Source organism: [Clostridium] polysaccharolyticum, from assembly GCF_900111595.1.
GTDB lineage: Bacteria > Bacillota > Clostridia > Lachnospirales > Lachnospiraceae > Clostridium_AI > Clostridium_AI polysaccharolyticum.
On sequence record NZ_FOHN01000005.1, the window covers coordinates 115,343 to 173,013 of the forward strand.

Annotated in this window: 35 protein-coding genes (2 of these 35 running past the window's edge); 6 read left to right on the top strand and 29 right to left on the bottom strand. The window is 36.9% G+C overall.

Features of this window, described 5'->3' with window-relative positions:
• The 6 genes from BMY85_RS04795 to BMY85_RS04815 all read right to left on the bottom strand — a co-directional run.
• Window positions 1-922 carry the 5' portion of a methyl-accepting chemotaxis protein gene (locus BMY85_RS04795; protein WP_092477021.1) on the bottom strand. Its footprint begins 1,130 nt before the window's first position, so 922 of the gene's 2,052 nt are visible here — the first part of the coding sequence; its start codon is at window positions 920-922; its stop codon lies beyond the left edge, outside the window.
• Between the two features lie 263 nt (window positions 923-1,185).
• Window positions 1,186-2,388 carry a DUF5050 domain-containing protein gene (locus BMY85_RS04800; RefSeq protein WP_177180640.1) on the bottom strand — a complete coding sequence of 401 codons (1,203 nt, stop codon included), beginning with the start codon at window positions 2,386-2,388 and terminating at the stop codon, window positions 1,186-1,188.
• 158 nt (window positions 2,389-2,546) lie between these two features.
• The gene (locus BMY85_RS15525) at window positions 2,547-2,693 is read right to left on the bottom strand and encodes a hypothetical protein (RefSeq protein WP_177180641.1); all 147 of its coding nucleotides are present in this window, start codon (window positions 2,691-2,693) and stop codon (window positions 2,547-2,549) included.
• A gap of 19 nt (window positions 2,694-2,712) precedes the next feature.
• Window positions 2,713-4,200 carry an RICIN domain-containing protein gene (locus tag BMY85_RS04805; RefSeq protein WP_092477025.1) on the bottom strand — a complete coding sequence of 496 codons (1,488 nt, stop codon included), beginning with the start codon at window positions 4,198-4,200 and terminating at the stop codon, window positions 2,713-2,715.
• Between the two features lie 293 nt (window positions 4,201-4,493).
• On the bottom strand, window positions 4,494-4,898 hold the full coding sequence (locus BMY85_RS04810) for a hypothetical protein (RefSeq protein ID WP_092477027.1): 405 nt from the start codon (window positions 4,896-4,898) through the stop codon (window positions 4,494-4,496).
• 14 nt (window positions 4,899-4,912) lie between these two features.
• On the bottom strand, window positions 4,913-7,195 hold the full coding sequence (locus BMY85_RS04815) for a hydratase (RefSeq protein ID WP_092477029.1): 2,283 nt from the start codon (window positions 7,193-7,195) through the stop codon (window positions 4,913-4,915).
• A gap of 225 nt (window positions 7,196-7,420) precedes the next feature.
• Between BMY85_RS04815 and BMY85_RS04820 the strand changes: the two genes are divergently transcribed.
• Both BMY85_RS04820 and BMY85_RS04825 read left to right on the top strand, forming a co-directional pair.
• Complete coding sequence (locus BMY85_RS04820) at window positions 7,421-8,119, top strand: ABC transporter ATP-binding protein (protein ID WP_092477031.1); 699 nt, start codon at window positions 7,421-7,423, stop codon at window positions 8,117-8,119.
• On the top strand, window positions 8,119-10,338 hold the full coding sequence (locus BMY85_RS04825) for an ABC transporter permease (RefSeq protein ID WP_092477033.1): 2,220 nt from the start codon (window positions 8,119-8,121) through the stop codon (window positions 10,336-10,338). Before BMY85_RS04820 ends, BMY85_RS04825 begins: the two co-directional genes overlap by 1 nt.
• Window positions 10,339-10,483: 145 nt before the next feature.
• Here the strand turns inward: BMY85_RS04825 and BMY85_RS04830 are convergent, their stop codons facing one another.
• The 12 genes from BMY85_RS04830 to BMY85_RS15530 all read right to left on the bottom strand — a co-directional run bounded on the left by BMY85_RS04830 (window position 10,484) and on the right by BMY85_RS15530 (window position 42,354).
• Window positions 10,484-11,809: a B12-binding domain-containing radical SAM protein gene (locus BMY85_RS04830; protein ID WP_092477035.1), complete on the bottom strand. Its 1,326-nt coding sequence runs from the start codon at window positions 11,807-11,809 to the stop codon at window positions 10,484-10,486.
• A 14-nt stretch (window positions 11,810-11,823) separates the two neighbouring features.
• The gene (locus tag BMY85_RS04835; RefSeq protein ID WP_092477038.1) at window positions 11,824-13,464 is read right to left on the bottom strand and encodes a B12-binding domain-containing radical SAM protein; all 1,641 of its coding nucleotides are present in this window, start codon (window positions 13,462-13,464) and stop codon (window positions 11,824-11,826) included.
• Between the two features lie 25 nt (window positions 13,465-13,489).
• Window positions 13,490-15,904 carry a non-ribosomal peptide synthetase gene (locus BMY85_RS04840; protein WP_177180642.1) on the bottom strand — a complete coding sequence of 805 codons (2,415 nt, stop codon included), beginning with the start codon at window positions 15,902-15,904 and terminating at the stop codon, window positions 13,490-13,492.
• Between the two features lie 22 nt (window positions 15,905-15,926).
• A complete protein-coding gene (locus tag BMY85_RS04845; protein WP_092477042.1) occupies window positions 15,927-17,978 on the bottom strand; it encodes an AMP-binding protein in 2,052 nt (683 codons plus the stop codon).
• A gap of 13 nt (window positions 17,979-17,991) precedes the next feature.
• A complete protein-coding gene (locus BMY85_RS04850) occupies window positions 17,992-20,373 on the bottom strand; it encodes a type I polyketide synthase (protein WP_092477044.1) in 2,382 nt (793 codons plus the stop codon).
• Between the two features lie 11 nt (window positions 20,374-20,384).
• Entirely contained in the window at window positions 20,385-25,637 is a 5,253-nt protein-coding gene (locus tag BMY85_RS04855) for an SDR family NAD(P)-dependent oxidoreductase (protein ID WP_177180643.1), read from the bottom strand.
• A 32-nt stretch (window positions 25,638-25,669) separates the two neighbouring features.
• The gene (locus tag BMY85_RS04860) at window positions 25,670-33,217 is read right to left on the bottom strand and encodes a non-ribosomal peptide synthetase (RefSeq protein ID WP_092477049.1); all 7,548 of its coding nucleotides are present in this window, start codon (window positions 33,215-33,217) and stop codon (window positions 25,670-25,672) included.
• Between the two features lie 20 nt (window positions 33,218-33,237).
• The gene (locus tag BMY85_RS04865; protein ID WP_092477051.1) at window positions 33,238-38,100 is read right to left on the bottom strand and encodes a type I polyketide synthase; all 4,863 of its coding nucleotides are present in this window, start codon (window positions 38,098-38,100) and stop codon (window positions 33,238-33,240) included.
• Window positions 38,101-38,111: 11 nt separating this feature from the next.
• A complete protein-coding gene (locus tag BMY85_RS04870) occupies window positions 38,112-39,416 on the bottom strand; it encodes a condensation domain-containing protein (protein WP_092477053.1) in 1,305 nt (434 codons plus the stop codon).
• A 296-nt stretch (window positions 39,417-39,712) separates the two neighbouring features.
• Complete coding sequence (locus BMY85_RS04875; protein ID WP_092477055.1) at window positions 39,713-41,074, bottom strand: GH1 family beta-glucosidase; 1,362 nt, start codon at window positions 41,072-41,074, stop codon at window positions 39,713-39,715.
• 90 nt (window positions 41,075-41,164) lie between these two features.
• Complete coding sequence (locus BMY85_RS04880; protein WP_092477057.1) at window positions 41,165-42,076, bottom strand: carbohydrate kinase family protein; 912 nt, start codon at window positions 42,074-42,076, stop codon at window positions 41,165-41,167.
• Complete coding sequence (locus BMY85_RS15530) at window positions 42,019-42,354, bottom strand: hypothetical protein (RefSeq protein WP_092477059.1); 336 nt, start codon at window positions 42,352-42,354, stop codon at window positions 42,019-42,021. The genes BMY85_RS04880 and BMY85_RS15530 overlap by 58 nt, the downstream gene beginning before the upstream one ends.
• Window positions 42,355-42,706: 352 nt before the next feature.
• On the opposite strand from BMY85_RS15530, the gene pyrB reads away from it, so the two are divergent.
• Genes pyrB through BMY85_RS04900 form a run of 3 tightly spaced genes read left to right on the top strand, consistent with a single transcriptional unit; the run spans window position 42,707 to window position 44,842 of the window.
• A complete protein-coding gene (gene pyrB, locus BMY85_RS04890) occupies window positions 42,707-43,630 on the top strand; it encodes an aspartate carbamoyltransferase (protein WP_092477060.1) in 924 nt (307 codons plus the stop codon).
• Entirely contained in the window at window positions 43,624-44,046 is a 423-nt protein-coding gene (locus tag BMY85_RS04895; protein ID WP_092477062.1) for an aspartate carbamoyltransferase regulatory subunit, read from the top strand. The genes pyrB and BMY85_RS04895 overlap by 7 nt, the downstream gene beginning before the upstream one ends.
• Before the next feature lies 1 nt (window position 44,047).
• Entirely contained in the window at window positions 44,048-44,842 is a 795-nt protein-coding gene (locus BMY85_RS04900) for a M50 family metallopeptidase (protein ID WP_143066322.1), read from the top strand.
• Between the two features lie 105 nt (window positions 44,843-44,947).
• Here the strand turns inward: BMY85_RS04900 and queG are convergent, their stop codons facing one another.
• From queG to BMY85_RS04945, 9 genes are all read right to left on the bottom strand, one after another.
• Window positions 44,948-45,964, bottom strand: a complete 1,017-nt coding sequence (gene queG, locus BMY85_RS04905) for a tRNA epoxyqueuosine(34) reductase QueG (protein ID WP_092477066.1) — start codon at window positions 45,962-45,964, stop codon at window positions 44,948-44,950.
• Window positions 45,965-46,030: 66 nt separating this feature from the next.
• A complete protein-coding gene (gene cooS / locus BMY85_RS04910) occupies window positions 46,031-48,037 on the bottom strand; it encodes an anaerobic carbon-monoxide dehydrogenase catalytic subunit (protein ID WP_092477068.1) in 2,007 nt (668 codons plus the stop codon).
• Between the two features lie 23 nt (window positions 48,038-48,060).
• Complete coding sequence (locus BMY85_RS04915) at window positions 48,061-48,834, bottom strand: ABC transporter ATP-binding protein (RefSeq protein ID WP_092477070.1); 774 nt, start codon at window positions 48,832-48,834, stop codon at window positions 48,061-48,063.
• A gap of 15 nt (window positions 48,835-48,849) precedes the next feature.
• On the bottom strand, window positions 48,850-49,590 hold the full coding sequence (locus BMY85_RS04920; protein WP_092477072.1) for an ABC transporter permease: 741 nt from the start codon (window positions 49,588-49,590) through the stop codon (window positions 48,850-48,852).
• Complete coding sequence (locus BMY85_RS04925) at window positions 49,587-50,561, bottom strand: ABC transporter substrate-binding protein (RefSeq protein WP_242939675.1); 975 nt, start codon at window positions 50,559-50,561, stop codon at window positions 49,587-49,589. The genes BMY85_RS04920 and BMY85_RS04925 overlap by 4 nt, the downstream gene beginning before the upstream one ends.
• A gap of 202 nt (window positions 50,562-50,763) precedes the next feature.
• Window positions 50,764-51,432: an ABC transporter ATP-binding protein gene (locus BMY85_RS04930; RefSeq protein WP_092477073.1), complete on the bottom strand. Its 669-nt coding sequence runs from the start codon at window positions 51,430-51,432 to the stop codon at window positions 50,764-50,766.
• 137 nt (window positions 51,433-51,569) lie between these two features.
• Entirely contained in the window at window positions 51,570-52,484 is a 915-nt protein-coding gene (locus BMY85_RS04935) for an ABC transporter permease family protein (protein ID WP_092477075.1), read from the bottom strand.
• Window positions 52,485-52,547: 63 nt separating this feature from the next.
• On the bottom strand, window positions 52,548-52,901 hold the full coding sequence (locus tag BMY85_RS04940; protein WP_092477077.1) for a hypothetical protein: 354 nt from the start codon (window positions 52,899-52,901) through the stop codon (window positions 52,548-52,550).
• Between the two features lie 39 nt (window positions 52,902-52,940).
• Window positions 52,941-53,420 carry a hypothetical protein gene (locus BMY85_RS04945; protein ID WP_092477078.1) on the bottom strand — a complete coding sequence of 160 codons (480 nt, stop codon included), beginning with the start codon at window positions 53,418-53,420 and terminating at the stop codon, window positions 52,941-52,943.
• A gap of 265 nt (window positions 53,421-53,685) precedes the next feature.
• Between BMY85_RS04945 and BMY85_RS04950 the strand changes: the two genes are divergently transcribed.
• Complete coding sequence (locus BMY85_RS04950) at window positions 53,686-55,008, top strand: hypothetical protein (protein WP_242939676.1); 1,323 nt, start codon at window positions 53,686-53,688, stop codon at window positions 55,006-55,008.
• Window positions 55,009-55,312: 304 nt separating this feature from the next.
• Here the strand turns inward: BMY85_RS04950 and BMY85_RS04955 are convergent, their stop codons facing one another.
• Window positions 55,313-56,683 carry a UDP-N-acetylmuramoyl-tripeptide--D-alanyl-D-alanine ligase gene (locus BMY85_RS04955; protein WP_092477080.1) on the bottom strand — a complete coding sequence of 457 codons (1,371 nt, stop codon included), beginning with the start codon at window positions 56,681-56,683 and terminating at the stop codon, window positions 55,313-55,315.
• A 27-nt stretch (window positions 56,684-56,710) separates the two neighbouring features.
• On the bottom strand, window positions 56,711-57,671 hold the 3' portion of the coding sequence (locus tag BMY85_RS04960) for a D-alanine--D-alanine ligase family protein (protein WP_092477081.1). The gene runs 83 nt beyond the window's last position; only the last 961 of its 1,044 coding nucleotides appear in the window; its start codon lies off the right edge, out of view; its stop codon occupies window positions 56,711-56,713.

Here is a 57,671-nt window from a genome sequence, read left to right on the forward strand (position 1 = left end):
TTACCTTATGGCCAATTGCCTGAAATGTGTTTCGAATCATATCTTCGATATTCAAATAGCCTGTAGTCTTGATTTTCAGATAAAGAACATATTTCACTACGGAATCCCTGATTACAGGATAATAAATTTCTGCACTTTTGTTTTCATAGTGAACCGTTATGTCTTTACTGTTCTGGAACAGTTTCGAAACTTCTTCCTTTTTTACCGTTGAGCCCTTCTTTAATGTTGACGATTTCTCTTTGCTTGTATTACTTGTTAAGACCAGTCCGCTGGAATCAAATAAATGAATTTCCTCGATTCCATTGCTTTCTGTAATGCAATTGCCTAAATACCGTTCTATACCGTCTGCTGACACGGCAGTTTCTAAAATTCCCACCTGATCTGTTCTTGACAGAGAGATAAACTTATAGACTTCTCCTGTTTCTGATTTCATTACCAAAGGGGAAATGTTGTACTCCATCTTTCCTGTCATTAACTGCTTGAGTTCCTTTTGAATTTTGTAAATCTGAATGTTATACAAGGATAGTCCCAATGCAGACTTATCCGTTGCCTGAGTCACATTTGCATCTTTATCTGTCAATAACACTTCTGACATTCCTGTTTTATCTTTTAGCAGCTCTAATTCTCTGTTGGTAAGTTTATGAGATGAATTCTTGTCCTTTTCTTTCAGCAAAAATGCTGCATTTAACATAGAACGCTCAATTTCTGTTTCTAAATTTATCGTATACTTGGATGCAGTCTGGGCTAAGTTCATAAGTTCCTCTTCTACTTTCTTGTTAATTTCCTTTTTCATTTCAGACTGAATGGAACCTCTCTGTTTTGCCACCTGATGTGTAATATTAGAAAGCACGCCTAGCATAGCCACTAAAAACATGCTTAATAGAATTATAATCCACAAATTGATTTTTGTAGAAATTTTCATATCATCCCTCCTGATAACAGAAGGTGAACACTCCTTTTTTAATACTATACAACATTTTCTCAGTTTATACAATCCTAAAAGGGGATTAATTTCTATAATACAAATATTAGTGAGACTTACATAACCCAGCTTCCCTCAAAATCTTGTTGGCCAGCCGATAATCCCCGCTATATTTAAGGATTTCTGCCATAAAGCCCACAAGATTTCGTATGCTGGTATATTTTTTCAAATACTTCTATAAACTTCTTCGCTTTTGCTCTCCCTTACAGACTTCCAAGCACCTTTCCTGCCGAATCGGCAACGTACCATTTTGTTCCTATATAGTTTCCTCTCCATCCATAATTTAAATCGTTATAATCTATAGCTTGAACATACACAAGATAATAGCTTCCAGCTTTACGTATGCCTGCACTGTAGGTATATCTGGCATTCTGTTTATAAGTAATTTTTATAAAATTCTTTCTCAGATTCTTTTTGTTTGTGCCAGATGCAAATCTTGAAACTGTAACTTTATTTTTTACAGCAGTATCCAAAAGATAGGTTCTAGATCCAAGAATATCATACCTCTGGTTCTCTGTTAATGGCACTTTATAAGAAGTCTTCTTTCCTGTTTTAGCATTATAGGAAATGTTTTTCGTAGATTCCATGCCATTCAGATAATAAATATGTGTACTGTCATAGAATAAGCTATCCTCAATCATATCCTTGCATATTACAGTCTTTTTCCCTTTACTGCTTATCTTTACTAAAGTTCCATACCAGAAGCCCCCGCTGCCTTGGTAAGTTCCATATTGATAGAATACATTTCCCTGTAAGGAAATTATATCTGAGATTTCTCCCTGGCATCCTATCAAACCATCATCCACTTTATCCGAGGTTACACTCTTTAGTTTCGTGTCACTAGCTTTCATAGACAATAATTCCACTTTTTTTGTACTTTCATCATATTTACGAAAATACAGCGTATTCTTAATATTTTTAATGTAACTGTACGCAGTGCTTCTGGCTAAAAGAGTAACCTTTCCGGTCTTAAACTCTTTATGGTAATACTTCTTATTGTTTAAACCGTCTTGCTTTTCGTATACAATATATTTACTATCTACATATTCCATTTTCCCATCACAGATTTTTTTCCTGTTTTTTCCTGTCACACTGACAGAATATGTCTTGGCCTTATCTCCCTTTTCATAACTAGAATAATATACCGTAGAGCTGCACACTTGAAAACTGGAAATTCCTGTTTTCCCACTTGCTAAGACCGTTGTTTTTCCCTTAGACGTTTTAAATCTGCATAATTTAGAACTGCCATCCGTATAGTCTTTCACGAAAATGATGCTATCCTTATACGCATCCATTTTCGAGTAAGTTCTAATGTCACCTGTTTTAGCTTGCACCGTTTCTGATGTTACATGAAACAGACTGACAACACAGACTATTGTTAAAATTACTGACAATAACTTTTTCATATTAGTCCTCCTATTATTAGTGATAAATTTATATTGCTCCTTCGGAATCATTTTACCAAACAAAAATTGTCAGTGCAAGTCAAAAAAGAGACTTGTTATAGTCAAGCCACTAAGTTAGGATAATTTAAAAAGCAGAATAACCGTATTTCAAATGTGGATTATCCTGCTTTTTCTTTTGGATTTATTTTTTGTCTAAGATATTCTCTGCAAATATATCTGCCAATTGTAAAGTTCATCTGTTTTGTTTTATCTTTCTTTTCCATCTGCTGCATGACATAAGCTGTTATTGTAAGATTGATGTCCATATATTATGAAATTATGCCATTAGCCTATTGTCCACATCTGATTAGTACCATTATTATTTTGCCATTGCAGTACATTGGCTCCTGGATTTAATCCACAGCCATTTACATCTAGAAGCAGGCCGCTTTCCTTGTTGCACAGCTGGTATTTTCCATCTTTCAAGGCAACAATCCTCCATTTCTGGTTGTTACCGCCATTATCTTCATACTGGATTACATTTCCTCCATTCTCCCTAGAACGGCCAGAAACATCTAGCACTTTGCCGCTGTTGCGGTTGCGAAGCTTATAATATCCAGAACCATCATAAATGATTTGCCAATACTGGCTATTAGCACCTGTTACCGTATTCTGGATTACGTTTCCCATATTGCCAGTGGAACCATTTTCAATATCAAGAGCCAGTCCACTATTAACATTACGAAAGACAGCATCCTGATTATAACCGTTTATTATACCAGCCTGGGCATCTATGGATAAGGTGTTTTTCCAATCCATGCTTAAGCTGTTTTCTGTTGGGAAAGAAAGCGGAAGCCATACATACATAGACTTGTTCACTCTTTCCCCCCATGCATCTGCCCAGCGGTCACCACAATATAAATAGGTTGTTCCCTGAGCACCCTGTACTGGCAATACAAATGCAGACTGTGAATAATAGGTATTGCTATCCGCAATGTTTTGAAGGCTGGACCATCCACTTAATAAATTAGTTGAAACTGCATACTGTGCCTGATTTGGATACCACCAGGTACTTGCACTTGTAAATAGGAAATAATAATTGCCACGTTTGAAGATACAAGGTGCCTCACGGTAACAGTGGCTAAATAATTTGGCTGCTACATGATCGATATGACGGAAATCTCTTGTCAGTTTATATAACATCAAGTCTCCATTATCATTGCCAGCAGACATAAAGTAGCCAGAGCCATCGTCATCAACAAATACCGTACAGTCTTTTGACATATAACCTGGTTTACCGTGATCATAAACTACACCCGTATTAGCCATAGGACGGAAACTTTCCTGATAAGTATAATTTCCATCTACTGTATCACAGTAGGCAACTGCACAGCGAGATTCATCGTAATCAGATGCATTTTCCCAGTGCATCCACATAACGAACTGGCCAGTAGCGGCACAGTACATAACTTTTGGCCGTTCTATGTTGCAGTGATTAAGTTCTGGTGCAGAGTATTTCGTCAAAACATCTCGTATGTAAGTCCAATTAACCAAATCCGTTGAACGGTAACAGGATACCCCTACAAACGCATTGGACTGGTCCCTGTTTTCGCCGAACCAGTAGTAATAACCATTGGCCTGTACAAATCCTCCACCATGAGCATTGATAGGATTGCCATCCGTATCTGCCCATTGAATCCCATTCAAAATGGTCTTTGGCTCTGCCTTTACCTTAGGAGCCGGAACAAAACAAGCTGTTAAAAGCAGCATGGCAAGACCTATTGCAAGCTTCTTGGATTGCTGCTTGCCAAAATGCAATAATGTGCTTTTCATTACTAGATTCCTCCTTTTATTTATACTCTCCTTTTAAGTATATCTTATTGTCCCACATAATCAAGAACGCAAACTATATTTATTCCTTTCAGATGTACATTTTTAGCGAACGTAAAAGCCTGCAGCGTGAATGTGGTGCATTAGATTTCTGGTTTTACGGAAGGAGGAACTAATGTGTTTTTCCATAAATGCAAAAAGAACTTTGTGGAAAACAGGAAAAATCCCCCAATAGGAACCCCTTATGAATGGGTCCTATTGGGGGAGGCTGAGAGTGTCAAAGACACTTTTTGGTTTTAATAATGAATCAGATTAAAACGTCCAATAAATGGAAGCTCCTTTGCTTTTCCATTTAGTGCATGAATAAATCCATACAGGAAATATCCTAATGTAACCAGACTAACCACTAAATCAACTGGCATTCTTACAAATGGCAAATTGAATATTGTGGATCGTGCAATTCCCAAAACAGCATCCAGAATAAACAGGATTAATCCCTGGTTTGCATGGAATCTTGCAAATCTGGAATCAGGTCTTATAAAAAACGGAAGAAGAAACAATAACGGAATATAAGCTGACGCTGCTATGGCGCTATTGGCTCTAATATCTTCTTTGGCAAATTCACTGGTACGATCAGCTGAATTACTCTGAATATCTTTTTTTAATTCATCAAACGGATCGCTATTATGAATGTCTGGCATGAAACTACCTCCTACTATCCTCTATAATAATTTATCAGACAGCCTTTAAGTATAATTTCTCTTTCGTCATCTGTCAGCTCCCCTAAACGCAAGTCGAACTCGACTAATTTATCTTTTACAACATATGCTTTGATTACTTCCTGTTTTTCAGCAACTGCTTTCTTAATATCTTTTACAAAAATGTAATCATTTAAATCAAATGGAAGTTCTCCATCAAATAAGAATGGAAGCATACCCCAGTTGATTAAGTTAGAACGGTATCTCTTGGTTGCATATTCTCTTGCAACATTAGCAAGACCACCTAACACTTTCTGACAGCTTGCAGCCTGTTCACGTGCAGAACCATCACCTGGTTTCACAGCATAAATCATGCTGCCGATCTCCGTAGTTTTTGGATCTACTGCAAATTCTTTCTGAATCACTTCAAACACATTTTCTAACTCTTTATTAACCGCATACATATCTTCCCCTGCTATACGTGCTTTTTCAGATAACTGGATCTGTTTTGCACGTCCAACATATTCCGGATCTTTTCTGGATAATGTAAATTCAGCCAGCCCTAAAGGATTAGAACGGAAAGAGGAGGTTTCACCAGAAGGAATTAACTCATCTGTTGTTGTTACCGGATCATGAATGACAGAAGCCACTTTTAATACTAAGTTATCTGTTAAGTTAGACATTGCCGGCCAGTCTGTAATGTTAGGACCGAATTTAATGTCTACACTTGGATCTGCTTTGCCTAAACCATTATATACACGGTTTTCATAAATAGAACTGTCAAAGAAGTATTTTGGTTTCTTGAATTCAACATCCATATCTGTTGCTGCTGTTAAGTAACCTTGGTTAGCAGCTGTTGCAGCAATGGAACGTGCATCCATAAGTGCAACGGAAGCAACCTGTCCATTGGTGATCTTAGAACCTTCTCTGTTAGGGAAGTTTCTTGTAGAGTGACGGATACTTAAGCCATTATTAGCTGGAACGTCACCTGCACCAAAGCAAGGACCACAGAATGCAGTACGAATGGTAGCACCTGTTGCCATAAGATCAGCAACTGCACCATTTTTCACCAATTCCATAAAGACTGGCTGGCTGGCTGGATATACGCTTAAGGAGAATTCATCATTACCAATGTATTTTCCACGTAAAATATCTGCTGCATCACAGATGTTTTCAAATCCGCCACCTGCACATCCTGCGATAACCCCTTGTTCTACATATAATTTACCATTACGTACTTTATCTTTTAATGTGTATTTTACTGCATTGTTGTCAAGGCTTACTAATGCTCTCTTTTCTACATCATCTAAAATGTCCATTAAATTGGCATTTAACTCTTCAATGGTATATACATTGCTTGGATGGAATGGCATAGCGATCATTGGCTTGACTGCAGAAAGGTCTACATAAATTAATCCATCATAATATGCAACAGACTTAGGAGCCATTTCTTTGAAGCCTTCTGGACGTTTATGTATATCATAAAATTCCTTTACTTTGCTGTCTGTTTTCCAAATAGAGGATAGACATGTTGTTTCTGTTGTCATAACATCAATTCCGATACGGGTATCCACGCTTAAGTTATCAATGCCATCGCCAATAAATTCCATTACTTTATTGTTTACATAACCATTAGCAAATACTGCACCGATAATTGCCAATGCAATATCCTGAGGACCTACACCGATTTGTGGTTTTCCTGTTAAATATACCCCTACAACACCTGGCATGTTAATGTCGTATGTTTTTTCTAATAACTGTTTTACAAGCTCTGGGCCGCCTTCCCCAATTGCCATGGTTCCTAATGCACCATAACGGGTGTGGCTGTCTGAACCTAAAATCATTTTTCCGCCTTCTGCAAGCATTTCCCTTGCAAACTGATGGATTACGGCTTGATGAGGTGGCACATACATTCCGCCATATTTCTTTGCACAGCTTAAACCAAACATATGGTCATCTTCGTTTATTGTTCCGCCAACAGCACACAAACTGTTATGACAGTTTGTAAGTACGTAAGGGATTGGGAATTTTTCAAGGCCTGAAGCTCTTGCAGTCTGGATAATACCTACGAATGTAATATCGTGGGATGTTAGTTTGTCAAATTTGATTTTTAATTTATCCATGGAACCTGAAGTATTATGGTTCTCTAAAATTTCATAAGCCATAGTTCCTTTTTTCGCTTCATTTTTATCGACAGCCTGTCCTAAACGCTGGTTAAGAACAGCCTGTACTTCATCATTTTCTTCAATTAATTCCGTGCCATTTAATAAATATGCACCTTTTTCGTATAATTTTATCATGTTTTTCCTCCTGTACTATATATTAACCAAAACATACTTCTTTTATTATAAAGAGTAACTAGACAGAATGCAACATGATTTATTTGATTGCAATTGTATTGACAGCATAGTTAGTTAGTGCTAACATTATATATATTCTAATATATTCCTAATTATTTTAAATAATGTCGTACATAAAGAAATATTTTGCATACAATTATATTTTCAATTTTAAGGAGGATTTCTATGTTTATTGAACTTAATAATCTTACCAAAAAGTATGGGAGCAAAGATACACTTGTGTATGCTCTTAACAATGTATCTCTGGAAATAGAACAAAGTGAAATTGTTATAATCCTTGGTCCATCAGGTTCTGGAAAGAGTACCCTGTTAAATGTTTTAGGTGGTATTGATTCTGCTGATACAGGTACATTTCGCATAAACAATAAAGTGATAAGTGATATGAATGAACGGCAGCTTACAGAATACCGTCGAGAGGACGTAGGATTCGTATTTCAGTCTTACAATTTAATTCCTGATCTGACAGTGGAGGAAAATATCCAAGTCGTATCTGATATTTCCCAAAATAATCTAGATACTCAAGAAGTCCTTGAAGCACTTGAGTTAAGCAATTTCCGGTTCCGTTTTCCCAAAGAACTTTCTGGCGGACAGCAGCAGCGTGTAGCCGTTGCAAGAGCCTTAATCAAAAATCCACAAATCCTGTTATGCGACGAAATGACTGGTGCCTTGGATTCCAAATCTTCTGAAAATGTCCTGCGCTTAATAGAAAATATCAATCAGAAGTTCCACACTACAATTATCATTGTCACCCATAACGAAGCAATGAAAGGAATCGCTGACAGAATTATTCTTGTAAAAGACGGAAAGATTCAAAGCAACACGAAAAATGACCATAAAATAAGTGCGAAGGAGTTGAAGTTATAATGGTAATTAACAAACGAATTTGCCGAAATATAAAAGAACATATTTCATTCTACATTTCGGCCTTTTTATTAACTGCTCTTTCTGTTATTTTATTAATCATTCTAACTACGGTTGGACACATGATTCAAAATGAAGTTTCTTCTGTTATGAAAGCAAACAACGTAGAAGATGCTGAATTCATAACTAAGATACCTATCAGTGAAGAGGAAATCAGCCAGCTGGAAAACCAGTTTAACCTCTCTTTGGAAGAAATCTCATATGCCGATTATGAAGGCAAAAATGCTACGATACGTGTTTTTGCTAATACGGAAAAGCTAAATACCTATGCTCTCCTTGAAGGAGAACATTTACAAAATGAAAGTGAACTATTAATTAATAAAGATTACTCTGTTCACCATAACATTCATGTCGGAGATATGCTTGAGCTTTTTGGAAAAGCCTTTAAAGTTGCTGGTATTGCTGTAAAATCCGATTATCTGTTTCCTCTTAAAGATACGGCAGATGTTGGATTAAACAAAGACAAATTTGGTGTTGCAATTGTCATGCCTTCTGCTTTAACCAGCCAGAATGCTCTAAAATCTTATTATGCTGTTAAATATACAAAGAAGGATAATACAGGTTTCCGAAAGCATATTGCAGAAAAATATGAACCAGTGAACTATGTTTTAGCAACTTCCAATCGCCGCATTCAATACCCTGCTACAATGGGAAACGAAATATTATCCAATACCTCTTCTATTATTCCTTTTATGTTCCTTATGGTCATGCTCATTGTAGCCATCGTATTAGGAAGAATGGTAAGAAAAGAACAGCGGCAGATCGGTGCTCTTTCTGCTCTTGGTTACCGCAGAAATGAATTAATTAAACATTATGCCTGCTATGCAGTATTCCCAGCATTACTTGGTTCCGCAGGAGGCGTTCTGGTATCTTTCTTAATTTTAAAACCAGCATGTCTTTACTTTGCCAATAACATGGAACAACTTAATTTTAAAATATCTGTTCCATTTGCCAGCATTATTATATCACTGCTGGTTCCTGCAGTCCTGTATGCATTAACAGCCTATCTTACTGTCCAGAAAATGATGAAGCAGAATACGGTATTGCTTTTATCTGGCACTGCTGGAACCAAAAACTCAATCCGAAAAATATTTGTTCACAGCAAAATGAAATTTGCCTATAAATTCCAGATACGTTCCTTATTAAAGAACAAAATGCGTTCCATCGTCGTTCTAATTGGCATCTGTTTTGGAAGCCTGTTAATTATGACTGGATTTGTGGCATTGGATTCAGCCAAATATATGATTCATTCTCGAATTGATGCTTCTGGAAAATATAATTATGAATATTATCTAAATGAATACCAGACAGACGAATCCATTCAAGGAGAAAAAATACTGGCTGCCCGTTTTGAAGTAACAGGATATAATGCTCTGCTTCTTATGACAGGTGTACGTAAAGATAGTGAATACCTTAACTGGAAAACCATTTCTGGTAAACCTATTGATCCGAGCAAGTATTACATTACTAATGTAGGTGCGGAGTATTATGGAATTAAAGCTGGTGACAAACTAACCTTCCATAACCCAATTTCTATGGAAGAACATACGATTGCCATAACCGATATCCTTGATGACAACACTCGCAGTATTCTTTATACAAGTGCAGTTAATGTTGCACAGTTACTGCAGGTACCCGATAATTATTTCAATATTATCCAGACAAACGATAAACTGGATATTCCACAAGAGAATATTATTATGTTTAGTTCCAAGGATTTAATCAAAGAGCAGCTTGAGAAATTAATCAGCACTGTTTACAGCCTTTTAGGTGCCGTCATTTTCTTTGGTATTCTCCTTAGTATGATTTCAACCTATTTAACAGTTAATATGGTAGTGGAAGAAAACCAGAATAATATTTCTATGTTGAAGGTACTTGGATATCGGCCAAAAGAGATTAACAGACTTGTATTGAATATAAACCACATACTATTTGTAATTGCTTTTGTAATAAGCATACCTCTTAGCAAAATAATGGCTGCCATGATTTTTAGAGGAAATATTGAATCTATGGGAAATTATATCCAGCCTGTTGTTACGTTCCCAAGTGTCTTATATTCTTTATTAATATTGTCCTTTAGCTACCTTGGTTCTTTATTCTTATTAAAACGGAAAGTATTCAAAGTAAATATGGTGGAAAGCCTAAAGAATTCTCGTGAATAGCAGCATTTTATTATTATAAGAAAGATGACTCCGAAACAATATCGAAGTCATCTTTTTTATCTCCATTGATATCTGTGATGTTTCCTTTTTCTAATTACCCATTGGCTGCACAATTTCTAACATTTACAGATGTGCTGTTTCGCCATTAAATATCTACAATCGTTTTGACATATTTACTATAATTCTCGCTAAGATAAATGATGTCTTCTTTATTTAGACCTTTAAAAGAAGTACTAATAAAATCAAATTCTTTCGGCCATAATGGATTATCATAAGTACTTGCGTCAATATGAATTCCATATTCATTGCCTTCGTCTGTTAAGGAAGACTTCAAAGGAAGCCACCAGCTTACCCCTACTAATGCACCATAATGTTCTTCCAGAAATTTTGCAAATTCAATCGTCTTAATGCAGTCTTCTCTTGATTCCCAAGGTAATCCGATGATAAAAGATAAAAATGTTTTTTTCGCACAGTCGATTTTTTTCAGATTTTCCATGCATTCAATTATCATATCCACCTTTAAGCCCTTTTTCATTTTAGCAAGTCCCCGGTCATATCCACTTTCTATTCCAATCTGAATAGAACTGATACGTTCTGGATTAATTACTTTTATAAAGTCATGTTTTCCTTGAAGCAGGTCCGAACATCTTGCTTCAAAATGCATCTTATAGGATTTATCATTTGACATAATACGACGGAGTATTTCTGTTGCCCGGTTAATATCTGCAGTAAAACAATTATCTGCTATATATACATTATCAAATATGGAAGCCTTCTTAGTTATGGTTCCTGCATATTCAATTCGCTTAACGGCAGTTTCTACATCCAGTCCTCTCCAATTATGAGCATCTAGAATAGAACAGAATTCACATTGGAAATAACATCCTCTTGATGTTTCTACTGGCACATTAAAGAACACGTCTTCCATAATCAAGTCATATGCTGGTGTCCCGTAATCAAAAAACTTTTTAAATGGCTTGAATCCATTCTGGCATACCGTATTATTCTTTTTATATGAAATATTCTTAATACCTTCAAATGTCCTTTTTCCCTCTATTGCATCAACAAGTTCTACAATTGCCTCTTCCCCATCTCCTAAAATTACCGCATCTGCCTTCGTTGTTTTTAAAACATATTCATCATAAAATGTCGGATGTACACCACCACAGATAACATAAGGTGGATTGGGACGTTTTTTTACAATCTCAAGTAACTCTTTTGCTAAGCCCCATGTAAAAGAATTGCTTGAGATACCAACTACATCTATGTTTTCCAGCATATCATCAATGACATCTGTATCCCATGATGTTTCATAGAAATTCAATAAAAACTGGTGGTCATAAGTTTCTACATTATGTCCATGTTCCCGTAATACACCTGCTAATATGTATATCCCTAGAGGGGGAACTAGTTTCATAGTCTCCCTATCCACTAATGGATGTATTGGTACTGAAAATAATAGTATATTCATTTATTTTTTCCTCCTCAGTCAGACGAAATCCGGAATGCAATTCCTTTTATCTGTTTTAGGATTTCTGTGTCTGGCAAATTGCCAGAATTGCGGATAATCTCCCTAATCAGTGCTTCTAACACTTTTTCCCCTTCTCCTCTCATAACCACATCTATATTTTCATTTTCCTCAAGTATTTCTTCATAGCTGCTTGTAGCATATGGACCTCCAGAAAGAATAGGAACCTGATATCCCCAGTTTCTAATTTTCCGAGTTACCTTATGAAAGAAATCTTTGTAATAGGTCATAGTTCTTAATCCAATTACATCAGGTCTAAATGCATCAATCTCTTTTTTCAGTTCTTCATAACTATCAAAATCTATTCTGGATTTTAGGATTTTTCCTTCTACATCTTCACCAAACACTCTATACAGATGTGTTAGCAGGTAAATATGGCCTAAAGGTGCCTCCACTAAGTCATAAAGTTTACTATTATTATCGTCTCTGAAAAACTGTGATACGTCTAGAAACAAGATTCTAAGTGCATCTTTTTTTGCATGATGGACTCCAAAATACTCTGTCATTTTTTTCTTCGGTTCCTCTACCTTCCCCCATGTTTCATCAATAAAACTACTCTCATCTAAGTCATCTCTTGTCATTTCTGCAATATCTAAAAGCTGTTCAAAACTCGTAACTTCAAAAGGAAAATAACTATTGTATTTTTGCACCATTTCATCTTCCCTCATAATTCTTCTTTCCAAAGGTATTACATATTGAAGTCTTTCTTTATTCAGGATATATTCATAAAGTACACGACTCTGGTAATTTCGCGTAAATCCCTTTGAAAATGGAATCGTAGGTGGAATTTCGTGAAATGCCATACACGTGGATTTTTTGATATCTTCTAGTGAAACTCCATTTTGAATTGCAATATCTGCAAGTTCTGTTCCTGGATATAATCTTAGTATGTTGATATACGGGAAATGCAGCCATTTAATTTCCTTTATAAAATTGTATGTAGCCAATGCCTCTTCCTCTGTCTCTGTTGGAATACCATGAATGGTAAATAATTCCAGAATTACATGAGGATATGTTTCTGCTATATATTTTGCATTATGATGCAGTTTTTCGATATTCAGATTCTTATGTATCAGTTTCTGAAGCCTTGGTGTGGCAGTTTCTAAAGCCAGAGGCATCTCCACAACACCTGCTGCTACCATTAAATCGATATAATCTTCTGTGAGAATATCTCCACGTACTCCATTTGGGAAAAAGATGTGTATTTTAATATTGTTATCTAGAAGCATTTGGAAAAACTTCATACTGTTTTCACGATCTAGATTAAAAATATCATCTATAAAAGCAAATCTTCTATACCCCATATCGTAATAGACCATAACTTCATTGAAAATATGTTCAGCACTTCTCCTTACATGTGTCTTTGGCCAGATTTTATGACAATATGCACAATGATAGGGACATCCCCTTGTAGCTTGCATAACAATAGTATCTGTAACCATAGAAATACCAATCTCTTTGCTAAACTTTCCATAATCAACCAAGGAACGATTTGGTATATTGACAGATTCTAAATCTTTTATCTGCTCCTGAAGCGGTGTTTCATATATTTCAAATGTTTTTGTTTCAAAGGAAAACAATCCATCTAAACTATCCATAATTTCTCCTTTCCTAAGCTGTACTTTACCAGTTCTTTGAACGGTTTTTCTTGAGTTCCTTTAATTTCTGTTTCGCAAGCTCCTTTGGATCCAAAGCTTCCCTGCTCATTTTCTTTTCTATATATTCCGAAAAGGTGTCTATGGTAGTATAAGTCATGAGCTCTACATAAGTTATCTTGCATTTTAACTCTATTTCAATCATTCGGCTAAGTTTATAAAGCAAAAGAGAATAACCACCTGCATCAAAAAAGTTAGTATTGTAGTCAACTTCATCAACAGATAATATTTTCTTCCATATGTTTGCAATACGTTCTCTGACAGATAATTTCTCTGTACTTGTCTCCTTCATCGCCTTCTTTTCATCCAGACTCTTACCTAACGCTTTATAATCAATCTTTCCATGTGGAGTTAAAGGAAACGCCTGATGGGTGATTATTTTCTTTGGAATCATGAAGGCTGGAAGCCAGTCTGACATCTTATCTTCTATCTTTTGTATTGGTTCTGCACCTGCGTCCATAACAACATGGGCAACTAAAGTTTTATGATTATTCTGTTCCTCTAGCAGAACGCAACATTGTTCCATGACTTCATATTGGCTAAGCAGTGCCTGTTCAATTTCCCCTAACTCAATTCTATGTCCATCAATCTTGACCTGCCTGTCCTTTCTTCCTATAAATATCAATTCTCCATCTGCATTCCAATAAACCAAATCGCCTGTATGGTATAGAGTACGTTCCTTATGGAGCAAATCCTTTTTAAATACTTCTCTGGATGTTTTTGCCTGCCCTATATAAGAATCCACAGTGCCAATACCACTAATGCAAAGTTCACCTACAGAATGAATCGGACAGATTTTTCCATCTTCACTTAGAACATAAACCTGTTTGTTGTAGCATGGTCTTCCAATGTTTATCGGCTCGCCACTCATAAGTTTTTCTTTGTCTAAAAATCCATAGGTAGATACACTGGTACACTCTGTTGGACCATATACATTCATGATTTTTGTCTGGAACAAATCCGATTGAAACCAGTCTTCTATTCTCTTTCTTTCTATGGCTTCTCCTCCTAAAACAATTAGTTCCAGCTGTTTTAATGCTGTGAACCCATTTTCCTTGTCTACGTCCAGAAGTTCATAAAAAAGACTTGGCACACAGTTCATTATGGTAATTTTACAGGTACGAATCAGCTCTAAAATTCCCTCAAAATCAAAGAGATATTCTGGTCCTAATACTAATTCGCTGCCACAAAGCATGGACGAGAAAATATTTTTCACGGAAGCATCAAAACCAAACACATTCAGCATTAGTACTTTTGAGTCACTTGTCATATTGGTTACATTGGCATACCAGTTACATAAGTTCATAAGCTGTTCATTTTGCACTGCAACTCCTTTTGGCTTGCCTGTGGACCCAGAAGTATAAATCACGTAGCGGTTCTGTTCAGCTGCCTCTTCATAATTTCCTTCTTTTGCCATTACATGCTGGCCTAATTCCTGTAAAGAAATCTGAAACGTAGGTATACTTGTTATAACAGAAATATCACTTGCTGAAATTGCAAAAATAGAACCACTATCCTTTACCATATATTCCATACGTTCTACACCATAATCCGTCTCGATTGGCACATAAGCTGCACCAGCCATGATAATTCCTAAAATTCCAACGATAGTTTCTACTTTCCTGCTGGTAAAAAGAGCAATGTGGTCTCCCTTTTTCGCCCCTTTGCTTTCCAGAATATCTGCAAGCTTAGAAGAATATTCCCATAGTTCTTGATAACTTAAAGCATTCCCTGCTGCAAAAACAGCCGTTTTTTCTGGATACTGTTCCACAACTCCATGAATCTTTTCTAACATGTTTGATGAAGTTTCTTTTTCTTCTCCTTTTCCAAAACATAAGATTTTCTTTTTGTTCTCTTCTCCTAAAAAGCATACATCATCCATGCTTATACCGGGATCTGATACACCTTGGGCTATGATTACGTTAAAAGTATCTATAAAACTATCCAAAACATCTTTCCAGTAAGTGCTACCTTCTTCCCCACTAAACTGAAGCATATAGTTCCCATCTACTTCTTCAATACCAATATTTAAATAATCTTTCTGCCCCTGAAATGCAGTATGTATTCCTTTATGGTATAATACTATTTTCTGACATGGTGTTACTTCTTCTATGCCAGGATTTTCTTCATTTTTTTCCTTCACCATCTGTTCCCTGACTGCTAATAAAAGCTTTTTAAAGGAAAGATTCTTTTCTAAATAAAATTGAATTCTCGAAATTCCACCTTCCTTTGGAATTAAAAACTGTACTTCTTTTTTCCCTTCATAACAGGATATGGTCTGTCCTAATGCGGCAGCAAAAGTAACTAACACCAAAGCATCATTGTGATTGGTCAGTGCTGCGATTTTTTTTGATAAACTGTTTTCTACTTGTTCTTTTCTCATTTTTTCCACTCTCATTTCGTTATTATATGTATACAACTACATCTTCTTTCCTAGTTGTAAAGGTATCTTCCTCTGACGGATAACCAATAGCAATCATAGCCCACACCCAATGCTTTTTGGGAATTTTATAAAAGGCAAGCATATCTCTTATCGCTTTCTCATCGCACATGTCCATCAGTACATTAAGCCATACGCCTCCTAATCCCAACGAAGCAGCACCCAATAGAATATTTTCTACTGCACAGGCAACATCTTGTATTCCATCTTGGTTTCTTACATCGTCCGATACCAGAATCAGGACTTTAGGATTATAAAATCCATTCACTGTTTTATTCTTCTGTTTTCCAGTCTCTTCAATCACTTGTTTTAAATGCTGGATTTCTTCAGATGACTGAATTACCGTAAATCTTCTAGTATGAAGATTCTTACCAGATGGAGCACTTTTTCCACATTCTATTAATAATTTGACTGTATCCATCGTGATTTCCTTATCTGAAAATTTTCTAATGCTTCTTCTATTTAAAATATTGGCGATAACGGGGGACTGGTTACTTTTCTGATTCTGCCTATTCCAGTTTTCTTTTAATATGCTTCTCTCAATTTTTCCCATTTTATTCCTTGGAAGCAGTTCCATTTCAATGATTTGCTGTGGAATTTTATACGGATCCAGCTGTTCTCTAAGTTTTTTTTCTATTTCTTCTTTCCACTCTTTTGGAACAGCTTTTGTCTCAGACCGTTCATTGCACACAAATACAGCTGGTACTTCTCCCAGTTTCCTTAAAGGATCTTCTACACCTACACAGGCACACTCTCTGACAAAAGGTAACTTTAGAACAGCTTCTTCAATTTCAATTGGAGAAACTTTTTCGCCTCCTACATTAATCATATCATCTCCACGGCCAATCATATAGAAGAAGCCGTCCTGATCTCGCCAGACCAGATCATTGGTTACAAGATATCCACCTTTTATGGTTTCCTTGGTAAGTTCCTTATTTCCCCAATAACCTGCCATTTGCATTTCCCCTTGTATTGCAAGTTTTCCTGATACCTCTATTCCATAACCTTCTAGCTCCTTCATTCCATCCTTATCCATAATTTTCGCTTTAACGGTATCTAAAGGTTTTCCCATTGATTTCAATTTATCTTTCTGTTTTGAAAAGTTCAGGAAGAAACATCCTCCTGTTTCTGTCGAACCCCATGTATTATGCAGTTCTGTATCTGGAAGAAGATTTGAGAAATATTCTCTGTCCTGAAAGCTTACTGCACCTGCACTAAATTCAATATATCTTAGCTTTCCTAATGTTTTTGCCAGGTCAGCTTCTCCTATCTGTTCTAACATCATCTTCATAGACGCTGTAACACAAGCATATCCCGTACAAGAATGCTCCATAATATTACGAACTGTTTCTTTACCATAAGATGAGCCATTTTGCAATACAATGGTAGCACCTATTACCAGACTCGCTCTCATCACTCTTAGGCCAAAAGAATGGCTAAGGGGTAATGAAAGAAGTATTACATCCTCCTCTTTCATGCCAATTCCGTTAATGGTATTCCATGTATTACTTGCCATTCCTTTTTCAGAAAACATAACTCCCTTTGGTGTTCCTGTTGATCCAGAAGTAAAAAGGATTTCACTTATGTTGTCCGTACTATGCATCTGTTCCCAGATAGCTGTTTCCTGTTTGTTTTGTGAACTTTCTTCCATCATTTTCTGGTAATCAATCACCTCTACTTTCTGGTAATTCCTTTTGCTGGAAGTGAAAAAAAACTTTGCTCCAGTAGTATCAGCAAGATACTGTATACTATCTCCCTTTACCGTCCGGTCCACTGGAACAGTTATTCCTCCAATGTTCTGTACTGCCAGAAAGCAAATGATATATTCTGGTTTTGCTAAAGCACTTAACAGCACTTTATCCTTTTCTTTCATCCCTAACTGTAAAAGATATGCGGATACCTCTCTTACTTTTTCTACTAACTGGCTATAGCTTAACTGTTCATCTTTATGTATAAGTGCTGTTTTTTTGGGTTGGCTCAATGCATGGTCACATATATACTGATTCAGGCTTTTCATGCTTTTCCCCCTTTTACTGCTGTATATCCATAGTTTCTATTATCTTTTTTGATAATTTCTCAATTGTTTCATTTTCATACACTTCATATGCATCAAACTCAATCTGGAACTGGTTATTTATTAAAATCGACATTTTTTGTATCAGAAGAGAGTTTCCGCCTAAATCGAAAAAATCTTCATCTATGTCAATCTCTCCACCAAAACCAAATAGTTCCTTCCAGATATCTTGTAAAGTTTTCATTATGCTTTCTAGCATCTGATTACTTGTTGGTTCTTCTGTTTTTACTGCCTCTAATCTTTCCTTAGAGGTTAATTCTTGAGATTCTCTTGGCTTTATCTGTGCCCAATGTTCTGTCTTTTGGAAACAGTATCCTGGCAAGGTCACTTTCTGATAGACCTGGCCTGCATATAACTTGCCCCAATTTAGCTGATAGCCATTGTTATAGTATACCGTGAGAAATTTGTAAAAACTCTGAATTGCATTCAGTTCAAATATTTTAATGTGGCTGCCAAAGTGTGCTGTCGTAAGCTGTTTAGAACTGCCAAAATCCAAAATAAAATAATTGTCTTTTTCATCCAAGTTCTGTATCAGTTGCAGAACTTTTGTATAATCTCCATCCATTGGCTTTTGTATTTCTTTTTTTAACTGGTTTAAATCTGCTTTCCCTTTTGCGTATTGAATCATTGTGCTACATTGACTATCTGCTAATACAAGATCTGGTTTAATTCCTATTTCCGTACAAAACTGGTACATGGCTAATTTGTAGTCAATATCTGTTTCCGCACTTATACCCCTATCTAATAATCCAATGCCTGGAAGTCCCTTTTTCAAGACATCTTCTTTAACCTGCTGTTTTTCCTCTAATTTCATTACAAATACAATCTTGTATTTCTTTGCTTTTTTGTAAGCAGACATCATTTCCAGTTTATCCAGTAAATCTTCATAGTCACGAACTACAAAGGCCATTCGCTTTTCGTAGTCATCTCTTCCTGTATTTAAAGTATAAATCAAACTATTTAAATCCACATGCTCCTGCTCTATATAATCTCTTAATCGTTCCACATACCCATGAAATGACGCTTCGCTTCTAGCAGAAATTTTCAAAATAGGGAAAGCAAGCTCTTCTTCCTCTCTTTTCTCTTTTTCAATGTACTTTTCCAGTACCACATGTGCATTAGTTCCTCCAAGGCCAAAGGAGTCAATTCCAACGGCCCTGACACTGTCTGGCTGCCAGTATACTGCATCTGTTACTGGCTCTAACATGCTTTTTTCAAATGCAATCAGCGGATTGGCTTTCTGGTAATGGACAATTGGATATGTAATATTATTCTTTAATTCCAGCACTGCTTTTATAATACTTGATATTCCTGCACTATAACCTAGATGTCCAATATTGGATTTGACAGAACTTAACCTGACTTTATGTTCTATTCCCATGACCTCTAGATTGGCAATAATGCTATTGGCCTCAATGGAATCACCGATCGATGTACCTATTCCATGTGCTTCAATATCTGTCAGGTTTTCTAAATTCATATTTTTCCAGGCAGAAAGCATCACTTCTTTTTGTCCGTCCACACTAGGCATGGTAACCGATGTGCTTCGTTTTCCATCTCCATTAATGGCACCATGATGAATGGTAGCAAGAATTTCATCCTTATCTTCCATTGCCTTAGCTTGTCTTTTTAAAAGAATACAGCCTCCACCTTCTCCAATAGCGACTCCATCTGCATCTGCATCAAAAGATTTGCTTCGAAAACTATTGGAACATAGCCCTAACACATCATAGTCCCCATTTTGTATTTCTGGTATATTTAAGCTAATGGAAATCCCACCAACCAAAGCATAATCAATTTCACTGGTCATGAGTTTGACACAAGCTTCATGAAGTGCCACAAGAGAAGAGGAACATCCTGTGTCGTACATAACGTTTGGTCCTCTTAAATCAAACTGATATGCTACTCGGCCTGACAGAATAGATCTTAGGCTTCCCAGACGCGTAGGACCTGTCTGCCTGGAGAGAAGTCCTTCATATTCATTTTCTGAAGAGGAAAGGAATACTCCACAATTGGTTCCTTCAAACTCTTTCAGCGAATAGCCTGCATTTAAAATGGCTTCTGCTGCAAGTTCTAATATGATTTTCTGTTCTGGACTCATATAATCTGCCTCTTTTCCAGATATGCCAAAAAATTCTTCATCAAAATATTCAATATGCTCTAAATACCCACATTCCATGTATTGTTTTCCATCAAATCCTAGCAGTTTTTTTCTTTTTTCTGGTATGGTTCCTACACAATCTCGCTTTTTTTCTAAATTGAAGCGGAACTGCTCTATATTTTCAGCTTTTGGAAAACAGCCACTCATACCTATAATTGCAATATCTCCATATTCCATAGTACCTTCTCCTATATTGTAATGATTTTACATTGGTTCTCGTTCTTTTCTTCTGGCTTTATGTATCGAACCAGTTCTCGAATAGAAGGATGTGTGAACAAATCTATAATGGAAATTTCTATATCGAAGGCTGTCTGAATTCTGTCAAGCAAAGTTACTACTTTTATGGATGTGCCTCCCATCTGAAAAAAGCCATCTGTTACAGAAATGTCTTGACGTTTCAGGACTCCTTCCCATATGCCTTTCATTTTTTCTTCCATAGGTGTCAATCCGTTTTGTTCTGATTCCTTTTCATCTTTTTGGTTATTCACATAACGGATCTCACAAACATTATCCTCTATCAGAATCTTTTCTTTGCTCTGACAGACTACTTGCACAGTCCTCTTTTCCAGTGCAATATCTTTTATGTCCACTTCACCATAGGAATATAGCGCTGTATGAATACAGTCAACTCCAATAAGGGCATGGGTTATATTTCTTTTTAGCAAGCCTTCTAAGGAAGCAAATCCTTTTTTCAAATCCATGATTGCATAACCTGCATTTTGGGCAATAATTCTGTCATTTAATGTCTCTCCCTTGCTCATTCCCATGTTATCCCATTTACTCCATGCATAATTAAAATACTGGTTTTTCGGACTGCTCCAAGGATATTCATACATATATCTGCTGACACTGGAATAAATACTGTATGTCTGCCCCCCAAAGAAAGCAGTTACACTATTAAACAGAATAATATCCAGCCCTTCTTTATCTTTGACAAATTCATTGATATCAGCAACTGCAGCCATTCTTGGCAAAGCAAGTTCCATCACATTTTTCTCAGCCAGTTTCTCAATTCCATATTCACCTGCATGTGAAACATGTACAGTTGTAGACTCCTCACCAATTAAATCAATAATGCCTGTTAAATTCTTATCTGCATACTTAGAAAGAATCCTTAACAGATCGCCTTGTTCTCTAATCTGACAGCTTGTATATTCTACTTCTCCATATTTGCGTAACTGCTCTAGCAAAGCCAAACACTCTTCTTCTGAACGTCTTCCAATTAAAATCAGTCTGCAGTCATAACGTTCCAGTAAATATTTACATAAATGTCTTCCAATGCCGCCAGTTCCTCCGATTACCACATAGGTTCCGTTTTTTTGGAAAGAATCTCGGCTAATTTCATGTTGCCTTAGATCCATTGGTTCCATTTGTCTTATCTGACGTTTTCCATTCTGATACTGAACATAACTGACTTTTTTACTAAAGTTTACAAATTCCATTATTTCCTCTGCAAACTGGGCAAACATGCCTGTATTAGCATCATCTGTAAAATGGAGAGAATCGTCTGTTCTTTCACCATCCTCCACATAAGTAATAATTCTGATTTTAACTTGAGGATACTCTTGTGGAATAGAACAGCAGAACCCTTCTATTAATGTCCGGACTGGATTATCCTGCTCTGCAATTACCATAAGATTTCCTTCTCCATTCATTTCGTCTAATATCTTGCAGAACATTTTTATTTCATTTTCAAAAGACTGCATACATGTATCAGGAGTACAATCCGTAATATTTATAATAACAGCGTCTTCCTTTTGTCCTGTGTTTCCCTGGACAAAAGCAAACTCTTTCCTGCCTTTTAACGTATCTTTCATCCTGTTATAAATCAGGTTTTCTTCTTTTCTGCAATAAGTCTTTATGCTGATTCTGCTTTCTTTCTGCTTATTTTGTTTTACCTCTTTTTCTACTTCTTTAACCTGGTAAAACCACTCTGGTATGCGATTTGCATCGTTGGTGTCAATAGAGTGAAGTCGGTTTTCATGAAGCATAACTACTAGTTTCTTCTTGTCAATTTTACCGATGGATGTTCTAGGGATATCTTCTAATGGTACTGCCACTAGATAATCATAGGTAAATCCATAATTCTTCATCATCTGAAAAGAAATTTTTTCTTTTACTAGTTCTTTGGAAACCCCTTCTGGATCCCCAAAGAAAATGCAGATTTCATCTTGATTGGTTTCCTCATCTTTTAGCACGGAACAGCCTACGGTTCCAGTCTGAATACAATCAATTTCTTCAATACACTTTTCTACTTCCAGACAGCTGGTATTAAGTCCATTTTTTATAATCAGTTCCTTGCTTCTTCCTGTAATTACAATTTCGTCTTTGAGAATCACAGCCTGATCACCAGTGTCAAACCAGCCATCTGCCGAGAAAACTTCTGCATTCAGCTGATCTCGTTTATAATATCCCATATGAGTTGTGACCCCTGAAATCTCAAGTTCCCCAATTTTTCCTTTAGGAACTAGCTTTTTATCATTATCCACAATACGGACTCTTACTCCTTTTACTGGTTTTCCCACTGCTACTGAATTTTTATATATAATCTCTCCAAAGCATTCTGAATACAGTACCCCTGATGAAGTTTCGGTCATTCCCCAGCAAGGAATCATCGCATTCTTGGCTAACTCTTTTAAGGATAACAATTCCATAAATTCATGACAGGCATTATAATTAATTGCTTCCCCCGCATTGATAATGTACTTAACTGTTTTTAGGGAAAAATCTGTCTTTAAGACTTCCTCCTGATAATCCAAAATCAGCCCATATGCAAAATTCGGAGCCCACGTGCTGGTAATTTTATATTGATCCAGATACATCAGCCATCGTATTGGCTTTTTCAAAATATGTTCTGTGTCTGCCTGAACCTGGAACGTATGATTAATAACCCCGCAAATGTGAAACATAAGAACCCCACCAACGTGATCCATCGGCATCCAGTTTAAAGTTCTGTCCCATTTTTGCAAATGGTAATGATCAATAAAAGCATGGGATCTTGCCATGACATTCCCATGTTGTAATGGCACTCCCTTTGGCCCGCCTGTACTTCCAGATGTAAACATCAGCAAACATACGTCTGTTTCTTTGATATCTGGTCTTATGTATGGGCAGCCATTTTCTTTTTGAACCTCTTGATAAGACAATACAAAATCATCTGGCAATGCCAGTTCTTTCACAGGTTCTGCCTCTACATCCCCAACAATCATATACGCTGGTTTTGACACCTGAATCACATCTAAAATTCTTCTTCCCGCTGCCTCATCAGGATTAAAGCTTTTAGGGGTTCCTAGCGGCGTTACCGTTACTCCTGCTAGGATACAGCCCCAGAATACAGGTATAAAATCGCATACATTATTGATAATTAAGATTATATTGGGGTTCTCGCCTAGCTCTTTTGACATCAGGTTTGCTGCAATGTTCTTTGCCTTTACTTGCAGTTCTTCATAAGTAAAAGTCGTAATACCCCCATCATGTCCAATGCATACAATCTGTTCCTTTCTCTGGTCTGGCTCTAAGTTCATTAGAGCATCAAGCAATGTCCTATCTGTGTAAATAACAGGACTGCCACCATCTAATATTGACAAATCTGCAAGAGCAGTCTCATCTGGCTTTTTCTGCAGTTTTTCTTCTTTATGCTCCTTTTTTTCCTGTAACTCTTTTGGATTGATAACTCCAATATCATAGCCTTCCATTTCCATACTTTTATTCACCAGATTCAGATAGAAACCTTCTACACCGTTTTTCTTCCTTATCTGGTTTTGTAAAGTACAGATTTTTTTGCTGAATGACGCAGTTTCAGATCTCATTTTCCTTTTCTCTAGTCCTGCAGCATCCTCCACCTTGCATACCAGTAAAGTCATTACATACTCTTCTTCTATAACTTTTAGCAAGTTTGAAAATTCCAGTTCCTTATCTGCTTCATAAAACAGATAGCATCGGTTTCCTTCTATTAGAACTTTACAGTCCTTAATTTCTTTCTGATTCTCTAAAACGACTTGTTCTAAGGCATCTTCTGCTTGAATCTTTTTCTCGCTGATACTTCTCTCCTCTGCCTTATCATATTCAAATACTCCGATCTGTTCCTTTGCATTCTCAAGTATATTCTCTAATATTTCGCAGTATCTTCTGGTTAGCACCTGTATCCATTCCTTCTGATACATAGTCTCCCGTCCAGCCATTTCAAGCTGGTACTCTTCTTCTTTTTCTGTAATTGAACACATAAAATCAAATTGCAGGTTAGGTTCTTTATCTGCATTCATCAATTTCATATTAAGAAAAGCATCACTATTTCCATGAAACAGAGTGTCATTCTGCAAAGTAAAAACACTTTGGAAAACAGGATTGCTATTTTGCTCTCTTTTTATATTTAAACAATTCACAAGTTCATCAAATGGAAGCTCACTGTGATCAATAGCATTTAATACCGTATTATGTACCTGTTTTAAATACTCATCGTAAGTCATATTTTCATTAAACTTTATATTAACTGGTATGGTATTTGAGAAGAATCCCATAACCTGTGACCACTTTTCATCATTACGATTTAGTACTGGTGTTCCAATGGTAAGGTTATTCTCTCCGCTAAAACTCCACAATACCAGACTATAGACACCTATAAAAAGACTAAACACAGATATATTCTGATTTCTGCAAAATGACAGTATTTTCTTTTTATCACCTGCCACTTGTGACACAAACACACCTTTTCCAGCATCTTTTACTGGCTTGGGCGAATTATTCAATAAAGAAGTGCATATATTGGCATTTTTTAGCTGTTCTTTCCAATATGAGATATTTTCTTCTTGATTCAAGTGTTTACTATATAATGCGTAATCCCAATACTGAACCTCTTTTTCCAGCGAAAGCTTATGTCCACTTGCGATCTGCTGATACACTTCATTTAATTCCTGAATAATAAGCCCCATAGACCATCCATCACAGAACATATGATGGATATTCAGGATAAAAATATGTTCCTTTTCCCCCATTTTCACAAGCTTGACCCTTATCGGAAATTCTTCTTCCAGATCAAAAGGCTTTTGATACTCTTTTTGAAAAACTTCTTTCAATAAAGCTTCTTTTTCTTCTTTTAAACTGAGATCCAGCTCGTCTATGAAAGCTTCCTCTGGCTCATTCACAACTTGAAATGCTTCGCCCTCTACGAAAATTAAAGTTGTTGTAAACACCTTATTCCGTTGCACCAGATGTTCCCATGCCTTTTTGAAAATTTCTTTGTCTAATTCCCCTTTTATATGAATACCAAACGTCACATTATAGTAAGGATTATTCTTATCCATTTGATACAGAAACCACATGCGTTCCTGCTCTGACGATAATGGATACACATTATAATCTTCCCCAGACTGCTTTAACACTTGAATGAATTTCTTTTTTTCACCCTCTGATAACTTCCTAAATTTCTCACTAAATTTCAGCAAATTTCTCATCCTTTCTAACAAATTGCCAATTGCTAATCCTCTAAAGATGTGTTCACCACAGAATCCAATATCTTCTTAAAGCACTCTTTCATGGCATCAACAGCAAGTTCATCTAAATAGCACTGATTATAGCTAAATTCTCCATAAATTTTTCCTTTTGTATGATTTACCATCAAACCAAGATTATGGCTTACTTGACTATTCACATAAACCACAGATGATATTTTAAGCTCCTGATTCAATAGGATGTCTTCTGCCAGCTCTTCATCCTCCAGATAATTGTATACAATATGATGTGGTATCATCATTTTTTCTCTTGGTGCTTTTAATATACGGCACAAATCTACATATGGCGGATACTTTTTCCCAATATAGTACAGTACACTCTGTCTGACTTTTTTTATAACAGATGCAAATTCATCCTCTTGTTTTATTTCCAGACAAAGCAGTTCCAGATTTACAAGCAATCCAATCATCTCTGATTCTTCCTGATTTCTAGAGGAAAAAGGCGTTCCAATTGTAATTTTCTCCTTTCCAGAAACTTGATGAAGCATAACAGCATAAACGGAAAGAAGTCCAATGTTTAAGGAAGCACCATAAAAAGCACATATTTTCTGAAATGCTGCTGTTTTCTTTTCATCTAATTCAAAGGAAATGTATCCTCCCTCTAATGCTTTCTTAGTGGCATCCATCTGGCCTGGAATATTTAGATATTCACTTTTATCCACTAGCTCCTTGAAAAAATGTTTTTCTTCTTCCGAGAAGGAATGCATTTTCTCTCTCTTACAATGTTCAAAATACATTTGTGTGTAATTTTTACCTAGCTGTTTTTCTTTACCGTAATTACTAAACAGGTTCTTCAAAAAAATCTTAATAGACATATCGTCTGTTATAATATGATGGAAAATCAGATAAAGACGATATTCTTTTTCTCCCAAATATGCCAAAACCACTCGGCAAAGCATATCCTGTTCAATATCCATAGAAAGTGACATCATTTCCTGCTGTATATCATAGACCGCTTTTTTCTTTTCTTCCAGTCTGCATTTCTCTAAGTGAATCTGCTCAATTTCAAGTTTTCGTTCTTCTTGAATTTCCTGATACGGATTAAATTCTTCATCCACTAATATAGCTGCTTTGACAAGACTATACTTAACTGCTGTCTGTTCTAAGGCTGTACTTAACTGATTCACATCTAAATCTCCAGTAATATCTACATATACAGGAACAACAAACCGGTTTTCACTTTCCCGAATGCAGTCAAACCATACTCCTTCCTGTGCGTAGGATAATGGTGCTTTCTTATAGTCTGTTGCTATATTTTCCATATCCTTTTCTGCAGCAGGACTTTCTTTGCTGTAAGAATCTGCCTGTATCATAAATGTTTCAATTGTCTTTGCTGTTAAAATATCTGTAATGGCAGCATTCAGTCCTAGTTCCTGATTTAATTCCGTGACAATTCTTAAACCTTTTAACGAATCTCCACCTGCCATAAAGAAATTCATTTGCGGATCAAAATTTGGCAACTGCAGCTGTTTCTTTATAATGTCTAGAATCTGGTTCTGAAGTTTCGTATACTGTAATTTTTGACTATCGTCCTGAACTATTTGCTTATCCCAGTCTACATTCAATTGATGTAAATCCAGCTTCCCATTAGGAAGAACCGGAAGATACGGAATTCTTTGATAAATTCTAGGAACCATGTAATCTGGCAAATACAAAAGCATATATTGCATCAGTTCTTTAGAATCCATTTCTTCCTGTGAAACATAAAAAGCCTGAATACTATTGGTTTCTTTGTCATATTTCACTGCACAGTCTGTAATGCCTTGATATTGATTTAATACATACTTGATTTCTCCTAATTCAATCCTCTTGCCATTTACTTTTACCTGCAAATCATCCCTTCCTAGAATATCAATTTCACCGTCAGCCCTGTATCTTCCTAAATCTCCTGTATTATACAAGACAGTCTTTAATTCTTTGTGCCAGATAAATTTCTTAGCAGTTAATTCCCTATCTGTATATCCTTTTGCCAATCCAATTCCACTATTGTATATAGTACCCGTTACACCCGCTGGCACTGGTTCTAACAAATCATTTAAAATATGGTACTGTGTGTTCCATATAGGCTTTCCATATGGAATATGCTGATTTTTCGCATCATCCTCTGTCACATTATGCATAATGTTCCACACCGTAGTTTCCGTCGGTCCACCTGTATTATATAACCTTGCATTCTTAGCGTATTTTTTCACTTTCTCATAAAAATACACTGGAAGAAACTCGCCACCTAATACAATGGTTTTCATGGAAGGAAATATATTTTCTTTTTGTTCTTTCTCTAGTTCAATAAAAAGCATTTCCATCATTGTAGGAACAGACTCCCAGAATGTAATCTGGTATTTCATAAGCAGTTCAATCCAATGTTTTGGTTCCTTTACTTTTGCTGCCTGCGGAAATACAATGGTCCCCCCTGTTGTAAAAAATCCATACAGATCATACAAGCTCATATCGTGGCAAATATTTGTTAGCGACAATATCCTGTCTTTCTCTGAAATACCAAAATACTGATTCGTAAATTCCATGCAATTTACAATACCTTGATGTTCTATATAAACTCCTTTTGGATTTCCTGTTGAGCCTGACGTAAATATCACTGCAAATACATCTGTTGCTTCTTGGATCACTGGCTGCATACTGCACTTGCTCTTCAAATCCAATTTCGTAATATCTAAAATCTTCATTGGGAAAGTTCCATCAATGAAAAACTCTCTCTCCTTTTTACTATCAGTCAGCATAAGCCGTCCATCAATTGACTCCACTGCCTGTTTCACTCGTTTTACAGGCAATTCATATTCAATTGGTGCGTAAACTGCGCCAGCATAAGTAATTGCAAGGGCTGCCACCAATTGCTCCTGTCCCTTTTCAAGCATTACTGTGATTACATCATTTCTGCCTAACTGTAATTCCACAAGTTTATATGCTAAAGCCTTAACCTTATTCCCGATTTCTTCATAGGTATAGCATACATTTTTATCGATTACTGCGATGTTTTGTCTATGTGTTTCCATTGCTTCACAGATTTTTTCTCCCATACTAGCCTTACCAATGCTGTGTTCCGTATGATTTATCTGTGCAATCAGTTTCTGATCTCGTTCTGGCAATGCTACCGTACCATTTTTCTCCCATATAGCAGCATCCTCTGCTAAACTTTCCAGCATTTCAATAAATGCCTTCTGCATAGCAATTACCATGTCATTTTCAAAAATTCCTTTTCTGCAGTCCCAGGTAAACAAAATTCCTTCCTTAGCAACTGATGCTATAGCATCCATCCAGACCTGACTTGTATAGGATTCAAAATAGGTACAGGAAAAACTGTTTTCTTCTACCATAGGAATATCCAGAAGACTAGTAAACACAATAGGTGCCACGCCTGTTCCAATACTTCCGCTTCTCTTCGTTAATTCCCGCAAAATATCAATTCCAGTGAAGCTTCTGTTTTCAATTAATTCATATAAATGGAATTGTATTTTTTTCGCCAGCTTATAAAATGCTGTTGTCTCATTATGAAAATCAAAAAGAAGAAAAGTTGCAGTTTCTCCGATAAAATCATTTTCTCCTGACAGATTATTTCCTCTATCAATTAATGGAACATTAATTAAGAACTCCTGCTCTTTACACCAGCGGGCAATTACTTTGCAAAAAGCTGTGAGCAGAACCGAAAAACTTGTCAATTCATATTTTTTTGCATTTTCCTTAATCTTTTCCCATTTTTCCAAAGAAATCAGTGCTTTGTATTGGCTGCTGTCTATGTTGGATTCCACATTATTTTCTTGATTGACTGGAATGTCTGGAATAGATGGCAGACTGTCCATATGCTGTAGCCAGTATTCTTTCGCTTTTTGGTAATGAGCCTGTTCTGTTCGTCTAGCATGATAATTCTGAATATAATCTTGGAATCTTACAATTTTTTTTTCTTCCTTTTTCTCCTTTTCCGTCATATGATAATATTCATCTAAGTCATGTAAAAAAATATTCTTGCTATAACCATCCATAATCAGTCCATCATAATAAAAATGAACCAATGCCTGCTGTCCGCTTTTTGAAACATGTAATTTAAACAGAGGGGCATCTGTGTAATCAATGTTTTCCAGATTCATGTGATGGCGAGTATCTAACAGATATTCTTCATACTGGCTCTGGCTTAATTCCGAGATATCTGTTACCGTTATGGGCATTTTGCCAAGAGCTTTCTTAATTCCTTGTTTCCCATCCTCTGTAAAATAACAGCGAAGCATTTCATGTCTTTCTACAAGCCGTTCTACCGCCGCTGTAAATCGATTCATGTCGAAATCATGGAATTCCAATTCTAGATAACAATGGGTTGCAATCTTGGTAAAAGGCAGGTTACTTTTCCTTGCAATCAGGTACGCCTGCTGAAGTTCACTTAGTTCAAACTCTTCCGTATCCTTACTTTTCGGTTGAGACTCCAGTTTTTTCATGGTATTGTCTGGCTGTATTTCATCTGCATTGTTTATACAATCTAATAAGTAATGAAGGGTCGGCGATTCAAAAAAGTCTGTTAAACTGATTTCGCAGTGATACTTTTCTCGGATTATGGTCAAAAGCTGTAAGGCAAGCAGTGAATGTCCACCTTGTTCCCAAAAAGATTCGTCTTCATGAAATACTTCTTCTGACTGAAGCACCCGGCTCCATAATTGCTTGATTTCTTCCTTTACAGAACCTGGCGAACTGTTTTCTTTTTCTTCATAAGTACGCTTCTTGGCTAAATCCTGCAAAGCCTTTCGATCTGGCTTTCCATTGCTTAAATGTGGAATCTCTTCCATAATGTTAAAATATGCAGGAATCATATAATCTGGAAGCAATCGTTTTAAACTGGTTCTTAACTCTTTTATAAACAATTCCTCTTCTGAAAGCTTATAAGGAATATTGGCAACTTCTTTTTCCTGATTGCAATCTGGTAAAATATTATCTGGAATGCCTTTTGTATAAAAAACTTCCATTCGATTATTTTCCGTATTCTTTATGGCACACTGGTATCCATAACGTACTCCCATTTCATAAAACTGCATAGGCAAATCACCTGCTGTCTCCTGGCCTGCCAGTTCTTCTTTTAGTTTGGTAATTTCCTTTTCCTTATCAGCCTGCTCAATCCATTCTTGCACTTTTTGATCAAACACTAAAAACTGATTTGGTACATTTTTTATTACAAAGGATTCCTTGGTTTCCTTTTCATTTGCCTCCATTAAAAGATTTTCCAGCTGTCTAAGATCCATTTTCTGCAAAGCAAAATCATATACTTTTGCTTCTTCTAATCCATTACGCAATCTGGCACCTTTTCTTATGGTTACATCATATCTGTATTTGGATACTTCATTTACAGACTTCATATCCTTTACTCGAACTTGAATGCCTGCAATATGCTTATTCTGAAATAAAATTTTTTCAAAATACTTAGGTGATACGCAAAAGTCTTTCACCATCCTGTAATCTTGAGCAATTTTTTTCTGAATGTCTTTCACCGTTCCATTGTCTGTCTGATAATAGTTTACTGTTGTTCGAAAAAGGGAAAGCAGATTAAAATCAATAATATCACCAATGAACAGATTCCCGTTGTCTGTAAGCAATTCTAGGCATTGGTTTATGACTTTTGTTAAATACTGTTCCGATCCAAAAAACATGATTACCGAATTAATGATAATGGTATCAAATGTTTTATCCTGCAATAGACTAAAATCGTCTGCTGATCCTTGAAATACCTCTGTTTTATCATTTAATGACGGATTGCTTTTCAACTGCGCATTTAGTTTTTCCACTGCTACTTCTGATAAATCCAGCCCTATATAGGAATCTACATGTGCAATTATTTTCTTTAGAATTAATCCTGTTCCACACCCTATCTCCAGAACATTCTTAGGTTTGCACTCTAAGATACGGCTACTAGTCCGATTCAGCCACTCCATCATCTCATTTGTGTTAATCTGCTCTCTAGTATAGGAACTTGTCCAGCCACTGAAATCAAAAATATTATTCTCAATGACCTGTTCTTTATATGCTTTATCAAATACATCTTTCCATAAACTATTTTTTGTAGAATCCCGTTGTTCGTCTATTTTTAAATAAGCATGTATTTTTTCGTCTTCCGTACCAACTGCCACAGCTTCTACTACCCTAGGATCTTTTTTCAGATTACATTCTATTTCCTCTAGTTCAATTCGTTTTCCATTTTTCTTAATCTGCAAATCACTTCGGCCTAATATCTCAATTTCACCTTGAGAATTATAGCGTCCTAAATCCCCTGTATTATACATACGAATCTGCAAATCAGGATGAAGGATAAATTTTTTCTCCGTAAGTTCCAAGTCTGTATAGCCCTTTGCAACACCAATACCGCTATTGTAAATGATTCCTGTTTCGTTTACTTCTACATATTGAAGATTTTCATCCAAGATATGGTACTGCGTGTTCCAAATCGGTTTCCCATAAGGAATACGCTGGTTCTTGATATCTTGGGCTGTAACTTTATGTATAATATTCCACATAGAAGTTTCTGTAGGTCCTCCAATGTTATATAATTCCACCTGTTCTGCAATACTCCGCAGGCGGTCATACAATGAAATCTTCATAAACCCACCACCAAGTAAAACATAACGCAAACTTGGAAGTTCTATTGCCTGCTCTTTCCTTCCTTCTATATAAATCAAAAGCATCTCCATAAAGGTTGGTACACAAGACCAGAAAGTAACGGAATATTTTTTCAGAAGTTCTATCCACTTTCCAATGTCTCTTCGCTCTGCTGCCGTTGGCATAACAATTGCACCTCCAGCTAAAAGCATTCCTAGCATTTCATATATGCACATATCATGGCACAAGTCTGTTACCGAAAACAAACGGTCTCTTTCCCCTATCTGAAATCTGGAATTGGTATATTGAAAACAGTTATAGACTCCTTTTTGCTGTAACAGCACCCCTTTTGGCATGCCCGTAGAACCCGATGTAAAAATAACTGCAAATACATCCTCTGGTTTTGTTGCCACTGGCATAAAGTCTTCAGAATCATCTATTCTAATACACTCCTCAAAACTGTACACTTTGGCTTTAGCCTCTTGATATAACGGCACATTTTCTTGTCTGGTAATCACCAGTTCTGCATTTACCTGATTTATACAGTCACATGCCAGCCTGCTAGGATAAGAACAGTCAATGGGCACATACGCAGCTCCCGCATACACTACACCTAATACCGCTGCCACCTGTTCAAACCCTTTATCAAATACTAATGCTACTCTGCCATTCCTGCCTATTCCCATTCTACTAAGCCTTTTCCCAATCGTTTTGGCCATACTGTATAATTCCCTATAAGTGTATCTTTTTTCACTCATAAAAACTGCTGCTTCATTTTTATGCTTCTGATAAGATATTTCTAACAGTTCTCCTAAACACTGATAGGAGATTTCCTTTTCCGTGTCATTGAACTGTTGGATTAATGTACGGCTTTCTGCTGATAATTCAGAAGTTCTTTCGCTTTTTTCCTTTTGATTCTCACTATTTTTCATAACTATCCTTTCAAATTTCCCTAATCCTTTTCACCAAGTATCAAGTCAAATAAATCACCTAAATTCTTTTTCTCTTTATCTGGTTTTTGTTCCGTTACTTCTTCCTGCATTGAGTGGGATTTGATTTTCTCTGCTAACTCACCTATGGTTTTGCACTCGTAGAAATCTTTCACCAGCAGTTCACATTGAAACTGTTTTTTTATTTTGGAACGAACAATCAATATAGCTAAAGAATCCACTCCAATATCAGAAAGACTATCATTGGCAGTAAGCCCTTCCTTTCCAATGGTCTCATAAATAATCGCCATAAACTGTTCCAATATAGGATCTTTGCTTACCTCAGTTTTTCCTTGTGCTCCCTCTCTATTGCTGTAATCTTTTTTCTGTTCCTGGTCTGTACGTATTCGTTTCGTTCTATGAGAATAAGCTGGACTTCTTTTGCCCTCTTTCATGCCGAATATAATACCACTTTCTCTTCGTAATCCACTGCTGCCTCCGCTAAGAGTACGCACATTATATAGTCCCGCTTTTACAAAAGCATTCTTCCAGCCCTCCTCGTCCAGCACAAAACTAGTATCCTTTCGCAAAGGGTCGTTTACATAATTCCACCATCCAGGTGAGTAGCCAAAAATCATCTGTTCTATGTCATGAAGCCAAAAAGACTGCACCATAAAAATCCATCCTAGCGGCTTTAGGAAATCCTTTAGATTTTCAAGTACCTCCACAATATTAGAGGTTGCCTGTATGACATCTAAACCTAACACGATATCAAAATACCCTTCGCCAAGTGGAACTTCACTTTCTCCGCTTTCAATATTTAATACAGTAAAGTTCATATTCCTGAACTTTTTCTCTTCTGCCTTCCTTTTTCCCTCATTTACAAAGCTGCCTCCAATATCCGTAAACCAGTATTCTACATCTTGTTCTTTTAACTGTTCCATTAATGGCCAGGTCATTCTTCCTGTTCCCGAACCAATTTCCAGTATTCGAAGCGTACCATTCGTAGACTCTGCAATCTGTTTAACGATTTCAACGGTCTCATCTCGGTACAAATCTTTCATGGTAGTATTTGGTGTTCTTTGATAAACCTGTTCTAACATGTCAAAAGAACCTTCTGGATACAGTATTTCATTTCCTTGCTTTTGCCCAGTAAATACTTCCTTGTAACAGCTGGCACAATCGGATAACAATTCCATATAAGCCTCAAACTGTGGAAATTTTCCTTTTGCTTCTTGCAAAATATTTTCCTTACAGATATCATAAATCTCCTGATGAAATGTAACCTTTGTTTCTTCTAATTCTACAGCTTTTCTTTTTTCCAGTACTCTAAGGAGAAAACGGAAAAATGGAATATATCCTTCAATTATTTCAAACATTTGTATCAGATCTTCAATGGAATATGCAACATTTACTTTTACTTGTTTTCTAGTAAAGTAAGCGGCTGCTTCGTAAACACATAAGTCATCAAATGTCTGTTGTAATCCATCATATTCTCCAATTAATTTGACACCTTCCTGCAAATCCATCTTTTCATCCATTTTTTTAAAGGAATCCCAATTCTCTGATTCAATGGAAATAGCTGATTTTAATGGATAATACTGGCCTAATTTATTAAAATAGTGTTTTTCAAAAGAATACGACGGCAAACTTATTTTTTCTTTATCTTCATCCAAAAACATGTCTGAATACTCAAATTTTATACCGCATTTCCATAACTCTCCTGCCATTTCCAAGAAGCTTAAATATTCCTCTTTGTCATATCTTTGTCCACCCAGTGCAGGTATGACAACTGTTTTTTCCATATCCATAGTCATTTGCTTTACAAGATTAGTTAAAACATGATTTCCTCCCACTTCTATGCAAAATGTTTTATCATAAAGTGCTTCTTCCTTTAATACTTCTTGATAGCCTTGGTAAAACTCTACCATTCCACTCATCTGGGCAATCCAGTAATCTGAATGTGATATCTCATTTTTTTCAATCTTTCTTCCATAATAAGTGGATACCATATTGTAATTTCCAGTACAAAACTGTACACCATTCAGAATCCTTAAGTATTCTGTTTCAATCTTTCTAAGGTGTTTGGTATGATATGGTTTCTGCACATTTAGTACTTTATAGGAAATCTCAGCCTGGTCTAATGCTTCCATAATCTCATTTCCATGAACCTCCAAAAAACTTAAGGTATATCTATCCTTTGTATTATGAACTGCAATGGTACAAGCTGGCGGCAATATAGCTTGCAGCTTTTCCCTGCTGCAATTTACCCCTATCATCATTCCATTTTCCACAGTCTGAATCATTTCATTTCTTATATAGACTAGTTTTAATCCCTCTTCCAAAGAAAATATTCCATTATACATTGCCATTGCATACTCGCCCAAACTATGCCCAATGAGTAAATCTGGTTTTATTCCGAGCATCTCTAATGTTTTTGCAATACAGTAGCTGACCGATACGATATTTAGTGCGTGATGTGACGGATACTGGGATACAAAAAGATCGACCTCACCATCCGTAATTGTTAATACAATATCCCTGCACTGCGTATAGAACTTTTGAAAAATAGTACTTTTTCCAAACATATCAAGCCCCATACTTTCATAGTCTGAACCCATACCAGGAAACATAAATACGATTCTCTTTTTTATCATAGATTTCTTTATGTAATATGGAGTCGACTTATACAGAATCTCTCCTTGTTCTGATGCAACCAGATATCGTCTATGCTTATAATGTGCTCTGGCACAAAGTGCTGTATATGATGCTTTCCCCAAAGAATTCTGCTGGTTTTCCAAAAATTCTTCTAAACTTTCTGTATTACGTTCCAGAGCGGATAGACTTTTTCCAGTTACACATAACAAAACCGGCAACTTGTTTTCTGGCTTATTTGTACCTCTATACTCTTCTAAAATTACATTTGCATTGACCCCTCCCATTCCAAAAGAACTTATCGCCCCATGCAATAAACGGCCTTCCTTTTTTAAGATTACTGGATGGTCTGCAATTTCCAGAATGGAAGAATTTTTAAGTTCCTCATTTCTTTCTGCTATATTAATCCCTGGTGGGACGATTCCATGCTGCAAAACCAGTGCTCCCTTTATAAGTCCTGCAATACCTGCAACCATATTCAAGTGTCCATAATTACTTTTTAATGCTCCAAGTAAAATAGGTTTCTCTAATTCTGCATCTTCATAAACTGCTTTTAATGCACTTAACTCTACAGCATCACCTAATGGCGTTGCCGTTCCATGAGTTTCGATAAAATCCATTTGATCTTTTTGTACACCTGAATCTGATAACGCCCCTTCTAAAACCTCTATCTGTCCTAAAAGACTTGGTGCTGTAAATCCGACCTTTCGATTGCCATCATTACCAATTGCACTTCCTTTGATTACAGCATAGATATGATCTTTGTCTTCTTTTGCATCTTCTAACCGCTTTAATACCACCATAGCAACACCATTTCCAGGAACCGTACCAGAACCATCTTTATCGAATGCTCTAACGACACCATCTCTTGACAACAACCCATCAACTACACCATATATGTCCTGATTCGGATATACATTAGATCCACCTGCTAACATTACATCTGCTTCTCCGTTTCTTAGAAGGTTACAAGCCATATGAACAGCAGTCAAAGAAGTTGCACATGCAGTGAGCAGGTAAAGACATGGACCTGTTAAATTCAGTTTATAAGATACTCGTGTTACTAGACTAGAATCACTAAACTGGATACAAGACAACTCATCTTCTGCCTGAGTTGCCAGCATAATACGATTGCGATAGTCATTTTCTGGAGCACCACACACAATTCCAATTTTTCCTTTAAACTCGTTAGGAACACATCCTGCATCCTCCAATGCTTTATAAGATACTTCAAGCAGAAGCCGTTCTTGAGGTGATATGTCATTGGCTTCCACAGGATTAATATGAAAAAATTCATTATCAAAGCAAAACGGTTCTGCTATTGCACCATACGCATACTTTACTGTTTCATCTGTTTCTGCTGAAGGTCTTCTAGTAATGCAGTCCTTCCCTTGTAACATATTATCCCAGAACTCTCCAATGTTCTGAGCCATAGGAAATATGCCATCCATACCTATTATTGCAATGTCCCGGTTTTCCTTGTTGTCTGGTTCTTTCCATATAAAATTGATTTCTTCTGTAATTCTGCTTGCAAGAATATCTGGAGAGGTTTGTATAAAAAAGTGCCCGCCATCTAGATAAGAGATAGAAAAATTATCTGTCACAGTATTTAAAGTCTGAGTTTCCAGATACGAAATCTCTCTATCTTCATAGCTTGCAAATGCCCGAATCTTTGCTTTAATCTTCTTTTGCTCACTCTTATACTGTTCAACTAAACAATAATCATTTCGAATGATTGGAAAATAAACCTGTCGGAAATTCTCATTTCCTATTAATTCTCCTACTGTTCCACCAGCTCTTGTCAAATACTTAATAAGCTGTTCATCACTTAATCTGCTTACATGCTTTTCTGCCAGTTCTGGCTGCAAGGCAGTAGCAGACATAAATAATATGTCTGGAGATATTCCTAACTTTTCTTCTATTAAAACAGTCAGTTCGTAAGCAATTATTCCTCCCATACTATGCCCAAAAATGGAGAACCTGCCTGCCAGTTTTTCTTTGATCCCTTCAAAAATCTGACTTGCTAATTCTTTGGCATCATCTACTAATTTCTCGCCAAACCGGTTTTCTCGTCCTGGCAATTGTATTGGAACAACTTTTATTTCATTTCCAAATAAAGATTGCCATGTTCGATATACAGACGCACCTGCCCCAGCATAAGGAATACAAAATAGTTTATATCCATCCTCTGCTTTGCCCTTACTTTGAAATATCCACTTATTTTCCATCATTTTCACCTTTCTTAAATCAAAATAATGTCTTCTTCCTCATGTTTCTTGGATTCCATATAATCTCCAAAACTTTGTTCAGGGTTATTGCAGATAAAATCCGCAGCTTCTAAACTGGCATTTTTCAGGCACTCTAAATAATCTGGTCCAAACTTTCTTAAATCGCATACGTGGAATACCGATATGGTATCCTCAGTTTCTGTAATCATAAGAAACATCCACTCAAACCTTCTTACAACAAACACAGGACTTAGTTCCATTGCACTGGACACAGATTCCTGTTCCTGTCCTTTTATTGTCTGATAGGAAATAACATAATCACTTAAAAAGTAGCCATACTTCATACTCTTATCTCGGTTATTAAATCCTTTTGCAATACAAGAACGCATTTTCTTATGTATAGAACCTATTGTTTCGTCTTTTTGAAACTGATAGCGATTTGGAATGGCTCTTGTTAGGCATCCAATAGTTTCCATGTACTCTTTGTCCATTCTGTTTTCATATAGATAGTAAATCATAGAGTCCCAAACATGATTCACTTTTGCAAATGCCATTTGGATTATCGTTAATACAACATTAAATACACTGGTTTTCTCCTGTTTTGCAACCCTTTGAAGCTCTTTTGCATCCAGAGTATAACGAGAAAGAAAATGAGAAAAACCATTTTTCTTTGAATAATCAACAGGAAAAACAATTGGCTTATAATTCTTACATTCTTCTTCCCAATAGATTTCCTGTTTCTTTGCTTTATCTGACTGTGCAAATTCTATTTCTGCCTCCATAAAGTTCTTGTAAGAACCATGAGTTCCTGTAATGTCTTTCATTTGATTAAAATAGTGTGTTTGAAAGCCCTTTTTAATAAGTAACAAGGATGTAGCGTCTGATATGACATGATGTGTTTTAATAAAAAGTAAATTTTCAGCAGAGTTAATACAAAACAGCGTAGCTTCTATGGGCAAATTGTGAAATACATCTATATGAATTGCCGCATATTCACTGCATTTTTGTCTGGCAGCTTCCATTGAATCTGCTTGTTCTATCTGGACTTCAAAATGGTAAGTATCTAATATCTTAATATAATAGGAATTTCGCACTTTGCAGATATTTGAATGCAGTGCATCATTTTCCTTCACAATAGACTGCATACTGGATTTAACCTTTTCAATATCCACCATTCCGGTTAGCTTCAGTGCAATACAGAGATTCCACATACCATCTGGCTCCTTCTCGTAATCCATGTCTGTTTTCATGATAGTATTTGCTAAATCCGATAATGGATATTGAAAGATCCCATTGGATTTTTTTCTATCTGTTTCCATATAGTCATCCTCTCCATTTCGTATTCTACATTATTCTTTTTTTATCGCTTATATCTTACATTATAAACTTTCAAATATCTGCTTTCAACATCAAAATACTTCTTATACATCGAAAAAACTACAAAATCAAATTTTCAAATGTAAAAAATTTTATGAAACAATATCCAGAGCAGAATTCTAAGACAAAAGCCCTGACAGATGTACCTTTTGAAATAGAGGATAAAAAAAAGTCCCCTCAGTATCCAATGACAGATGCTGAAGGGATTAGCAGTTTCCCAAAACTTATAATAACATTTCTATAAACACTCCCCGTTTGTTTCGATTACAGTCTTATACCAGTATGCGGAATCTTTTAAAATCCTGTTCTGGGTTTCATAGTCTACATATATTAAACCGAATCTTTTGTTATAACCAGATGCCCATTCAAAATTATCCATAAGAGACCAGTGCATATATCCCATTACATCAACACCTTCTGATGCCGCTTTTTTCAAAGATTTCAGATAACGGTGCAAGAAATCGATTCTCTGAGGGTCGTGTACTTTTCCATCCAGACTTACCCAGTCCTGATTCGCCAGGCCATTTTCTGTTATGCATAATGGAAGCTCATAACGTTCGTATAATGCTTTCACAACGTGATAAAATCCCTCTGGTGTCACTTCCCAGTCAAAGGCTGTCTGAGGATGTCCTACTTTATGAACAACTCCCAAATCCGGTTTTCCATCTTGATAGCCTGCAGTTACTGCACTGCGGTAGAAATTAAATCCAAAGAAATCAAGCGGCTGGCAGATCGTCTTCATATCATCCTGCCCGATTTTAGGAAGCCACTGTCCCCAGAGCTTTAATCCATCTTCTGGATAATGACCTTTATAGATAGGAGTATTCCACCAAGGTTCTGAAAAACCAAAGCCAGCTTCTTCTGTACAGCGAAACATTGCCTCTTTAGCCAGGCAAATATCTTCTTTAGAGTCTGTTCTTGGTGCAATATATCCAAATACTGGAGCATAGCCAATCACCGGTTTCTTTTTCGCATATTTACGTATAACCTGCACAGCTTTTCCATGTGCTAACAGCATATTATGTATAACCTGCAATACATATGGCTGTGCCATAGACAATCCTGGTGCATGCTGTCCTACTTCATGGCCTAAAATTGCATAACACTGAGGTTCATTTAAGGTCATCCAGTTTGTAACCCTGTCCGATAAACGTTCCACAACTACTTTGGTATATTCTGCAAACCAGTCGGAACTGTCTGGATTCAAAAAATCTCCCCGAAGGAATAATTCATTTGGAAAATCCCAGTGAAATAACGTTACATAAGGCTCAATGCCATTTGCTAATAATTCATCTACTAACTGATCATAAAAGCCAAGCCCCTTTTCATTGACTTTTCCAATGCCATTTGGCAGCACTCTAGGCCAGCTGACTGAAAAACGGTATGCTTTTAATCCCATCTGTTTCATAAGCTGAACATCTTCTTTGAATCTATGATAATGATCACATGCCACATCCCCTGTGTGGTTATCTTCTACAAATCCTTTTTTATGGCTTAATACATCCCATACAGATAATCCTTTTCCGTCTTCCGTTATTGCCCCTTCAATCTGAAATGATGCTGTTGCGGCTCCCCAGGCAAATTCCTTTTTAAAACTCATATTGCCACTACCTTTCTTATTTTCTTACGCATACTTACTATACATAATTTTATAAAAAAAAGATATGGAAAATATTATTTTATTTTTGTGTTATTGCAATTTATTTGTCCTTATCAATTCTCTTACTTCCTCTAATTTAGGAGGATTGTAACATATTGGATATTTTGTGCAGGCAACTCCTGCTACTCCACTGGCATAACACACAATTTCATCATCTGTCATTTGCTTAGAAAGCCCATAAATAGTTCCTGCCTTAAAACTGTCTCCAGCACCTAAAGTGCTTTTTACTTCTACCTGAAATGGCTGGAATCTTTTTATCTCCTGTCCCTTTCTTCCATACAGGATTTCCTTTTCTCCACAAGTAATAATAATAAGTCCATCACTCTTTTCCGTATATCTTTTGTGAATTTCATATAAATCTGCATTTTCTCCATATTGTTCTTCTATAAACTGATGGGATATGGCATTGATTGCACAATGTCTGTTATAGTCACTGTCAAAATGGCAGTCAATGGTTGCATATGGTTTTCCATACTTTTTGCAGTATTCAATTACCCTTGTATCTGCTGCATCTAGGTATGGATCAAAACCTACGCATATGCTGTTTGCTACAGACTCTTCCTTTATTGGTTCATACCATGCATCCTCTCTGGAATAAAGTTTTTCCCATTCCCCAAAACTGGTCCTTTTATTGCCGCTAATAAACACAAGATCAATTACTCCACGAAACTGCGGATTGTATACCAGTTCTTCTATATCCACTTTTTTCTCCGTAAAATACGTTCGGATTATATCTGCATTTTCCGTCCCCATATGAGTTCCGCCTATTTTCAGCTTGCATCCTAACGATGCAAGCACCGAAGCAGCTGTTCCAGTTTCTCCTCCTACATGAAAATATGCCTGATCTATGGTTCCACTTCCGTCTTCCTTTGGAAATGGACCTTTTAACACATAACTTCTAGTTGTAAGTATCTGGCCATATAAATAAATATAATCCTGCATAACATTCTTCCTTTCCTTTTATAAATGTTTCTATTTTTACATTGGCTTAAAATCATCAATTCATCTGATTTGTCTCGCACCCCATTGGTAGATACTGCAAAATAATAATTAGCAATGTGTTCTATAAAATAATCTTTAGCACTGCAAGAACTATGTTTTTTACAATACTGTCTCAAATTCTTGACTGCAATTCCCTTAGTTGTCAAAGAACTATTATAAATGTATATTCCCACACATAGTATTAGTATCAGTAAAACCATGCTTTTTCTCTTTTTCATTTATTTTCCACTCCTTGCTCTATTTAAATGTAGAATCCGTAAAATTTACATAGGAGTATAGTTTCCATGAATCCGATTCACTACTTGGACTAATACTCAGTGAAGTTTCCTCAGTGGATGATGCTGATACGCTCACATTTAACGAAATTGCCTCCCATGTATGTATATACCAAGAATTCATTTTTCTAATTTATATTTTCCCTTCCAATTCCTCACTCTACACTATCTTCCTATAAAATACAACCTGATTTTTTTATTTTTTCTTTCTTGGCTTGCAATTCATGCCAGTCTGTATTAAAATGATACGGATAAAAAGATAACAAAGTGTCTGAACATAACATTGGAGGTATTTATGAAACATATTATAAGTCCATTGGATTTATCTCTAGAAGAGCTTAACGATTTATTGGAAACTGCTGAAGAAATTGTTGCTAATCCGAAACGATTTTCAGATGCATGTAAAGGGAAAAAATTAGCAACTTTATTTTATGAACCAAGTACAAGAACCCGCCTAAGTTTTGAAGCTGCAATGCTTAACATGGGAGGGAGTGTACTTGGTTTTTCTTCTGCTGACTCCAGTTCTGCTGCCAAAGGTGAAAGTGTAGCAGATACTATTCGTGTCATTTCCTGCTATGCTGACATTTGTGCCATGCGCCATCCCAAAGAAGGTGCCCCTTACGTAGCCGCACAATATGCTTCTATTCCCGTTATAAATGCGGGTGATGGGGGACATAACCATCCAACCCAGACATTAACGGATCTGCTTACAATAAAAAATTTAAAAGGAAGGCTTGATAACTTAACTATCGGTTTCTGTGGGGATTTAAAATTTGGCCGTACTGTTCATTCCTTACTTAATGCTATGGTCCGCTACCCAAATGTCAGATTTATTATGATTTCTCCTTATGAACTTCGTATTCCTGAATACCTTCGTGAAGAAGTGCTGGATGCACAGAATATTCCTTATGAAGAAACCCGTAATTTAGAAGAAGCTCTTCCAAAATTAGACCTTCTTTATATGACTCGTGTCCAGAAAGAACGTTTTTTTAACGAAGAAGATTATATTCGTTTAAAAGACAGCTACATTTTAGATAAAAAGAAAATGACTTATGCCAAAAAGGATATGCTTGTTCTCCATCCACTCCCTCGTGTCAATGAAATCTCTGTAGAAGTTGATAATGATCCAAGAGCAGTGTATTTCAAGCAGGCACAGTATGGAGTTTACATTCGTATGGCTTTAATAAAAAAATTATTGGAGGAAAATGAAACATGTTAAATATTAGCGGGTTAAACTCAGGTGTCGTAATTGATCATATTCAGGCTGGAAGAAGTATGGAAATCTATAATTACCTGAATCTGGAACAGTTAGACTGTTCCGTTGCTATTATAAAAAATGCAAAAAGCAACTGCATGGGCAAGAAAGATATGATTAAAATTGAAGGTCCGATTGCTGTTGATTTAGATAAGCTTGGTGTTCTGGATCCCAATATTACCATTAACATAATCGAAGACGGGCATATCATAGAGAAACGCCATTTAAATCTTCCATTGGAAGTTACCAATATTATCAAATGCAAAAATCCCAGATGTATCACTTCCATTGAACAGGAACTGCCACATCGCTTTAAGCTTACCAATAAGGAAAAAGGCATTTACCGCTGTATTTACTGTGAACAGTCTTTCCGTGGGTAATATGAACGAATATTTTATCTCCTATTGTTTTTACATTGGACTTATATTGGCGCTTTTAATTGGATTTGGTTTTGTTTTTTCCTTTCTTGTAAAAAGCGGCTGGAATAATCTTGGTACCAAGTTTGGTACTTACGCTTTTTTGCCTCGATTTATCGGTACCCCAGTACATGAACTAGGCCATCTGATTTTTGCAGCCTTAACAGGATCTAAGATTCACCGTATCCGGTTATTTCCCAAAATCAGTTCCAGATTACGTCGAAGTGGCGGCGGATATGTGGAATTCACGCCACGCAATGGCTTATTAGGAAGCATTTCCCGCTTCTTTAGCGGCATTGGTCCTATGGTGTTTTGTCCTTTTGTTATTATGCTGCTTATGTATGTACTTATGCCTGATCTGTTTTCTGCAATGTATATGGTATTTCAAAAACCAGAAATTCTTTCCACAGATACGATTTTAAGAACCATAGGAAACATCATTCAGGAATTTTTAAGTGCTTTTCATTTTCAAATGCTAGAAAAATGGCAGTTCTATGTCTTTTTGTTTCTGGCGGTTCCCATTGCCAATGAATGTATTTTATCTAGCGAAGATGTTAAAAATGCTGGCAGCGGATTTCTTGCAATGGCACTTGTTCTTGCAGCAGGAGGTTATATCCTTTCCTTTTTTCCATCTGCTGCTTTAGCTGTCATTCATGGGTTAGCAAAAACCTCTTCCCTTCTCATATGTGTCCTTTGCTTTAGTCTGGTTTTCAACCTGATTCACTGGATATTGGGCCATATCGTACGTTATTTATTATAATATGGCTGTTTATTGGAGCACCAGTATGATTTTTAATTTTTCAGAACATGAAATAGCCAATAGCTGCCCTTATATCTGGCCAAAGAAAAAGCAGTGGTATTTTCCTTATTGAAACCTCTGCTTTTTCTTTATGCCTTTATTCGTCAGCTGTTCAATATACCCGTTAATATAGGCAGAATCTCCTTTGTATTTTGTGATATCTTCCCCTTTGTCTGCCAGATGTATCAGTGCATTTCGTTTAATTACATTTTTTCCTCGCCAGCCACAGGAAGTCATGCTTACCTTTTCTTTAAAAAATTTGTTGTCCATTGCTGCAAACTCTGCCATTTCACCATTCATATAAGCAAGCTGTGCAAATTCCTTCACCCTGCTTTGCTCTGCCCTTAGGTTATAAGGACATTTCAGCTGGCAAAAATCACAGCCAAATACATTTCCTTTCAAAAGAGACATCTCTTGTTCACTAATTTCCTTTTTCTGAGTAATATAAGACAAACAGATATTTGGGGTAATTTTATGGGCATTGATGGATTTGCTAGGACATTCTCCATAACAGATTCTGCACTCCCCACATTCCACATAATCCCCAATCTGTTCAAAATGGCGTTTGTCACTGCTTGCAAGCTCTAAATCTGTTATGATTTCTCCCAAGAAAACATAGGAACCATATTTTTCTGTAATAATCATGTTGTTACGCCCAATAAATCCGACTCCCGCCAGATAAGCAATATAACGCTCCGGCAAAGTGTTGCTGTCTACCAATGGAATGGCATTGCCCCCCTGACTCTCAATAAATGCACAGATTTTATCTAAATATCCTCTTACTACTCTATGATAATCCAGACGTCTGGTATAGATAGAAAAACCGTTGGAATCAGACTGCCAGCAAGAATCCTCCCCTTCATAATAATAGGGAAATGCTATGGAAAGAATCGTTTTTCCATTCTCCATATAATGCATAGGATTGATTCGTTTTTCCATATCCGATTCTTCAAATTCATTCTGCAGATTCTTCTTCTGCCGTTCCATTAAAAAACCCTGCAGTTCCTCAAAACGCCTGCAGGGTATCATGCCAATCGTGTCCAGTCCCAAAGACTGGCAAAATTCAATTATTTTCTGTTTCATGATGACTGCTCCACTGCATTTTTTCCTACTTATCATATCATAGAATAAGCAAGATGAAAAGTGGTACTATTTCCATCCAAGTTCATCACGTTTCTTTCGCATATCCTTTAAAATCATCTGTGCCAGTTCTTTTGGATCGGTATTTACGTTCATAACTGCACCTAATAATTCCTGTGTATCTTCTTTCAAAAACTTCATGACCTTTTCTGATCCATATACCTGTGCTTCTACACAGTGATAAGAACTGATTCCATTCATACGGAAGGCTAATGCCGCACCAATTCCTTTTTCATTGCCCCATTCTGGACTAGACATAGCATATGGCAGCTCCATCATTTTCTTCCCTAATACACCAGCCACTCCTCCAAATACTCCACTGGCTCTTGCATTGTCAATACACTCTCCCATATGCCAGACAGGAGGCAGATCTTCTCCAAGAAAATGCTTTAGCCCGTCTCCACATCTCTCTCTCGCTTCGTTCTGGCAATATCCCAGTTTCAAAAGAGGGAAGGAGGCACAGCCATTGGTTAATATCAGCACGTTATTTTCTAACATAATATCTGCAACGTCCACAATAGCACGTTCAAATACTACTTTTGGATTGTTACAGCCAACCAGATTTAAAATACCAAAAATCTCTCCACTTTCCAGTGCTTTTGCAAGTGGCTCCATTCCTCCAAACCGTTCCTTTATATATTCCACTGAAAATCCAACTTCAGCGGTAATCTCATATGGTGGAATAAAGACTGGAATCTCTTTTCGTGCTTCAAATGCCTCAATGGCACGATTTACAATTTTCTCTGCCAAAATATCCACATCCGCTATATTGGAATGATGATGGTCAAAAGCATAGTGTTCCGCTCTTGGCAGTCTAGCAGAATCACTGGTTGTTACTACAACTGTTTTAAAGCACTCTGCAACATCCATAATAGACGGAAATACTTCCTGCACATCTGCTACCCATAAATCCAGTGCACCAGTTCCTAAAACCATTTCTGCACCAACAGCATTGCATAGTGGAATAACGCCGTCATAACGGTACATAGCAGACAAGCCAGAACAGCAGATACCATAAAACTGAATTCCTTTCGCTCCTCTTTCCTTTGCCAGTTCGATAAACTTTTCACTCTGTCCTGCTTTTACAATTCGGCTTACAAGAAGTGGATTATGTCCATGAACTGCAATGTTGACATATCCTTTTTTTAAAGCTCCAATATTTACTTTGGAAGTCATGCGATGTCCAACTCCAAACAAACTATCTGTAGCTATTCCAGTTCCAACTACACCACTAAATACAAATGCAAGGCCACAGCGTAAAAACTGCTGCATGACATTTTTCCAGTCTCCATCCGTTGCACATCCTGTTCTATGATAGGATTCAAAAACTTCATGATACGCACTAATTGGAAGGACATCTAATTTTTTCCATACTTCTTGTCTTTCTTCTGGCGCACATGCAGTTATGGTTTTATACTCCGATGGTACGGTTCTAGATAAATCTTCTAACAAAGCATCTGCAAGTTCAATTGCAACCTCTTTAAACTCTCTGTTCTCTGTCTCAATTCCAAATGCTTTGGCAGTATCTAAAACCTTTTGCTTATTCTCAATCGGAATATTTAATTTTCCTTCTGCTGCATATTTTAAAGCAAGCATTACTTCTCTTGCATGAATACCATGTTGTGCTACACCTGCTGCAACTCCACGAAGTAAATTTCTCGCAACAACAAGATCTACATCTGCCCCACAAACTCCCTTAGGACTTTTTGGCGTAATTCGGCAAGGTCCCATATTGCATATCTTACAACATACCCCTGCCAGTCCAAAAGTACACTGAGGTTTCTGCTGATCAAAACGGTCAAAAGTAGTATCAAACCCTAGCTGCTCCATGCGAAGAAGCATTTCCCTGACTGCTGGATCAGGGGTTTTGTCTAGCACATCCTGTTTGCTTGGAAATGTCTTACGGTATTCATTTACCGCCTGTGTATAATCGTGAATTCCTCCATGTGTATGAGTATGTACGTGTTCCTTTCCCTCTGCATCAATATAAATATGACTATGTTCGTGTTCGCTCATGATTTCCCTCCATTAGCTCTTTCCTATATGTAATATTCTGTCGTATCACTTGGTTTCATTTCAAAGGCTTCAAATACCTGATTCCTTACTTTAATAAAATCCAGACTGGTCCGGTCACGTTGGGAACCTAGTGGCACTGTCATTACGGATTTTACCTTTGCTGGATTTGGTGTCATAATTACAATCCTGTCTGCTAAGAAAACCGCCTCTTCAATATCATGGGTTACAAATATAACTGTCTTCTTCTGCTCCTTCTGGATTTTTAGTATCTCTTCCTGCATCTTCATTCTCGTAATAGCATCCAATGCCCCTAAAGGTTCATCCATAAAAATAATTTCCGGATCAACAGCAAGTGCTCTGGCAATGGCTACCCTCTGCTGCATTCCCCCTGAAAGCTGTCTTGGATAACTTTTATGAAACCTCTCTAATCCTACCATTTCAATATATTTCATTGCAATATCATATCTTTGTTTTTTGGGAATTTTTTTTGCTTCCAATCCTAGTTCCACATTTTTTTCCACTGTCCTCCAAGGAAGCAGTCCATAATTTTGAAATATGGTGATATTCTGAATATCCGGCTTTTCTATTTCCTTGCCATCAATGGTAATTCTTCCACTTGTGACTTTCTCAAAACCTGCCAATGTATTTAACAGCGTAGTCTTTCCACATCCACTAGCTCCCAGAAGGCAGATAAATTCCCCTCTTTCAATTTCCAGATTTACGTGATTCAAAGCCTGAAAGGTACTGCCATCACTATTTTCATACACTTTTGATACGTCCTCTATTTTAATATACATGATAACCTCCCCTTTCTAAAATGTGCGGACCACGCATTTTTCCAGCAATCCAATCAGAAAATCCAATAAAATGCCTATTGCTCCAATGGTCACCATAGCCCCAAGAAGCAGATCCATTCTTAAATTGTTTCTTGCATCAATGATTAGATAGCCCAGTCCAGACTGTGCGCCAACCATCTCCCCAGCAACAAGAAATACCCATGCCGTTCCAAGTGCCAGATGAATTCCTGTTAAAATATTAGGAAGAACACTAGGGACAATCACTTGAAAGAGCTTCTCAAACTTGGATAAACCGAAGTTGTTGGATACTTTTATGTATACAGGATCTACTCCTTTTACAGCCGTTACGGTTGAAATCAATATTGGGAAAAATCCCGCAATAAAAATAATCACAATAGCCGGAATTTCTCCGATTCCAAACCATAGTACAATAAAAGGAAGCCATGCAATAGGAGAAATTGGCCTTAGAAACTGCACAATCGGGTTAATAAACTCCCACACTTTCCTATGCAGTCCTAGTAGAAGACCTAATACTACTCCACACAAAATAGCAGTTACATATCCGATAAAGAAACGTATCAGACTATCTTTGATATCTTCCCACAAAATTCCTTTTCTTATTAATTCTACAATCCCTTTTGCCACTTTCACCGGTCCTGGAAATAATGCTGCATTATAGTTTCCAAGGGAGACAACCAGTTGCCATCCCCCAAGAAGGACTCCAAAACTTACGAAAATATGTACTAATTTTTTCATTGTGTATCTGCACCTACCTTACTATCATAATCTGAAACAAACTCCTCATACAATGGTGGCGATTCCATAATCCCATACTGAATCAGGCTTTCACACAAGGTATCATATGCTTCCTTAGAAAGCTTTAAATCAAAAAAAGAAATCCATTGCAAAGATACCTGCAATACTTCTTTATCAACACTTAAATAAGTTTCACCTGTTTCTACTGCTTCCTTTTTATGTTCCTCCAGATAACTTCCTGCATCTATGTAATCCTGAATCACTTCATTGGCTATCTTCCTTTTCAGAAAATTTTCTTGAAATACTAACGCACAGCATATGGAATCTTTCCATAATCCTTCGGACTTATACAGCACATTGGCTACATCTGCATGAACTGCCTTTCCTCCAAATGGTTCTGCCACACAGTATCCTGCAATCTGCCCGCTTACTAAAGCAAATGGCATTTCAGATGGCGATAACTCAATAATGTGAATGTCCTTTTCCTGCAAGCCGTTTTTCTCAAGCAGAAGTTTTAACAATACATTATGGGAGGACAGCTTACTGGGAATGGCAAATGATTTTCCTTTCAGCTCTTTGGCTGACTTGATGGACTTGTCAGTTACTACAATATTGCCGTCCCGATGTCCAAGTGCTACTGCTTTTATAGGAATACCTTTTGCCTTTGCTTTCATAGCAAGTTCCGTTAATTCTACTGCTCCATCAACTTGGCCGGAATTTAGTGCATCAGATAAATCTGGCCAAGTACCGTATTTCACAAGTTCTATATGATAATTGAGATTTTCTTTTTCTAATTTTGCCTGTTCTAATAAAGCCAGGCTATGTGTAGTTGGCAAATAGGCAATTTTGACAACTGGTCTTGTATCTGCTGCTATATGGCTTATTTCTTTGTGACTGGCTGCTGCAATTCCTAGCACTCCCGCAGCCACTAGCATAGCCCCTGTTAAAATATGTATTACTTTTCGCTTCACATACTCACTTCCCTTATTTCATACTAATTTAGTAGGTAATTATGATGGTATTATATTCTAGTATTCCTACTTTGTCAATAGGAAATATGGCTTTCGTTTGAATAGATTAGAAAATCGAACCTAGTCCAACAGAAAAACGACAGGAAAAAATTCCGATTAAAAACCGTAGAAAAACTAGTTTTTCTACGGTTTTTATCCCCTTTTACAATTCCAATATTTTTTTATTCCGTACTACAATTTCCCTTGTTGCATAACGTTCTCCAACGGTCTGATCATGTGTCACCATAATAATGGTCTGATTCATTTCCTTGTTTAATTTTTGAAATATGCCCATTACTTCTTCACTTGTAGAAGCATCTAGGTTTCCAGTTGGCTCATCTGCAAATATAAGTTCTGGCTCAATGGCTAATGCCCTAGCAATAGCTACTCTTTGCTGTTGTCCTCCTGAAAGTTTATAAGGCATGACATTTCCTTTTTCTTGTAATCCAAGAAGTTCCATTAAGGAATCCACCTTTTCCCTCTTGCCTTTATTTACGCTGTTGTGAAATTCAAGCGGCAACATAATATTATCTCTTACACTAATTGTAGGAATCAAATTATAAAACTGAAACACAAAACCAAAAGACTCTCTTCGTAATCTGCTCATTTGCTTATCTTTTAATTTGTGAATATTTTTTCCATGAAATAGCACTCTTCCTTCTGATGGCTGTTCCAGACCACTTAACACATATAATAAAGTGGATTTTCCAGAACCTGATTTTCCTGTAACCACGATAAAATCACCTTTCTGGACTGTAAGATTTACTCCATCTAAAACTTCGACATCCACACCTTCATGAAAAATCTTCTTCAAATTTTCTGCAACTAACATATCAGACCTCCCCCCCCTAACTCACCTTAATGCTCTCTATAAGACTATCTGTTTGCGAAGCTGTACTATGTAGTTCCTGATTTCCTCCGTTTTGTCCAGAACATCAAGACATGACTTGGTATCACTGCTTTGAATCGTCATGTAAAAGTCAGCAGACTGGTACATTTTCCCATTGCCTGTTTTAAAATACCAGACATTGATAAAATACATATAGCTATCGATAATACAAACACCAGTGAAGTTACGGCTGGCAAATAAGAAAGCAATGTTGTTTTTATCTGTTTTCCAAATAAACCAATCGACTTTCGTCTTGTTTGAAACACCTTCTGTAGAAACGTTCCATAAATATGAAGGAACAGCTCTTGAAAAAGCAAAAATGCTATCAGTAACGTAATCAGGGAAGCATAACTATAATATAATTTTGTTTGCTTATGATTGACCATTTGGACCACAACCGTCAAAATAAGAACCAGCACTGCCAATACCAGTCGCTTTTTATGAAAAGCCTGTTTTTGATAGCTTACATGATTCCGGATTAGAGACACAATTTCGGTTTTGCTCACTTTGTAGGAGGCAGCATAAATACTAACAGCAGCAAGTACCATTACTGCCATTCCTTTTAGAAGCATCATTCCTAAATGAAACTCCACCTTTGTATTCTGCTGAAACATCATTCCTCCTAATAATCTCATAGCAGCTGGTGCTGCTGCAATACTGCACAGAAAGGCAATGAGAATTAAATAACTCAAATTATATTTGGAAACAGCTGATAAGCCTGTTCCTTTCAGTTCAGCATTTAATCCACTCGCAATCTCATCCATTTTCTTTAAATCAGATATGGTTAAGTCAATACGGTTTACAAGACCTTTACGTTCTCCAATCCGGTCTACAAATTCCGTACTTGTTATGGCAAAATCATATGCATGTAAAAACATGCCTTCCTCTTTCGATATAGCCTTTACCTGCATGCTTTCCAGCTGTTTCCCAAACTGCAGTTTTAATGTATCTCCTACCTGCAGCTGGTTATCTTCTGCAAATGCACTGGAAATCAAAATATCATCCTCTTTCCAGTCATCTACATTGCCAGACTCTAATTGAAAATCATAGATTTCTGTCTAACGGTTCACATCTGTACCATAAAGAAATAAACGCTGATTTATTCCTTCCACATCTACATAACAGTAATCTCTAGTAATGGAGTTGCTAATATCATCACCATAGGTACTTTTACACCGTTTCCAAAATACTGCTTCATCAAACTCCTTGTATGTTCCATCCTCTGCACTGACAACAATTTGCGAATTCTGTGTCGTATCCCGCAACTGGCCAAGCCTTGTATGGATAACCGATTCCCTAAACGAGGAACTGATATTAGAAATAAGCAATGTAAGAAATACAACTCCAAACATAAGAAAAAATTTCATTTTCTGATATTTAAATGCATTGACAATAAATCGAATCTTCGACATCTGGACACTCCCATCTGGATTATTTATATTAACCTTTCTTTAACTTTCAATTCTAATTCTAGAAGTCCCTTTATCTATTTGTATTTTGGATCCATTTTCATCTAATGTAATGCCTGTGTCTACTTTCACTTCTTCACGTTCTGTACCGCTTAATTGAATACGGCTTCCCTTTGGAATTTTGATTTTAATATCTCCATTATCCCCCTGTATGATAACGCGGCTGCTCTTGTCCAGTTTCTTTAAATCCAAATTTACATCTCCAACTTTGGAATCAATATGAATCAATTCATAAACTCCTTGTACTTCTAAATCACCAGTCTGGCAATCACACTGAATTGACTTCACTTTTCTGGGAAGTGTCACTTCTGCTTCTATATAAGTCGAATTCACTTTCTTTTGTTCACCCAGAAATCCCATTTCCAACATACCATCCTGCATTCTACAGGTGATTTTATTTAAGTCTTCCTCGAGATATTCTTCTCTCTTATCCCCAACTTCTTTCATCAGGTGAATTTCCATTTCTATTAAAATCCCCCACTTTTTTTGCCCAAAAAGCTTGACAAATCGTCAAAAATTTGCGGCGAAGCCGATTAAATGTAAATTATTTTTTCGACTTGGAGGCGATTTTTATGTTACCTGATATTTCTGGCGGCCATTCCGCCTATCAAAACTTTCTTGTTACAAATCTTCGTAAATATTATCCGAATCCTGATTCCATTTCCCGTTCCACTTGGGACATCATCGACCGTTTTGGAATCTCGATCTGTCCTTTACGGATGAGTTTATGAAACCTAAATATTCCGTCTTTGGACCTAAGCCAAGAACTCCATCCTGTATGCAGCGTTCTTATCTGTTATCTCTTGATTTCAAAGTAACATCCATTACCGACTGGGTGGCACAGCTTAAAATTAATCCTCTCTATGCCATTCTTAGCGGTTTTGACTTTGGCAATACTCCTGGTGTCGGTACATTTTACGACTTTTTCTCCAGGATGTGGGACTCTGATGACAGCCATCTTTCCCCTCACATTCATCCTTTAAAAGTTAAGGTGAAAAAGCCGAAAACCAAAGGCTCTAAGGCTGATTCTGTTGAGAAAGTTACAGTAGAAGAACTTCTTCCACAGCTTGAAAATACCATCTTTGACCTTCACGAACAGCCTTACGGTTCCTTGTTCAGACTTTATAAATCAGAATTCCTTGATGTATCTGTTTCCAAAGGACTTATTACTCCTGAATCACTTGCAATTGCTGGCGATGGCACACCTGTTGTCACTTCACATAGAGAACGCAAACACCGGATCTGTGACTGTGCTTCAAAGGATATCACTGACTGTAAATGTGACCAGTACTTCTCCCAGCCCGACTGTGATATTGGCTGGGATTCTTCCAGAAACTGCTGGTATCATGGCTATGATTTATACATGCTTATTGCTTCTGAAAGTGACCTGCCTGTTTTTCCATTGCTTTCTCCTGCTTCAAAGCATGATTCCCACGGATTTCTTCATACTTTTTTCAGGATGAAATCCTTTTTGCCCGATTACAGCGTAAATAAGCTTCTTCTTGATTCTGCCCATGATGCCATGCCTTATTACGAATACTGCAAACGTAACTCCATCACGCCTTTTATTGATTTGAACTGGAAAAGGGGAAGTAATCTGCCTTACAAGAACGACTTTACCATTGGCAGGGATGGCGTCCCTATCTGCAAAGAAGGCCGTCGTATGAACCATGATGGTTCTGAACCTTCTAAATACCGACTTAAATTCAGATGCCCCCTTGCAAGCCGTAAATATGGCTGTTCCTGTGAACCTCCATGCTCTGGAACAAAGTATGGACGAACTGTTCATTTGGCCATGAAAGATAATCCAAGATTATTTAATATACCACCTCGTGACAGCGAGGAATGGAAAAAGGAATACAATGCAAGAACCTCTGCGGAACGTTCCAATAAACGTGAGAAATTAGACTTCAGATTAGAAGACGGCAGACACCGCTCTACTAAGCTGTGGTACTGCCGCCTCTATCACATCATGATGTTACAGCATCTTGATGCATGGGATTTGCCATATGAATCCGCCCTCAGAAAGTTGATTCTACAAACGGCATAATCCTTTACTATTATATCTCATTTTTACAAACATAGCGACAGTTATGTTTATTTCTCATGTCTACTTTTTTCGTTTTCGGATAATATTCACTTTTCAATGTTCATTTCCAACTAAGCTGGTTGTAATCACTCAGGATTCCGAGAGATTATTTATCACTCCTATCTTGCCCATCTATTTTTTTCTCATATTGGAGTCTTTCATAAATCTGCAAATGTTTTTTTCATTTTTATGTATATTATATAATATGTGTCCCATTTTTTTCAAAAAAAGTGCAGAAAGTCCTCAAACTTTCTGCACTTACTCTCTATTTCTTTAATTCCTCCACGACCTGCTCAAATTTCATAAAATGAGAAGCCTTTACTAAAATCGTATCCCCCTCTTCTACAAATCCATAAAGTTTCTCTAACAATTCCTCTCTAGTTGCAAAATACATAACCTTTGTCCTGGAATCGCTAACAGCCTCTGCGCCTTTCTTCATTTCCTCACAAAGAGTACCCACACAGGCCAATACATCAATGTTATGGCTGGCAGCATATTCTCCCACTCCATAATGAAGCTGTTTTTCGTCAGTTCCAAGTTCGCCCATATCACCTAAAATAGCAACCTTACGTCCAGTTGCTTTGGCAAGAACATCTAACGAAGAACGCATGGAAACCGGATTGGCATTATAACAGTCATCAATTACCGTCTTGTTGTTCACATTGAGGATATTGTTTCGTCCGCCGGTTGGCTTTAATGCCTCAATACCCGCTTTGATTTCTTCCATGGCAAGCCCTAACTGTAACCCAACCTGAGCTCCTGCTAAAGCATTATAAACCATATGCATTCCTGGGATTGGAATCCATACATTCACCTTTTCATTACCAATACAGATATCGCACTGAATTCCTTCCAAGCCTTTATCCACTACATTCACTGCATAAATGTCATTCCCCGTCTCTAGCCCGTAGAACTTTGGACAAATCCTTTTATGGTCTTTTAACGTAACCAGCTTATCATCGTCGCCATTTAAAACAGCTACACAGTTTTCTCTGGCAAAATCATAAATCTCTGACTTAGCTTTCAAAATCCCGTCTCTTGAATGAAGATTTTCCAAATGACAAAGCCCGATGTTCGTCATAACGACAATGTCCGGGCGAACCATTTTGCTTAAACGGTGCATTTCGCCAAAATCACTAATGCCCATTTCCAGAACTGCCACTTCATGTTCCTCCTCAATACTGAAAATGGTAATTGGCACACCAATTTCATTGTTGAAATTGCCTTGTGTTTTCTGCACTTTGTATTTCTGCTCTAATATAGAAGCAATCATCTCCTTGGTACTGGTCTTTCCTACACTTCCAGTAATCCCAACCACTTTAATATCCAAAGTCTGACGGTAATACTCTGCAATCTCCTTTATTGCCTGTGTACAGGAATCTACTTTAATATATGGACCATTTGCATGCTCTGGTGCATCTTCTACCAGACAGCATACCGCTCCTTTTTCATAAGCCCCTTCTACAAATGTATGGCCATCTACACGTTCCCCTTTAATGGCAACAAATAAAGAACCATTTTCTATTTTTCTGCTATCCAGTGTAATTCCACTGACGCAGGATATTTTTTCATTTTCCGAGCCAACATACAAGCCATTACATGCCTTGGCAATTTGCTCAAGTGACATATTTTTCATACTAACCTCCACGACTCTATCCCTAATTTACTTCGTATATTTTGCTTTGGAAACTTTTAAAATCCAGTCACAAAGCTGGTTAAAATCGTATCCAATCACAGCTGCCTCCTGTGGCAATAGGCTTGTTGGAGTCATGCCTGGCAATGTATTTGCTTCCAGACAATACATTTTCCCACTTTCATCCATCATAAAATCAATTCTTGCATAAGATTCAATTCCTAATGCTTCATAAGCACGTTCTGCATACATCTGCATTTTTCTTGTCTGATCCTCTGTTAATACAGCAGGGCAAGTCTCAACTGTACTGCCTGCCTGATATTTGTTTTTATAATCATAAAATCCTTCAATTGGAGCTATTTCAATAATAGGAAGTGCTTTTCCTTCGATAACGCCAACGGAAAATTCACGTCCCTTGATAAACTGTTCCACTACAACTTCATTTTCAAATGCAAATGCATCTGCCAATGCTTTTTTAAATTCTTCCAGATTGTGTGCAATGGATACCCCTACACTAGAGCCGCCACAGCAAGGCTTAACGATACATGGATATACATTCCAGCCAGAAGATCCGCTTCCTTGTGTCATAGTAGTTCCTGCTGCTACTGGAACATCATGGGACTGGAAAAACTTACGGGAGATTCCTTTATCCATAGCAAGGGCACTGCTTAAATATCCTGTTCCTGTATACGGAATGCCCATCAAGTCAAATGTTGCCTGAATCCTGCCATCTTCACCGTTAGAACCATGCAATGCCATAAATACCATATCGGCCATCTGGCAAACCTCAAGAACATGGGCACCAAAAATATTGTCTGATTTATCTTTTCGCATAGCCTTTACCTGTTCAATATCCGGATTCTCTGCTGTAATTCCATTGACATTTTTCACCCAGTTATACTCCATTGTAAAAATATCGGATGAAACGGTTTCCATTTCTTCTAACCCCAAAAATAAATCTACCAGTATAACGTTATGTCCGTTTTGCTTT

Coding starts and splice junctions, on each gene's coding strand:
- BMY85_RS04800 (WP_177180640.1), bottom strand. CDS start 2,388: ATGAAAAAGTTATTGTCAGTAATTTTAACAATAGTCTGTGTTGTCAGT.
- BMY85_RS15525 (WP_177180641.1), bottom strand. CDS start 2,693: ATGGACATCAATCTTACAATAACAGCTTATGTCATGCAGCAGATGGAA.
- BMY85_RS04805 (WP_092477025.1), bottom strand. CDS start 4,200: ATGAAAAGCACATTATTGCATTTTGGCAAGCAGCAATCCAAGAAGCTT.
- BMY85_RS04810 (WP_092477027.1), bottom strand. CDS start 4,898: ATGCCAGACATTCATAATAGCGATCCGTTTGATGAATTAAAAAAAGAT.
- BMY85_RS04815 (WP_092477029.1), bottom strand. CDS start 7,195: ATGATAAAATTATACGAAAAAGGTGCATATTTATTAAATGGCACGGAA.
- BMY85_RS04820 (WP_092477031.1), top strand. CDS start 7,421: ATGTTTATTGAACTTAATAATCTTACCAAAAAGTATGGGAGCAAAGAT.
- BMY85_RS04825 (WP_092477033.1), top strand. CDS start 8,119: ATGGTAATTAACAAACGAATTTGCCGAAATATAAAAGAACATATTTCA.
- BMY85_RS04830 (WP_092477035.1), bottom strand. CDS start 11,809: ATGAATATACTATTATTTTCAGTACCAATACATCCATTAGTGGATAGG.
- BMY85_RS04835 (WP_092477038.1), bottom strand. CDS start 13,464: ATGGATAGTTTAGATGGATTGTTTTCCTTTGAAACAAAAACATTTGAA.
- BMY85_RS04840 (WP_177180642.1), bottom strand. CDS start 15,904: ATGAGAAAAGAACAAGTAGAAAACAGTTTATCAAAAAAAATCGCAGCA.
- BMY85_RS04845 (WP_092477042.1), bottom strand. CDS start 17,978: ATGAAAAGCCTGAATCAGTATATATGTGACCATGCATTGAGCCAACCC.
- BMY85_RS04850 (WP_092477044.1), bottom strand. CDS start 20,373: ATGGAATATGGAGATATTGCAATTATAGGTATGAGTGGCTGTTTTCCA.
- BMY85_RS04860 (WP_092477049.1), bottom strand. CDS start 33,217: ATGAAAAATAGTGAGAATCAAAAGGAAAAAAGCGAAAGAACTTCTGAA.
- BMY85_RS04865 (WP_092477051.1), bottom strand. CDS start 38,100: ATGATGGAAAATAAGTGGATATTTCAAAGTAAGGGCAAAGCAGAGGAT.
- BMY85_RS04870 (WP_092477053.1), bottom strand. CDS start 39,416: ATGGAAACAGATAGAAAAAAATCCAATGGGATCTTTCAATATCCATTA.
- BMY85_RS04875 (WP_092477055.1), bottom strand. CDS start 41,074: ATGAGTTTTAAAAAGGAATTTGCCTGGGGAGCCGCAACAGCATCATTT.
- BMY85_RS04880 (WP_092477057.1), bottom strand. CDS start 42,076: ATGCAGGATTATATTTATTTATATGGCCAGATACTTACAACTAGAAGT.
- BMY85_RS15530 (WP_092477059.1), bottom strand. CDS start 42,354: ATGAAAAAGAGAAAAAGCATGGTTTTACTGATACTAATACTATGTGTG.
- pyrB (WP_092477060.1), top strand. CDS start 42,707: ATGAAACATATTATAAGTCCATTGGATTTATCTCTAGAAGAGCTTAAC.
- BMY85_RS04895 (WP_092477062.1), top strand. CDS start 43,624: ATGTTAAATATTAGCGGGTTAAACTCAGGTGTCGTAATTGATCATATT.
- BMY85_RS04900 (WP_143066322.1), top strand. CDS start 44,048: ATGAACGAATATTTTATCTCCTATTGTTTTTACATTGGACTTATATTG.
- queG (WP_092477066.1), bottom strand. CDS start 45,964: ATGAAACAGAAAATAATTGAATTTTGCCAGTCTTTGGGACTGGACACG.
- cooS (WP_092477068.1), bottom strand. CDS start 48,037: ATGAGCGAACACGAACATAGTCATATTTATATTGATGCAGAGGGAAAG.
- BMY85_RS04915 (WP_092477070.1), bottom strand. CDS start 48,834: ATGTATATTAAAATAGAGGACGTATCAAAAGTGTATGAAAATAGTGAT.
- BMY85_RS04920 (WP_092477072.1), bottom strand. CDS start 49,590: ATGAAAAAATTAGTACATATTTTCGTAAGTTTTGGAGTCCTTCTTGGG.
- BMY85_RS04930 (WP_092477073.1), bottom strand. CDS start 51,432: ATGTTAGTTGCAGAAAATTTGAAGAAGATTTTTCATGAAGGTGTGGAT.
- BMY85_RS04940 (WP_092477077.1), bottom strand. CDS start 52,901: ATGTCGAAGATTCGATTTATTGTCAATGCATTTAAATATCAGAAAATG.
- BMY85_RS04945 (WP_092477078.1), bottom strand. CDS start 53,420: ATGGAAATTCACCTGATGAAAGAAGTTGGGGATAAGAGAGAAGAATAT.
- BMY85_RS04950 (WP_242939676.1), top strand. CDS start 53,686: ATGAAACCTAAATATTCCGTCTTTGGACCTAAGCCAAGAACTCCATCC.
- BMY85_RS04955 (WP_092477080.1), bottom strand. CDS start 56,683: ATGAAAAATATGTCACTTGAGCAAATTGCCAAGGCATGTAATGGCTTG.